The following is a 56,653-nucleotide window of genomic DNA, read 5'->3' as shown; positions in this document are numbered from 1 at the left end:
CACCGACTACGACACGGCTGCGTTCACGCTCATCGGGTCCGACCAGGGGTCCCGCGACCTCGGCGGCTGGACCACGATCGACACCGGCTCTGCCGCGTGCGCCGACACCAACGACGCTGCGGAGGCCGCGTGCGCGGCCGGCCTGGGCGTCAGCGTCACCCTCAACCCGGGCACGACGAAGAACATCCCCTTCACGATCGCCGTGCCGCAGGATGCCACACCGGGCGACCACGCCGCCGGGATCGTCGCGTCCTACGCGACCGACGGCGGATCCGGCGGCGCCACCGTGCGGCAGGAGAACCGTGTCGGCACCCGCATCTACCTCCGCGTCGACGGCCCCCTGACCCCCGCCCTGGGCGTGAGCGGCGCGGTCGCGGGCTACCAGGGCACGGTGAACCCCGTCGGCGCCGGATCCGGGTTCGCCGGCTTCGACCTGCGGAACACCGGCAACACGCGGCTGTCCGCTCAGCCCGTCCTGCATTTCGCCGGCCCGTTCGGGATCGACCTCGGCACGCTCGCGCTCCCGCCGGTGAAGAACATCGTCCCGGGCGGGACGGCGCACGTCACGGGGCTCCTGCCCGGCGTCGCGCCGCTCCTGCTCCTGTTCGCCGACATGACCGTCACGCCGCTGCCCGGCGACGGGCTCGCGGCATCCGATCCGCTGCCGGCGGGCGCGACGGCGTCCGCCGCGACGTGGGCCGTCCCGTGGATGCTGCTCGGCATCCTCGTCGTCGTCGTGGGAGGGATCGCGCTGATCGTGTTCCTGCGCCGGCGCTCGCGCGACCGCCTCGCCGAAGACCTCGCGGCGTACGCCGACCAGATCCGTGAAGAAGCACGTTCCGAGAAGGAGCAGGTCCGATGACCCCCTCACCCTCCCGCAGCCTCCGCCTGATCGCCGTCGGCGTCACCCTCGTGGTCGCCGGACTCGCGGTTCCCTTCACCCCGGCGATCGCCGCCGACCCCACGCCGAAGCCCACCCTGACGAGCACGGCGACCGTCGGGGTCACCGTGCCGGACGCGGTCCCCGCCAACCCGAACACCCCGCCGCGCACCGGGAACAACCCGTCGCCGGGCGGCGGGCAGCCCGGCGGCACCCCGGGCGGCGGGACTTCGAGGCCGGGCTCCGGGGGCTCGCCCACGTCCCGCAGCGACGCGCCTGCGGGACCGGGTTCCGGCCCCGCGGCCCCGACCGAGCCGACGATCGGCAAGACCCCCTCGGCCACGGCGGAGAGGGCCAGCGTCGAGAAGACCGCCTACAACGCGGGCGACACGCTCACCGTGAGTTTCCCCGGCTTCATCCCCGGCGAGAACGTGCAGGTCGTGCTGTACTCCGAGCCGATCCTCATCGGGAACTTCCCGGCGGACGCGAACGGCACGATCACGCAGTCATTCCAGCTCCCGAAGGACCTCCCGGCAGGCGCGCACACCGTGCAGCTGACGGGATGGGAGTCGAAGAAGGTCGCGACCGCCAGCATCATCGTCGCCAGCGCCGCGACCGCCGCCGCCCCCGCCATGCAGGGCGTGCCGATCTGGGCGTGGTGGATCGGCGGCGTCCTCCTCGCGCTGCTCCTCGCCGCGGGGATCTGGTGGCTCGTACGCACGATGCGGGCCACCCCGGCCGAGGTGCCCGCCGCATGACGTCCGCGATCACCGTGCGCGACGGCCGCACGCTCTTCCGTCGCTCAGCGGAGCGGCATGAGGCTCGGGCGTGGACCCTCGAGCCGGGCGACCGACACCTTGAGCTCGACCACGTCGGCCTTCACGTCTGCGACCTCCCGACGCACGTCCGCGATCTCGCGCCGCACGTCGGTGAACTGCGCGTCGACCTGCTCGAACCGCCGGTCGATGCGGCGCTGACCGAACGCCATCAGGCCGCCGACGCCGCTGAGCGTCGCGACGACGGCGCCCACGAGTGCGACGAACGCAGTCAGCGTGTCGAGGGTCATGGTCACTCCTCCATTGTGTGCGGGCGGGGCGCGAACGTCCAGGAACGCTACGCGATCCGACGCGGAGACCCGCGTCCCGGAGCGCATCCGGTGGAGAACGTCGCGCGACGCGACGCGGGAGAGGGGCGGGCATGACCATCACCGAACCGGGGCCGGCCGAGACGACCGAGGTCGTCGCACCCGTGCGGGTGGAGGCGATGCCGCCGCAACCCCCCAAACCTCCGAAGCCCCGGCGCCGCCCGCGGCTTCCGGAGCCGCGCCGACCCCGCGCACCCCGCGACGGGCGCTGGTGGACGGGCGCCGCGATCCTCACGGCATCCGTCCTCCTGCTCGCGTTCGTCGTGCACGCGGCCGCGTTCTCCGCATTCCAGCACTATCGCGCGCAGACGATCGCGTACGGCGACCTGCGCACGTCGCTCGCCAAGGCGGAGACGCCCGTCGGGCAGCTCGTCGACGAGACCACGATGGTGCCCCTCGGCACGCCGGTCGCGCTGATCGAGGCGCCGTCGATCGGGCTGAGCGAGGTCGTGCTGGAGGGCTCGACCGGCGACGTCCTCCGCTCCGGGGTCGGGCACGAGCGCGACTCTGTCATGCCCGGGCAGTCGGGCCTGTCCGTCCTCCTCGGCCGCCAGACCACGTACGGCGGTCCGTTCGCTCAGCTCTACCGGCTCGCGCCCGGCGACGAGATCACGATCGTGACGGGGCAGGGCACGAACACGTACCGCGTGTTCGGCCTGCGCCGCGCGGGCGACCCGCAGCCGCCGGCGCTCGCCGCGAACGCCGGCCGGCTGGAGCTGCAGACGGCGGACGGGCTCGCGCTCTTCCCGTCCGGCGTGCTCCACGTCGACGCGGAGCTCGTGTCGAAGGTGCAGCAGACGCCGAGCAAGGCCATGTCCTATGCGGCGCTCCCGCCCGCCGAACGTCCGATGGGCCAGGATCCCGGCGCGTGGTTCGCGGCCTTCTTCGCCTTCGTGTTCTTCGCGGCCGCGGGCATCGGCATGTGGTGGCTCTGGACCCGCTGGGGCCGCTGGCACGCGTGGCTCGTCGGCGTCCCCGTGCTCGTCGCGCTGGGCGTCGCGACGGCCGACATCGCGATGAACGCGCTTCCCAACCTCCTCTAGCCGGGCACCCCGAACCCCGGCATCCCCCTGACGAAAGCTGACCATGACCGAAGAGTCCGTCCCCGACGACATCACCGAGATGCACCCCACGATCGTCGACTCCGCGGAGCTGACCGCCGCCCGCATGCCGATCCACGACCTCGCCGCCGACGAGACGACCACGGAGGTGCTGCGTCCGCCGAGCCGGCGCGGCACCCGCGAGGCCGCACCCGCACCCGCACCCGCGGCCGGCTCCGGAACCGCGCCGTCGGTGCCGGAGGCCGCGCCCGAGACCGTGGCGGATGCCGACGCCGAGATCGCCGAGGCGCACGCGGCAAGCCCGGCGCCGCATCCGCTCTCCACCCTCGAGGCCAGGTCCATCTCGGCGTGGTTCGGCGACCACAAGGTGCTCGAACGGGTATCGCTCACGATGCCCGCCGGCGAGGTCACGGCGCTCATCGGACCGTCCGGATGCGGCAAGTCCACCTTCCTGCGGATCCTCAACCGCATGCACGAGCTCGTGCCCGCAGCCTCCCTCGCGGGGGAGGTGCTGCTCGACGGCGACGACATCTACGACCGCACCCGCAAGCTGCAGGATGCGCGGAAGCACATCGGCATGGTGTTCCAGAAGCCGAACCCCTTCCCGGCGATGTCGATCTACGACAACGTCATCTCCGGGCTCAAGCTCAGCGGCATCCGCGCCCACCGCGACGAGAAGGATGAGCTCGTCGAGCGCTCGCTCGTCGCCGCCGGCCTGTGGAAGGAGGTGAAGGACCGGCTGCGCCAGCCGGGCGGCGGCCTCTCCGGCGGTCAGCAGCAGCGCCTCTGCATCGCCCGCTCGCTCGCGGTGCGGCCCAAGGTCCTGCTGATGGACGAGCCCTGCTCGGCCCTCGATCCGACCTCCACCCGCGTCATCGAGGAGACGATGACCGAGCTGCAGAAGGAGGTCACGATCGTGATCGTCACCCACAACATGCAGCAGGCGCAGCGCGTGTCCCAGCAGTGCGCGTTCTTCCTCGCCGCCCAGGGCACGCCGGGCGCGATCGTCGAGTATGGCGACACCGACGCGATGTTCTCCGAGCCGCAGGACGAGCGCACCTTCGACTACGTGAACGGCCGCTTCGGTTAAGGGGTCGGGCATGCAGGGGGACGGGGGCGAGCGCGCCGGGGGAGCGGACACGGCGCTCATCGGCGGGCAGTACGCGCTGGGCGAGCTGTTGGGCGTGGGCGGATCCGCCTCGGTGTTCGCCGCGGACGACCTCGAGACCGGGGTGCGCGTCGCGATCAAGCTGCTGCATCCGCATCTCTGCGCGGACGACGCCACTCGCGCGGCGTTCCTCGCGGAGGCGGATCGCGCCGCGCGCCTGCGCGACCCGCACATCGTCCGCGTCCGTGGGGCGGGGCTGCACGAGACCGGGGGCGTGGTCATGCCGTGGATCGCGCTCGACCTCGCGAGCGGACCCACCCTGCGCGAACGCGTCGAGCGGCACGGGCCGCTGCCGGTGGCGGATGCCGCCGCCGTGGCGCGCGGCATCCTCGCGGGGCTCGCGGTCGCCCACGCCGAGGGGATCGTGCACCGCGACATCTCGCCGCAGAACATCGTGCTCGACGACCGGACGCCGTCCGAGGACGGTGGGATCACGCCCGACGCGGTGCGGATCCTCGACTTCGGCCTCGCCGACCTGACCGGGCGCGCAGCCGTCGGCGGCGACATCCTGCTCGGACGCGACGGCGCGAACGTCATCGGCAACGCGCACTACATGTCGCCCGAGCAGGCACAGGGGCTGCCGGTGCGGGCCGCGAGCGACCTGTACCAGGTCGGCGCGGTCCTGTCCTACGCGGTGACGGGCGCGCCGCCGTTCGCCCGGCCAACGACGCGGCAGGTGCTCGAGGCGCAGGTGAGCGCGCCGCCGCCGGTCCCGTCGGCGCTCGTCCCGTCCGCGCGTCCCCTCGACCGGATCGTGACGCGCGCGATGACGAAGACGCCCGCGCGTCGCTACCGGGACGCCGCCGAGTTCGACGCGGCGCTGCGGGAGGTGGACGCGCGCCCCGTGCCCGTCGGCGCGCCGCCTCTCCACGAGTCCGCGAATGCGGGGGATGCGCGCGGCGACGCGGCGACGCGTGTCCTGCCGGAGCCGCGGACGGGGTCGCTCGACTACCTCAGCCCCCCGCCGGCGGCCACCGAAGCCGGGCCGCGCGAGCGCGCGCGAAGCGGCGGGATCGCGGCAGCCGCGACGGCGATCGCGGTCGTGATCGGCCTCGGCATCTGGGCGGGGATGAGCGCGGCCGGCAGCGCGCCGCCGCCCACGCCGACGGCATCCGCGGCGACGCAGGCTGCACCGCCCCCGCCGGTCGCCTCCGCCACGCCCTCCCTGTCGACCGCTGCCGCGCCTGGGCCCCCGCCCTCGGTCGCGCCCGTCGGGGTGCCGCCGCTGTTCGGCACGCTCGCCGAGGCGGAACGCGCGCTGGCCGCCGCCGGCCTCGCGCTCGGGACCGTGTCCCGGGTCGAGTCGGCGGAGGCGGCCGACCGCGTGCTCGGCCAGAGCCCGGTGGCGGGCGCCCCCGTCGCTCCCGGTGCGGTCGTCGACGTCACGGTCGCGAGCGGCTACAACACGGTGCCGCCCGTCGCCGGATCGGATGCCGCGACCGCCGCCGCGATGCTCGAATCCGCGGGCTTCACCGTGGCCGGCCGCCCCGCGAACGGCACCGGGGCGGTCACCGCGACGTCTCCGGCCGCCGGGACCGTGCTGCGCGTCGGCGTGACCGTGATGCTGCGGCTCGCGCCGACCGCGCCGTCCACCCCGTCGTCGGCGCCGACCGAGTCTGCCGGAGCCGGCTCGTGAGGCGTGTCGGGCTGGAGCGATCCGAGACCGCGGTCGGCGCCGCGCTCGCGTTCGTCCTCGTCGGCGCGGACGACCCGGAGTACGAGGGCCGCGTCCGCATCCGCAGCACGGTCCTCGGGCTTCAACCCGTGGGCGAGCCCGCCAATCGCACCGGCGCCCCGCCCCGCGAGCCGGGCGTCACGTGGAAGATCGTCGCGCCGAACGGCGTCACCATGGCCCTGCGGGCGCGCGACTTCCGCGACGCCGAGGAGGCCCGCGCCGACATCGACCGCCTCACCGGACGGCGGGGGTTCCGGGCGGTCCCGGTGGAGGATGCCGCGACCGGCCGGCTCTCGTTCTGGGTCGTGGACGGACGCCGCGTGGTCGTGGTTAGCCTGCGCCTCCTGCCGCCCACGCGGCGGCCGATGCTGCGGCACGAGGGCCGCCGGGTGCTCGAGGCGCTCCGCAAGGGTCCGCAGCCCGTCCCGGAGGCGGACACGGAATGAACGCCTCCCGTTCAGGTCCGGTTGCTATCGTCTCGCCCGACGCGCGGCCGGCGGAGCCTTGCGATCACGAGCGGGAGGGGTGAGCGCGATGGGCGGAGCGCTGGTGCGGATCGGGCTCGTGCTCGGCGTCGTCATCCTGGGTCTCGCTGTCGTCGTCGGCCTCGGCTACGCGCAGCTGCGGTCGAATGCCGCCGCCGATGCCGCGGTCCGGGTACCGCAGCAGCTCTCGGCGTCCGCGACCGCGCCGACCACGACGCCCGGGACGGGGACCGCGACGCCGCGGGTCCGGGTCGACCCGGCGTGGGCGCAGCGCACCGCCGCGGCCACCGGCATCCCGCTCCGCGCCCTCGAGGCCTACGCGCAGGCCGAGCTCGTGCTCCACGCCGAGCAGCCCGCGTGCGGCATCGGCTGGAACACCCTCGCGGGCCTCGGGGAAATCGAGTCCGACCACGGGCGCCACGGCGGGAGCGCGCTGAACGATGCCGGCTACCCCGAGCCCCCGATCCGCGGCCCCGCCCTCGACGGCAACGGGGTCGCTGCGATCCCGGACACGGACGGCGGCCGCTGGGACGGCGACACGCGCTGGGACCACGCGGTCGGGCCGATGCAGTTCATCCCGGACACGTGGGCCCGCTGGGGCGCCGACGGCAATGGGGACGGAGTGGCCGATCCGAATCAGATCGACGATGCTGCGCTCGCGGCGGCGCGCTACCTCTGCGCCGCCGGGCCGATGACCACCCCCGCGGGCTGGCGCGCGGCGATCTTCAGCTACAACCACCTCGACACGTACGTCGACGATGTCGCTGCGGCCGCGAACCGGTACGCGGCCGCCGTCTCCTAGAGGCGGATCTCGGCGACGACCTCGCCATACTGCGTCTCGTCCACGCGGACGAAGCCCATGCGCTCGAAGAACGCCTCCGGGCCGCCCTCGCCCTCCTCGTAGATGACGTCGACGTGGTCCATGCCGCGCTGACGCGCCTCCTCGATGAGGCTCTCGACGGCGTACCGGCCGATGCCGCGACCCTGGTCGTCGGCATCCACGTTGATACGCCAGAGGACCGACCGGAAGTGCTCCTCCGTCGCATCCGGATCGAAGTTCGCGCTCACGAACGCGACGACCTCGTCACCGTCCAGCACGACGCGCTGCCAGGTCGTCGAGGGGTTCACGACCGTCACCGCGATGCCATAGCTCACGGGTGCCAGGAACTGCTCCTGCCCCGGCTTGAGAGACAATGTGTTCACCGCGACGATCGTCTTCGCCGACAGCTCTTCGAGCCGAAACCCTGTCATAGGGCTCAGAGTAACGCGTCGGGATGACGAGGCAAGCGGGGATGTGTTCCCCCGTCGTCCGCTGGAACGAAAGTCTCTCGACATCGAGAGACAAAAGGGCGTGCGATAGGCTTCCAGACGGACAATTCCACCGGACGGAGAGCACGCTCGTGGCCGACTCGACCATCATCTACACCCACACCGATGAGGCCCCGGCTCTGGCGACCGCGTCATTCCTGCCGATCGTGCAGGCCGTCGCGAAGAAGGCGGGCGTCGGCATCGCGACGCGCGACATCTCGCTCGCCGGTCGCGTGCTCGCCGCATTCCCGCAGCGGCTCACCCCCGAGCAGCAGGTCGGCGACGCGCTCGCCGAGCTCGGCGGCCTCGCCACGCTCCCCGAGGCGAACATCATCAAGCTGCCGAACATCTCGGCATCCATCCCGCAGCTGAAGGCCGCGATCGCGGAGCTGCAGGTGCAGGGCTACGACGTGCCCGACTACCCGGACGATCCGGCGACGCTCGACGAGAAGGACGTGCGCGCCCGCTACGACCGGATCAAGGGATCCGCGGTGAACCCGGTGCTCCGCGAGGGCAACAGCGACCGCCGCGCGCCGCTGTCCGTCAAGAAGTACGCGCGCTCGCACCCGCACCTGAACAAGCCGTTCCCGGCCGGTTCGCAGACGCGGGTCGCGACGATGGGCCATGACGACTTCAAGAGCAACGAGAAGACGTGGGTCGCCGCGCACGACGACGTCCTGACCGTCCAGCACGTCGCGACGGACGGCACTGTCACGGTGCTGAAGGACCACCTGAAGGTCCTGCCGCGCGAGATCATCGACGCCACGTTCCTGTCGGCGGCAGCGCTCGACGCGTTCCTCGTCGACGTCCTCGCGGCCGCCAAGGCCGAGGACGTCCTGTTCTCGGTGCACCTCAAGGCCACGATGATGAAGGTCAGCGACCCGATCATCTTCGGCCACGTGGTGCGCGCCTACTTCGCCGACCTCTTCGCCCGCTACGGCGACGAGTTCGCCGCCGCCGGCCTCACCGCGAACAACGGGCTCGGCAGCATCCTCGCCGGCCTCGACGGGCTGGCGGACGCCGACGAGATCCGCGCCGCGGTCGACGCCGCGCTCGCCGCCGGCCCGCGCCTCTCGTACGTCAACTCGGACCGGGGCATCACGAACCTGCACGTGCCGTCGGACGTGATCGTGGATGCCTCGATGCCGGCGCTCATCCGCAACGGCGGCAAGCTCTGGGGCGTCGACGGAAGCGAGGACGACACGATCGCCGTCATCCCGGACTCCTCGTACGCGGGCGTCTACCAGGCCGTGATTGACGACGTGAACACGAACGGCCCGCTCGACCCCGCGACGATCGGGACCGTGCCCAACGTCGGCCTCATGGCGCAGGCCGCCGAGGAGTACGGCAGCCACGACAAGACGTTCGAGATCACGGCGCCCGGCGTGGTGCAGGTCGTCGACAGCGAGGGCGAGGTGCTCATCGAGCACCGGGTCGGCGCGGGCGACATCTGGCGCGCGACCCAGACCAAGCACATCGCGGTCATCGACTGGGTGCACCTCGCGGTAGCGCGCGCCCGCGCGACCGACGTGCCAGCCGTCTTCTGGCTCGACGTCAACCGCGCGCACGACGCGCAGCTCATCGCGAAGGTGCACCAGGCCCTCGCGACGCTCGACACCCGCGGCATCCAGATCCTGATCCTCTCGCCGGAGGACGCGACCCGGTACACGCTGGCGCGGATGCGTCAGGGCCTCGACACCATCTCGGTCACCGGCAACGTGCTGCGCGACTACCTCACGGACCTGTTCCCGATCCTCGAGGTCGGCACGAGCGCGAAGATGCTGTCGATCGTGCCGCTTCTCGCCGGCGGCGGTCTGTTCGAGACCGGCGCGGGGGGATCCGCCCCGAAGCACGCGCAGCAGCTGATCGCCGAGGACTTCCTCCGGTGGGACTCGCTCGGAGAGTTCTTCGCCCTGGCGGCATCCCTCGAGCACTACGCGCACTTCACGGGGAACGCGAAGGCGCAGGTGCTCGCCGACACGCTGGACGCCGCGACCGGCACGTTCCTCGAGAACGACCGCTCGCCGGGTCGCGCGCCGGTCGCGCTCGACAACCGCGGCAGCCACTTCTACCTCGGCCTGTACTGGGCGCAGGAGCTCGCGGCGCAGACGGCGGATGCCGACCTCGCGGCGGCCTTCGCCCCGGTCGCGGCGGAGCTGGCCGCGAACGAGCAGGCGATCGTCGCCGAGCTCGAGGCCGTGCAGGGGAAGCCCGTGGACCTCGGTGGCTACTACCACCCGGCGCCCGAGCGGGTGGCCGCCGTGATGCGCCCGTCCGCAACCCTGAACCGCATCATCGACGCCGTCTGACCCCGCGCGCCGGGCCGAGCCCCGGGCTCGCGGCTCGGGCTCGCACGTGCGCCTGGGGCCGAGCCACCACCCACGTGAGAACGCGCTTGTGTCACAAAAACGTCCCGTTTTTGTGACACAAGCGCGTTCTCGGCGGGGCGGCGGCGGGAGGCGGCCGGCGGTGAGGCGGGCCGGGTGAGGCGGCGGGGGTCAGGCGGCGACGGAGACGTGCGCCAGGAGGGGATGGCCAGGCGGTAGGGCGGCGAGGGAGAGCGCGCCGGCGAGACCGTCGCCCTCGGGTTCGACCAGCCGCGCGGTCGGCAGGTCGCGGGCCACGGCCGCGGCGAAGCGGCCGCGGATGACGGGGCTCCGGAAGATGCCGCCGAGCGCGCACACGTCGAACACCTCGTCCCCGTCGTCGCGGACGCGCGCGAGCGCGGCGCGCACGGAGAGCGCGAGCTCCTCGGCCGCGGCCTCCGAGATCGCGCGGGCGACGGCATCCGTCCCGGCCAGGTCCGCGACCGCGGCGGCGAAGGACGCGACGACGCTCACGCGCCGGTCGTCGGCTTGCAGCGCGATGTACGCGCTCTCGAGGTCGGGCCAGCGCTCCCGCACCCGCGGCGTGAGCTCCGTGGCCGGGCCGCGGCCGTCGTGGGCTCGCATGACCGCCTCCAGGGCTGCGCGGCCGATCCAGTAGCCGCTGCCCGCGTCGCCCATGATGTGGCCCCAGCCGTCGACCCGGGCGACGCGCCGGGCGCCGACCGCGAGGGTCACGACCCCCGTGCCCGCGGCGACGACGGCGCCCCAGCGGTCGCCGAGCGAGCCGAGGTACGAGGTCGTGGAGTCGTGCGCGATCACGGTGAGCACGACGCGCTCGTCGGCGAGGAGCGTGCGGAACGCGGCGGCATCGTGCTCGGCCGAGGTGAGGCCCGAGATGCCGGCCGTGACGGCATCCACTCCGCCCGCCGCCGCGGCGATCTCCCGCGCGAACGCGGCCACCTGCGGGAGGACGGCCTCGTCCGTCCGGACGCCGGACGCCTCGCCCTCGAGGACGAGGGATCCGTCCCGGACGACGCGTGCCCGCATGCCCGTCTGGCCGACGTCGATCCCGAGCAGCACGGACGACGTCATGGGAGAGGCGGGATCAGGTGTGGATCCAGACGTCGACCCCGGTCGGCGCCCAGTCGTAGATCTTCTTCGCGAGGTCCTCCGGCATGCCGACGCAGCCGTGGCTCATCGTGTGACCCCAGTTGTCGTGCCAGTACACGCCGTGGAAGCCCTGGTCGCCGTTGAAGTACATGACCCACTTCACGTCGGGCTGCACGTAGGTCGAGCCGTCCGTGTTGAGGCCCGTCATCGTCTGCTCTTCGATGTGGGAGTTGATGCGGTAGTGGCCGGTGTCGGTCGGGGTCGCCGGCCGGCCGCTGGAGATGAGCCACGAGTCGACGACCTGGCCGTTCTCCTTCAGGTACAGGCGCTGCGCCGTGAGGTCGACCTCCAGCAGACGCTCGAGCGTCGTCGTCTGGAACGGCGACTCCGACACAGTGAGCTTGTACACGCCCTGGCCCTGCGCGAGCCCCGCCGCGTACGCGTCGGCGATGCCGCCCGTCGAGCCCAGCGTGCGGCCGGCGAGACCCGCGACCTCGTCGCGCAGGTGGTCGCCGGAGGAGTTCACGACGACCGTCGCGTTGACCGGTGCACGGTTCACGAGGCCGGGGAGCGTCTGCACGAACGCCGCGACGGCCGTCTTGTCGACCACGATCGACGGCTGGCCGTTCGCGACCTTGATCGTCAACCACGACGCGAGCGTCGCCCGGTCGAGCGGAACGGTGCGCTCGTCGCCGACGTAGAAGCCCGCGCTGTCGAGCATCGCGTTGAGCGTGCCCGCGAACTGCTGCGCCGCGGTCGTCGTAAAGGCCGCCGAGACGGGAACGACGGTCGCCTCGATGTTCGCGTTCTGGCCGCTCGCGAACGCGCTCGCGAGCGCGCCTTGCACGGCGTCGAGGTCGATGCCCGTGCCGGGGACGGCGGGGGTCACGGCGTAGGACGCGGTCGCCGGGTCGAACGCGATCTTCGCGTCGACCGGAGCTGTGTAGACGGCCGGGGCGGCCTTCGCGAGCGCGGCGCCCGCGACGTCGTGGTCGATCGTGACGGGGGCCGCGATCGCCGGGGCGAACCAGGAGCCGACGTTCCACATCGGGTGCTGCGCGAACGCGTCGCCCGCGAGGGCCTCGGCATCCACCGACGCGCCCAGCTCGGCGCCCGTCATCGACAGCGCCTCGCCCGGGGTGCGGATCTCGACGGTCGTGTCGGCGAGCCGCGCGCGGACCGCGTCGGTCGCGCCGCCCGGTGTGAGGAAGCCGACCGGGACGGCGCCGATCGCGGTGCCGGGGGCGATCAGCACGAGAGAGGAGGCGACCAGGCCCGCCACGACGACGAAGGTCGTGCCCCCGCCGATCCACCAGCCGAGGTGCCGCTTCCGCTTCACCGGCGCGGGCGGCAGAGCCCACTCGTACGTCGGAGCGTCGGGAAGGGGCGGGACCGGCGGCACGGGGGGAGGTGCCAGGAGGGGAACGGTGGCGTCGGCGGCCACGACGGGATTGCTCGCGGTGTCATCGTCGCGCGTTGCGAGATCGGTCACGTCACACCCCCTGTTCCGAACCGTGCCTTCCATCGTACGGGACGGCCGAGGATTTCCTGTATAAGCGTTTCCGCTGTGGAGTCAGAACACCTTGCCCGGATTGAGGATGCCGAGCGGGTCGAACACGCCCTTGATCTGCCGCTGCAGCTCCCACTGGTCGTCGCCGAGCTCGGCGGCCAGCCAGCGGCGCTTCAGCATCCCGATCCCGTGCTCGCCGGTGAGCGTGCCGCCGAGCCGGAGGGCGGAGCGGAACAGCTCCTCCGCGGCCGCCCACACCACCTCGGGCACGTCGGGTCCGTCGAAGACGAAGTTGGGGTGGAGGTTGCCGTCGCCCGCGTGCGCCACCGTCGGGATGACGAGCCCGAACTCGCGCTCGATCCGTGCGATCTCCTCGAACATCGCCGCGAGGGACGAGCGCGGCACCGACACGTCCTCGATGAGCGTCGTGCCGAGGCGGGCCATCGCCGGATGCATCGACCGGCGGATGGTCAGGAGCCGCTCGCCCTCGGCGGCATCCCGCGCGATCGCCACCGTGCCGCCCGCCGACGCCAGGATCTCGGCGATCCCCTCCGCCTCGGCCACGGCCGCGGGGCCGTCGGTCTGCACGGTCAGCTGCGCGGCACCCGGCGTCGGGGCGGGGAGGTCGAGCAGCGCGTGGATCGCCTCGAGCGCCGCGGCGTCCATGAGCTCCATGATCGCGGGCTGGATGCCGGCGGCCGTGACGGCGGCGGACGCGGCAGCGGCGGTCCGGACATCCGGGAACGTGGCAGCGACCGTGCGCACTTCGCCGGGCACGAGCCGGCGCAGCTTGAGCGTCGCGCCGACGACGACGCCGAGCGTGCCCTCGGATCCGATCAGCAGCGAGGTGAGGTCGTAGCCGGTCACGCCCTTCACGCTGCGGTGGCCGACATGCAGCAGCCGCCCGTCCGCGAGGACGACGTCGAGGCGCAGCACGGCGTCGCGCACGACGCCGTACTTCGCGCAGAGGAGGCCGCCGGCGCCGGTCGCGATATTGCCGCCGACCGTGGCGATGTCGCGGCTCGCGGGATCCGGCGCCCACCACAGCCCGGCCGCGGCGAGGGCCGCGTTGAGGTCGGCGTTGAGGATGCCCGGTTCCACGACGGCGAGCAGGTCGTCTTCCCGTACCTCCAGGATGCGGTCCATCGCGCGGAGGGATAGGGCGATCTCGCCCGTGCCGGCGTTCGCACCGCCGGCGAGGCCCGTGCCCGCACCCCGGACGACGACGGGTGTCGCGGTCTCGGTCGCGATCCGCATCGTGGTCTGCACGTCCTCGACGGACCGTGCGTGTACGAGCGCGATCGGGTCGGACCCGGACTCGTGGCCGGAGCGGTCCGCGCGGGCGTCGGCGAGAGCCTCCGGGGAGGTGTCCACGCGGTCGCCGAGCGCGGCGCGCAGTCGCGCGAGGACGTCGGTCACGCCGCGAGCCGCCGCCGACCCGCGAGAAGGCCGACCGTGACGGCGATCACCGCGTAGCCGAGGCCCACCCAGGCGAGGCCCATGGTCCACCAGGCGATCGTCGCGGAGAGGTACACGAGCAGCTCGACGATCGCGCGGGCGAACGGGTGGATCGCGAACACGGCGCGGGGGGAGACGAAGAACGCCCAGAGGAGGATCGCCGCGACCGGTGCCGCGATCCCGAACAGGATGTTCCACGCGAAGGGCCAGGCCGCAAAGCCCCAGAACGCGAGCGTCGCGAAGGCGAACAGCTCGCACACGAAGGAGAGGACGTCGAGGGCCGTCAGCGGCCGGCGGGTCCCCGCGGGCAGCCCGTTCCCGGGCGCGGTCGCGGGTGTCTGACTCATCCGTCCATTCTACGACCCGCCCCGCGCCCGATTCCCGCCCCCGCGCTCGCCTCACCCGTGCCTCCACCTCGCCCGTGCCTCGCCCCCGCCCCGCACAACTCCTGCACCCACGGGCACCGATGCCGCACAACTCCTGCAGTTCGAGCTCGCACGGCCGGATTGTGCTGCGCCGGCCCGTTCCGCCCCTCGAATTGCAGGAGTTGTGCGCGCTGCCCCGCGTGGGGTGCAGGAGTTGTGCGGGGCGGGAGGAGGCGAGGGGGATCCGATATGATCGGGGGGTCGCGACTGGCGTTGAGGTGGGCTACCACCGGGGAGCGACCGGATCGTCTCCGACCGTTCGCCTGGGTCGGGGCGGCGTCTCCATGCGCGCCGGATGCGGCGCGCGGCACCCCGTTCGTAGACCGTCGTCCCTGGGAGAACCCATGATCGAGCCCTATTTCAACGCCCCGCTCGCGGATGTCGATCCCGAGATCGCCGAGGTCCTCGACCGCGAGCTGCGACGTCAGCGCGGCTACCTCGAGATGATCGCGTCCGAGAACATCGTGCCGGTCTCGGTCCTGCAGTCGCAGGGCTCCGTGCTCACCAACAAGTACGCGGAGGGCTACCCGGGCCGCCGCTACTACGGCGGCTGCGAGGAGGTCGACGTCGCCGAGGAGCTCGCGATCGCGCGGGCGAAGTCGCTGTTCGGCGCCGAGTTCGCCAACGTGCAGCCCCACTCCGGCGCGACCGCGAACGCAGCCGTGCTGCACGCGATCGCCCGCCCGGGCGACACGATCCTCGGCCTCGCCCTCGACCAGGGCGGCCACCTGACGCACGGCATGAAGATCAACTTCTCCGGCCGGCTCTACAACGTGGTCGCGTACGGCGTCGACCCGGAGACCTCGCTCGTCGACATGGACGAGGTCGCGCGCCTCGCCCGTGAGCACCAGCCGAAGGTCATCATCGCGGGCTGGTCGGCGTACCCCCGTCAGCTCGACTTCGCGCGGTTCCGCGCGATCGCCGATGAGGTCGGCGCCTACCTCTGGGTCGACATGGCGCACTTCGCGGGCCTCGTCGCGGCGGGCGTGCACCCGAGCCCCGTGCCGCACGCGCACGTCGTCTCCTCGACGGTGCACAAGACCATCGGCGGTCCCCGCTCCGGCTTCATCCTGACCAACGACGCCGACCTCGCGAAGAAGATCAACACGGCCGTCTTCCCGGGCCAGCAGGGCGGCCCGCTCATGCACGTCATCGCGGCCAAGGCGACCGCGTTCAAGATCGCCGCGACGCCCGAGTTCAAGAACCGCCAGGAGCGCACGCTCCGCGGTGCGCGCATCCTCGCCGAGCGCCTCACGCAGGCGGATGTCGCCGGCGCCGGCATCGCCGTGCGCTCGGGCGGCACCGACGTGCACCTCGTGCTCGTCGACCTACGCGACGCGGCGCTCGACGGCAAGCAGGCGGAGGACGTGCTGCACGAGATCCGCATCACGGTCAACCGGAACGCCGTCCCGAACGACCCGCGTCCCCCGATGGTGACGTCGGGCCTGCGGATCGGCACGTCGGCGCTCGCGACCCGCGGCTTCGACGACGCGGACTTCACGGAGGTCGCGGACGTCATCGCGCTCGCGCTGCAGCCCGGCGCCGACCTCGACGCCCTCCGCGAGCGCGTCGAGACCCTGACGGCCCGCTTCCCCCTGTACCCGGACCTGGTCCAGTAGCCCCTCGGGCACCCCGCGCCCTCCGTCGCCCGGCCTCCCCTCAGGCGAGACTGCAACCGGGCGCCGAGACCGCGGGGAACGCCTGCGGTCTCGGAGTGCGGATGCAGTCTCGCGGAGAGAGAGGGCCGGGATGACGGCCATACGACTCGACGGGATCGCGGCGGCAGCCGCGATCAAGGAGGAGTTGCGCGCGCGGGTCGCGAAGCTCGCGGAGGACGGGATCGTGCCGGGCCTCGGCACGCTGCTCGTCGGCGACGACCCCGCCTCGCGCTCATACGTGACGGGCAAGCACCGCGACTGCGCCGAGGTGGGCGTGGCGTCGATCTCCGTCGAGCTCCCGGCATCCGCGTCGCAGGACGAGATCGCGGACGCGATCCGGGCGCTCAACGCCGACCCCGCGGTGACCGGCTTCATCGTGCAGCTGCCCCTGCCTGCCGGGATCGACGAGAACGCGATGCTCGAGCTGATCGACCCGGACAAGGATGCCGACGGTCTGCACCCCACGAACCTCGGCCGGCTCGTCCTGGGCGTGGACCCGCGGACCGCGGTCCCCGCGCCGTTGCCGTGCACGCCGGCCGGCATCGTCGAGCTGCTGCTGCGCAGCGGGGTCGAGATCGCGGGAAAGCACGTCACCGTGATCGGCCGCGGCATCACGGTCGGTCGTCCGCTCGGGCTGCTCCTCACCCGGCGGGGGATCGACGCGACCGTGACGCTCGCGCATTCGCGCACGCCGGACCTCGCCGCGGAGGTGCGCCGCGCCGACATCGTCGTGGCTGCCGTGGGGCAGCCGCACCTCGTCCAGGCGGGCTGGATCAAGCCGGGTGCCGCGGTGCTCGACGTCGGTGTCACGCGCGTCGGCACGACCGAGTCGGGGAAGGCGAAGCTCGCGGGCGACGTCGCGCCCGAGGTGGCCGAGGTGGCGGGCTGGCTCTCGCCGAACCCCGGCGGCGTCGGTCCGATGACGCGCGCGCTCCTCGTGGCGAACGTCGTCGCGGCCGCCGAGCGTCGGCATCCCTGACCGCCCTCGTGCCAGACTGACTCGCGTGACGGATGCCCCCGAGCCGACGCGGCGCCGCATGCGCACGCGCAACCGCGTCATCGGCATCATCGCCGCCGTCGCTCTCCTGTACATCGCGGTCGTCGCGCTCTATGCGCTCAGCGGGCGTGTTGCGCTCACCGGCGAAGGCAATGCGACGGACGGAAAGGGCCTGCCGTTGCAGATCAGCCCGGAAGGCGTCGACGCCGTCGCCGACCGGATGACCGTCGGCTTCGAGATCATGCCGCGAGGCGAGTACGACGCGAGCGACGGGAACGGCCTCTCGCTCGTCACGCCGGTGACGCTGCTCGTCACCGGGACGGACGGCGCGCGGACGACGGACTTCCCCGCCGGCAGCGCGCTCTCACCGGTCCAGCTGAGGTTCGTGACCGAGGGCGACGTGCAGCTCTGGCCGTTCGACACGTACACCTCGCAGAGCATCGTCGCGGCCATCCCATCGGACGGGCAGAACGCCCTCGACCTCGACTGGACCGTGCAGTCGCGACAGGTCTCCGGGTGGACCTTCGACATCACGGTCGCCCAGCGGCAGGTGCCGGTCAACGCCTACGACCTGACGATCACAGCGCACCGAGCGGGTGCCACGGTCGCTTTTGGGATCGTGCTTCTCGCGCTCATGGTCGTCATGCCGGTGCTCGTGCTGACGGTGTCGATCGCCGTCTACCGCGGCCGGCGCAAGATGGAGCCCAGCCTGATGGGCTGGATCGGCGCGATGCTGTTCGCCACCATCCCGTTGCGAACGTTCCTCCCCGGCTCGCCACCCATCGGATCCTGGATCGACTACCTCATCGTGCTCTGGGTCATCGCGGGCCTCATCGTGGGGCTCGTCATCTACGTCCTGGCGTTCGTGCGCTGGTCGCCGACGGCGAAGACCCCGGACCGCACGCCGCCCGCGGAGGACGCGGTGCAGCCGCCGGGATAGCCGGCGAAGGCGGATCAGCCCTGCGCGTGCCGGTCGAGGAACGCGTAGACCTCGGTGTCGTCCACGCCCGGGAACGCGCCGGACGGCAGCGGCGAGAACATCTGCATGTGCACGCGGGCGCTCGGCCAGGCCTTGCCCGCCCACCGGGCCTGTGCGGCCGCCGGCGGACGGCGGCAGCACGAGGCATCCGGGCACGTCGACACCGCGCGCCGGTTCGTCTCGCGGCCGCGGAACCAGCGCGCGTCGTCGAACGGGATGCCGACCGTGATCGAGAACTCGGTGTCGCCGGTCATCCCGGTCTGGGTCGAGCACCAGAACGTGCCGGACGGGGTGTCGGTGTACTGGTAGAGCTCGGTCGTGCGGTTCTGCTCCTCGAACGCCGTCCGCGCGGCGAAGTGACGGCAGACGATCTGGCCCTCGATCGCGCCGGTGACGTCCATCGGCAGGGGGAGCCCGTCGTTCTCGTAGACGCGGGAGATCGCCCCCGCGCCGTCGACGCGGAGGAAGTGCAGCGGGATGCCGACGTGCTGCGTGAGCAGGTTCGTCATCCGCATCCCCGCCGCCTCGTGCGTCACCCCGAACGCGTCACGGAAGTCCTCGACGGCGAGGTTGCGGTCCTTCTTCGCCTGCTGGAGGAACGGGACCGCGTTCCACTCCGGCATGAGGCAGGCTGCCGCGTAGTAGTTGATCTCGAGCCGCTGCTGCAGGAAGTCGGCGTAGCTCGACGGCGGCTGGTGGCCGAGGAGGCGGTGCGCCATGGCCTGCAGGGCCATCGACCGCAGGCCGTGGCCGCCGGGGATCGACGCCGGCGGCAGATAGATGCGGCCGTTCTCCAGGTCCGTGACCGAGCGGGCCGAGTGCGGCAGATCGTGCACGTAGAGCAACTCGAACCCGAGCTGCTCGGCCATGAGGCTCACGCTCCGGTGCGTCAGGGCGCCGGTGACGTGCCCCGCGGCCTTCAGCTGCTTCTGCGCGAGCTTCTCGATGTCGGGCAGGTAGTTGTCGACCTCCCGCATCCGCAGGCGCAGCTCGGTGTTGGCGCGCCGCGCCTCCTCGGGCGTCGCGATCGCCTCGTTCTCCCGCCGCTGCAGCTCGCCGTGGAGACCCAGCACGGACTCGATCGTCTCGTCGCTCATCCCCTTGGTGACCTTGATCGGCGGGATGCCGAGGCGGCGGTACACCGGGCTGGACTGGGCGCGGTCGAGCTCGATCTCGAGCGCCGCGCGGTGGTTCGGAGGCGTCGGCGACAGCAGCTCCGACAGCTCCGTGCCGGTCGCGCGGGCGACCTCCTGCAGGAGCGAGAGCTTCGGCTCGCGCTTGCCGTTCTCGATGAGGCTCAGGTGGCTGCCGGCCACGCCGACCTGCGCCCCGAGCTCGTCGAGCGTGAGCCCCGCGGCCAGTCGGTAGTGCCGGATACGGTGGCCCAGGGTGGTGAGCTCGATCGTCGCCGTCGTCATTCCTTGATCATAGCGAAAGAATCCGGATCTTTTCGTGGGTCCTTTCGCGAAAGAACTCGCTCGGGCGAGCGAAGGTGGATAGCGTCCCCCGCGATCCCTACGAAGAGGAGTGAGCCCATGGCTCTTGCAGACACTGTCGCGTCCCCGTCGTCGGACGGAGCATCATTCCCCTACGCCGGCATGGCCGGGCTCGAGGAGCTGACCGCCTGGGTCGACGAGGTCGCCGCCCTGACGAAGCCGGACCGCATCGAGTGGATCGACGGCTCGCGCGCTCAGCACGACCGGATGCTCCGCCAGATGGTCACCGAGGGCAAGCTCATCAAGCTCAACCCCGAATGGCGGCCGGGCTCGTACCTCGCCCGCTCGCACCCGAGCGACGTCGCGCGCACCGAGAGCCGCACCTTCATCGCCTCGCAGCGCGAGGAGGATGCCGGTCCCACGAACAACTGGGCCGACCCGACCGAGATGCGCGCCACGCTGAACGGCGTCTTCGACGGCAGCATGCGCGGCCGCACGATGTACGTCGTCCCCTTCTCGATGGGGCCCGTCACGGGGCCGTTCTCCCGCTACGGCATCCAGCTCACCGACAGCGCGTACGCGGTCGTCTCGATCGACACGATGACCCGCGTCGGGAGCGCCGTCGTGGAGCGGATCGCGGAGGGCGCACCCTGGGTCCGGACCGTCCACTCGGTCGGCGCCCCGCTGCAGCCCGGCCAGCAGGATGTCTCGTGGCCGTGCAACGAGGAGAAGTACATCGTCCACTACCCGGAGACCCGTGAGGTGTGGTCGTACGGGTCGGGCTACGGCGGCAACGCGATCCTCGCGAAGAAGTCGTTCGCGCTGCGCATCGCGTCGGTCCTGGCGCGCGACGAGGGATGGCTCGCCGAGCACATGCTCCTCATCCGCGTCATCAGCCCCGAGGGCAAGGCGTACCACGTCGCCGCGGCGTTCCCGTCGGCGTGCGGAAAGACGAACCTCGCGATGCTCCGGCCGACGATCCCCGGATGGCGCGTCGAGACGCTCGGCGACGACATCACGTGGATCCGTCCCGACGCGGACGGCCGCATGTGGGCGCTCAACCCCGAGGCCGGCTTCTTCGGCGTGGCGCCGGGCACGGGCGAGTCGACGAACGTCGCCGCGGTCGAGACGCTGTGGGGCAACACGATCTTCACGAACGTCGCGCTCCGGCCCGACGGCGACGTGTGGTGGGAGGGTCTCACCGACACCCCGCCGGCGAACCTGATCGACTGGCAGGGCAACCCGTGGACGCCGGCGTCCGGCCGTCCCGCCGCCCACCCGAACTCGCGCTTCACGGTGGCAGCCTCGCAGTGCCCGCAGATCGCCGAGGACTGGGAGGCGCCCGAGGGCGTCCCCCTCGACGCGATCCTCTTCGGCGGCCGTCGCGCCACGAACGTGCCGCTCGTGGTCGAGTCCACGAGCTGGACGCACGGCGTCTTCCTCGGGTCGACGATCTCGTCCGAGCGCACCGCCGCGGCGGAGGGCACGGTCGGCGAGCTGCGTCGGGATCCGTTCGCGATGCTGCCGTTCTGCGGCTACAACATGGCCGACTACTTCGGGCACTGGGTGCGCGTGGGCCAGGGCCTGCGGTACGGCGCCGCGCCGCGGATCTTCCAGGTGAACTGGTTCCGCCGGGGCGCCGACGGCCGCTACCTGTGGCCCGGGTTCGGCGACAACTCGCGTGTCATCGAGTGGATCATCCGGCGGATCGAGGGCAGCGCGCCCGCCGCCGAGACGCCGCTCGGCCGTGTCCCGCGGGTCGACGACCTCAACCTCGAGGGCCTCGACGTCCCGGCCGAGGACCTCGCCGAGCTGTTCGCGGTCGACCCCGCGTCGTGGCTCGAGGAGGCCGCGCTGACGGAGGCGTTCTACGACACCTTCGGAACGAAGGTGCCCGCGGCCCTGCGCGCGGAGCTCGAGGCCCTGCGTTACCGCCTCCGCGCCGTCGCCTCCTAGCCCGCGCCAGGCCTCGGGGCCCGGGCACCCTGTGGCTCCGGCCTCCGGGCCGGGGCACCCTGTCGCCGAGAACGCGCTTGTGTCACGAAAACGGGACGTTTTCGTGACACAAGCGCGTTCTCGCGTGGGGGTGGCCGGGGCTGACGGGGCCGGGGGTCAGACGAGGAGCTGGTGGCGGGCCAGGTCGCGGTAGAGCGGCGTGGAGGACACGAGCTCGGAATGGGTGCCTTGGCCGACGACGCGGCCGTGGTCCATCACCACGATGAGGTCGCTGTCGACCACGGTCGACAGGCGGTGCGCGATCACGATGAGCGTGCGCCCCTCGGCGACGGCGTCGATGGCGTCCCGCATCCGCTGCTCGTTGAGCCCGTCGAGGGATGAGGTCGACTCGTCCAGCAGCAGGACGGGCGGTGCAGCCAGGAGCGCGCGCGCGATCGCGAGCCGTTGGCGCTCGCCGCCGGAGAGCATGACCCCGCCCTCGCCGACCTCGGCATCGAGCCCCAGGGGGCTGCGCTCGAGCACCTCGGTGAGGTTGACGGCGTGCAGCACCCGCTCGCAGTCGGCATCCGTCGCGTCGGGCGACGCGAGGCGGAGGTTGTCGGCGATCGAGCCCGCGAGGGTCGGCGCATCCTGCTCGACGTACCCGAGCCGGCTACGGAGGTCGTCGCGAGCGAGTGAGCGGATGTCGACCCCGTCGAGGAGGATCGCGCCGCCGGTCGGGTCGTAGAAGCGCTCGATGAGCGCGAGCGTCGTACTCTTGCCGGCGCCGGACGGCCCGACGAGCGCGATCCGCGACCCGCGGGGGACCGCGAACGACACGCCGCGGAGGACGTCGTCGTCGCGCTCCTCGAGCTCCGGCGCCCGCTCGATCACGGATGTGTCCACGCGGACGCTCTCGAGCAGCCCGAGGGCCTCCGACTCCGCCGTCCGCCGGGCGGCCACGACCGCCTGCGGGTAGCGGAACCGCACCTCGCGGAACTCGATCGCGACATCCCCGCCCGGTGACGAAGGGAGGAGATGTGAGGAGGGGAGGACCGATTCGTGCGGATCCGTCCTCCCGTCGTCACTTTTCCTCCCGTCGGTGCGGGCGGATGCCGCGGCGGCGGCGTCGTCCTGCGTCTCGGTCGGAAGGTCGAGGACCTCCTGGATCCGGCCGAGCGCGCCGAGCGCCTGGCCCACCGACGTGAGGGCGCCGAAGAACGAGCCGAGCGGGACCACGAGCATGAACAGGAACATGATGAACGTGACGAGGCTCGCGATCGTGATGTCGCCGTTCGCGACGCGGTAGCCGCCCACCCCGAGGACGACGAGCAGCGAGAGCTGCAGCGCGATCCCCGCGATCGGCACGACCAGCGCCGAGGCCTTCGCGATCCCCACACCGGCGTCGTACGCCTGCCGCGCCTGCGCGGTGATCGCCTCGGCCTCGCGCTCGGTCGCCCCGGAGGCCCGCACCGTGCGGATCGAGCCGACCGCGCGCTCCACCCCCGACGCGAGCGCGCCCACCCGGTCCTGCTGCACGCGCGTCGCGCGGCGGATCCGTCCGCTGAGGAGCGTCACGACCGCGATGGATGCCCCGATCACGATCACGATCAGGCCCAGCAGCACCGGGTCGAGCAGCACCATCGCGATGAGCGCGCCGACGAAGATGAGCGCGTTGCCGACGGCGTCCGCGAGTCCCTGCGTGAGGACCGCGTAGAGAAGGGTCGTGTCGGTGCCGACGCGCGAGACGAGGTCGCCCGTGCGGCGGGCGTCGAACTCGCTGATCGGCAGGTGCAGGATGCGCGAGATCAGGCGGCGACGGCTGGAGAGGACGACGGCCGTGCCGGTCCGCTGCAGGAGGTAGTGCTGGTAGCCGTTGATGACGGACGACAGGATGACGAGCGCCACGAGCGCCCAGACGAGCCAGCCGAGCGCGTCCCCGGCCTGGACCCGGGTGATGACCTGACCGACCAGGAGCGGCTGGAGCAGCGTCGCGACCGCGCCGAAGACGCTCAGGATCGCGACGACGACGAGCACGCCGCGGTGCTCGAAGAGGAAGGGGAGCAGCTGCCGGAACGTGGCACGCGGGCCGCTCTCGGCGCGACGGCGTCCGCGGAGGATCGATGACATGGATCTTCTCGATTCGGGGGGATCTGACACGAATAGCCTCGCACGCGCGCGTCATCGACGCGTTCGGCGGCGACGCTAGGGTGGTGCGGTGGTCGAACCCGTCATCCACGCCGAGGACCTCGTCAAGGCGTACGAGGTGCCGGGCGAGCGCGACTTCATCGCCGTCGACGGGCTGTCGTTCGACGTTGAGCCGGGGGAGTCGTTCGGCCTGCTCGGACCGGACGGATCCGGCAAGTCCACCGTGATGCGCATGGTTGCGGCGGTGTCGTCCCGCACGGGCGGCCGCCTCAGCGTGCTCGGCCTCGAACCGGACGACCACGCGCCGGAGATCCGCTCCCGGCTCGGGATCGTGCCGCAGCAGGACACGCTCGACGTCGAGCTGACCGGGCGCGAGGCGCTCGTCACGCACGTGCGGCTGTTCGGCGTGCCGCCGCGCATCGGCCTCCGGCGGGCCCGGGCGCTGCTGACCGCGGAGGGCCTCGAGGACACGATGAAGCGCACGATCGAGGACCTCGACGCGGGCGTGCGCCGCCGGCTCGCAATCGCGCGGGCGCTCGTGAACGAACCGCGGATCCTCCTCGTGGACTCGCCCGGCGAGGGGCTCGACGCGACCGATCGGGCGGCCGTGCACGGTGCCCTGAGCCGCATCCGCGAGACTGGCATGACGATCCTCCTCGGCACCCGCGACGCCGAGGAGGCCGAGAAGCTCTGCGACCGCGTCGCGCTCGTCGACGGCGGGCGGGTGCTCGCGGCGGGGCATCCCGACGCGCTCGTTCGCGAGCACACGAGCCGGGAGGTGCTGGAGCTGCGCTTCGGCGTGGGCCGCACGATGCAGGCCGCGCGGCAGCTGTTCGGGATCGGCGACCGGCTCGCCACCCTCGCCGACCGCGTGCTCGTCTACGCGGACAACGGCGAGCGCGTGTGGGCGGGCGTGGTCGAGCGCGGCCTGCAGCCGGCGAGCTCGCTCGTGCGCCGGTCGAACCTCGACGACGTCTTCCTGCGGCTCACGGGAAGGACCCTGGCGGCATGACCGCGTACGACGACCGGCGCGATGCGGCGCGTGCGGCGATCCCGTCCCTGGACGTACTGCGCGCGGAGGCGCTGGAGCGCGGGCGCGCGACGCGCCGGTTCGGCGTCTGGTACGCGGCCGACCATCTCCTCCGGGCAACGCGGGCGCGCGGCTGGGTACTCGTGCTGAGCGCGTTCGCCCAGCCGCTCGTCTACCTCATGGTGTTCGCGCTGGGGGTGTCCGCACTCGTCCCCGCCCTCGTCGACAGCGTCGAGACGACCGTTCCGTACGCCGACTTCATCGCGCCGGCGTTCCTCATGACCGCCGCGATGACCGTCGCCACCGTCGAGTTCTCCTCGGCCGTGCGGCGCGGGTTCTCCGGCCGCCGTATGTACGCGACGCTCGCCTCGACCCCCGTGCGTCCGGGGCAGGTCATGGACGGCATCGTGCTGGCGGGCCTGTTCCGGATGCTGCTGGTATCCGCCGGGTTCTACCTCGTGCTGGTCGTGTTCCGGCTCGTGCCGACGCCGAACACCGGCTGGTTGTCGGTCGGGATCGCCGCGCTCGGCGGTCTCGCGTACGGTATGCCGCTGATGGCATGGACCACGCGGCTCCGTCGCGGCGCGGCCTGGTTCCCCACGGTCCGCGAGTTCCAGTTCGTCGTGCTGTTCCTGCTGTCCGGGACGGTCTATCCGCTCGCGGCGCTGCCGGGCTGGCTCACGTGGATCGGATGGTTCTCGCCGCTGTGGCACGCGTCGGAGCTCGGCCGGATCGCGACCTATGGCAGGACCGCCGATCCGCTCGGCATCGTCGGCCACCTCGTGTTCCTGGTCGCGTTCGCGGTCGTCGGGTACGTGCTCGCGCGCCGCGCGTTCGTCCGCCGCGTGCGCGAGTAGCCGCCCCCGCGGGGGCTCAGTTCCAGAGAAGCGCGATGGTGGCGTTCGTGAGGGTGAGGATGCCGACGAGCCAGAACAGGACCGGCGGCACCTTGCCGGTGCGGCGCTGACGGGCCAGTCCGATCCCGAGCACGGCGCCGATCACGACGAGGATCAGGAGCTTCGTGCCGAGCTTGATGTAGTTGAGCGGCTCGGTGAGGCCCCAGGGTGCGGCGAGGATCAGGCCTGCGGCGCCCGCGATCGTGAGGCCCCAGGCCATGAGCCGCGTGAGGCTGCGGCGCCGCGAGACGACCTCCACGACCCACGACCCGAACAGGATCGCGAAGCCGACGAGGTGGATGAGCACGACGATCCCACGCAGAATCTCCATCCCCTCACGCTACGGCCCCCCTCCCGCACCCGCCAGCAAGGTCCCCCTCACCCTGAGAACGCCCGTATGTCACGAATGGCGGCCCATTTCGTGACAAAAGCGCGTTCTCGCGGTGGGGTGGACAGGCCTGGGGGCCGGAGCCGGGACCGGGGGTCAGACCCGGGCCGGGGGTCAGGGTCAGGCGGGGCGGAGGGCGCGGAGGGCGCGGAGGGAAAGGGCGGTGCGGAGGGCGGCATCCGCAGCCTCGGCGCCCTTGTCCTCCTTGGAGCCCGGAAGGCCCGCGCGGTCGAGGCCCTGCTGCTCGTCGTCGAGGGTGAGGACCCCGAACCCGACGGGCTTGCCGGTGTCGAGCGCGACCCGGGTGAGGCCGTCGGTCGCGGCCGACGACACGTACTCGAAGTGCGGCGTGCCGCCGCGGATGATCACGCCGAGCGCTACCACCGCATCCGCCCCCGCCTCGAGCGCCGCCTTGCTCACGACCGGCAGCTCGAACGAGCCCGGCACCCGCACGATCTCGTGCGTCGCGCCGGCCGCGTCGAGCGTCCGGGTCGCGCCGGCGATGAGGCCGTCCGTGATCGTGTCGTGCCAGGTCCCGGCGACGACGACGACCCGCAGGCCTCGTCCGTCGACGGTTTCCCGCTCCGGTGCTCCGTGTCCGCTCATGCGCCTGCCCCCTCGTGCATCTGTGCGATCGCCGCGGCGAGGTCTTCTTCGCCGATCAGGTGTCCCATGCGGTCCCGCTTGGTCTCCAGGTACTGGTGGTTGTTGGGGCCGACGCCCACGACGAGCGGCACCTGCTCGACGACGTCGAGCCCCCACTCGCGCAGCTGCGCGACCTTGTCCGTGTTGTTCGTCAGCAGGCGCACCTTCTCGACGCCGAGATCGGCGAGGATGCCGGCGGCGGCGGCATAGTCCCGCACGTCCGCCGGGAGGCCCAGGGCGAGGTTCGCGTCGACGGTGTCGAGGCCCTCCTCCTGGAGGCTGTACGCGCGCAGCTTGTTGATCAGACCGATCCCGCGGCCCTCGTGACCGCGCATGTAGACGACGACGCCGCCGTCCTTCGCGATCGCGGCGAGCGCGGCGTTCAGCTGCGGGCCGCACTCGCACTTGAGCGAGCCGAAGACCTCGCCGGTCAGGCACTCCGAGTGCACGCGCACGAGCGGCGCCTCGTCCGTCAGGTCGCCGGACACGATCGCGATGTGGTCGGTCCCGGTCCCGCGGTCCTTGTACGCGAGCACGCGGAAGTCCCCGTGCGACGTCGGCAGGTTCGCCTCGGCCCGCAGGCTGACGCGGCGCCGCTGGCTCGCGGGCGCGGGGGTCCCGGCGTCGTTCGCCTCGAGGTGCGCGACGAGCTGCTCGATCGTGACGACGAGGATCCCGTCGCGCGCGCCGAGCTCGAGGAGCCCGGGCAGCCGCATCATGCTGCCGTCCTCGGCGACGACCTCCGCGATCGCACCCACCGGGGGGAGCCCCGCGAGCTGCATGAGCTCCACCGCGGCCTCGGTGTGGCCGCCGCGCTCGCGCACGCCGCCGTCGACGGCGCGGAGCGGCAGGACGTGACCGGGGCGGATGACGCTCGCCGGCGTCGACTGCGCGTCGGCGAGCACGTTGAGCGTGTGCGCGCGGTCGCTCGCGCTGATGCCGGTGCTCACGCGGTCCGCGGCATCCACGCTCACCGTGTACGCGGTGCCCCGGGAGTCCTGGTTCACCGCCACCATCGGCGGCAGGTCGAGCCGGTCGGCCCAGTCCGCCGGCATGGGCGCGCAGATGAAGCCGCTCGAGTGACGCACGGTCCAGGCGATCCACTCGGGCGTCGCGAGAGCGGCCGAGAGGATGACGTCGCCTTCGTTCTCGCGGTTCTCGTCGTCCGCGACGATCACGGGACGACCCGCGCGCAGCGCGTCGAGGGCTTCGGGGATGGTGGCCAGGCTCATGACCTGCCTCCTTCGGATCGGGCTGAGCCCGGGCTCCCGGGCGGTGTGAAGCGGAGCAGACGCTGGACGTGGCGCGCGAGGATGTCGGTCTCCAGGTTGACCTGGTCGCCGACCTCGCGGGCGCCGAGAGTGGTCGCGGTGAGGGTCTCGGGGATGAGCGAGACCTCGAACCACGGGGCGGGGTCGCCGGCGTCGCTCACGGCGCTGACCGTGAGCGAGACGCCGTCGACGGCGATCGAGCCCTTGTCGACGACGAGCGGGGCGAGGTCCTCGGGGAGGGAGAAGCGGATGACGCGCCACCGGTCGCCGGGGCGGATCTCGCTCACGCGGCCCGTGCCGTCGATGTGGCCCTGCACGATGTGTCCGCCGAGGCGGCCGTGCGCGGCCGTCGCGCGTTCGAGGTTGACGCGCGAGCCGGGGGTGAGGCCGCTGAGCGCGGACATGTCGAGCGTCTGCCGCATGACGTCCGCCGTGAACCGTCCCGGCGGCAGGTCGACCGCGGTCAGGCAGACGCCGCTGACGGCGATCGAGTCGCCGTGCGCCGCGTCCTGGGTCGCGACGTCACTGCGCACGGTGAGGCGGACGCCGTCGCCCGAGGGCGCGATCTCGAGGACCTCGCCGATCTCCTCGACGATCCCGGTGAACATCAGGCGCCTCCTCGGACGACTCGGGCACGGAACAGCAGATCGGGGCCGAGGGGCGTGACCTCCGCGGTCTCGAGCCGGACGGCATCCGCGATCGAGCCGACGCCGATGTCGTCGAGCGCGACGCGGTCGCCGCCGACGAGCACGGGCGCCACGTACGCGAGCACCTCGTCGGCGAGGCCCGCGCGTACGAACGCGCTCGCGACCGTGGGGCCGCCCTCGACGAAGACCCGCTGCACGCCGCGCGCGCGGAGATCCTCGAGGACGGCGTCGAGGTCGTCCCCGGCGAAGAAGACGGGAGTGCGCGGATGCTGCCGCACCGCCGCGCTCTCGGGCGTCGGCCGCCGGCCGAGGATGACGGGGAGCGGCTGCGCGGGGTAGAGCGAGCCGTCGTCCCGGCGCGCGGTGAGGGCCGGGTCGTCGGCGAGCACGGTGCCGACGCCGGCGACGATCGCGTCGGCCGCGGCGCGGCGCGCATGCACGTCGGCGCGCGCGGCGGGCCCGGTGATCCACCGGCTGGAGCCGTCGGCCGCGGCCGCGCGGCCGTCGAGGCTCTGGGCCCACTTCACGGTCACGTGCGGGCGGCCGAGTCGCTGGACCTCGAGCCATCCCGCGATGAGCGCCGTCCCGTCCTCGGCGAGGAGCCCGGCCTCGACCTCGATCCCGGCCGCGCGGAGCGTCTCACCGCCGCCGGTGGAGATCGCGTTCGGATCGGCGACCGAGTACACGACGCGCGCCACACCCGCCGCGATGAGCGCCTGCGCGCACGGACCCGTGCGGCCGTGGTGGTTGCAGGGCTCGAGCGTCACGATGATCGTCGCGCCGCGCACCTCCTCCTCGGAGAGGCCGGAGAGCGCGTCGATCTCGGCGTGCGGCGTCCCCGCGCCGCGGTGCCAGCCCTCGGCCAGCACGTCGCCGTCGGGGGAGAGGAGGACGGCGCCGACCTGCGGGTTCAGCCCGGCGGGCCCGTGCGTCGCGATCTCGAGCGCGCGCATCATCGCCGCGAGCTCCACCGCTGTCGCCGTCATCCGTCGTCCTTCGTCCCGGGCGTCCCGGGAGCGAGGCCGAACGGCGCCGCGAATACGCGGCGCTCATGCTGCCTCCCATCCGGACTCGCGACGGTCTCTCGTCGCATCACCGTCGGTCCCGGAATTCCACCGGATCGACGCTCCCGACCGTCTAACAAGAGGGTCGCGAGCGCTCGCGGACTGTCACCGCCGGTTCGGATTCTCACCGACCCCGGAGCACGCTGATACACGCAGCTTACCAACGCCGTCTCCGCGTGGATTCATTCCGTCCTGCGCTCGCCTGTCCGTGGGGGGTGCGAGGATGACCGGGACGGTCGATCGCTGCGGGCGGGCCCCGCCCGCGAAAGGGGATGCCATGACCTCCGCCGACTCCTCGGTGCGGCCCGCGTTCGCGGCGCTCGCGGCCGCGCCGCGCGCCGAGGTCCTCGTGATCGGCGGCGGCGTCAACGGGCTCGCGGTGTTCCGCGACCTGGCGCTGCAGGGGGTCGAGGTCGTGCTGGTCGAGCGCGGCGACTTCGCCGGGGGCGCCTCCGCGGCGTCGTCCCACATGATCCACGGCGGCATCCGCTACCTGGAGAACGGCGAGTTCCGCCTCGTGCACGAGGCCGTCACGGAGCGCAATGATCTCCTGCGCACGGCGCCGCACTACGTCCGGCCGCTGCAGACGACCATCCCGATCTTCGCCACGTTCTCGGGGGTGCTCGGGGCGCCGTTCCGGTTCCTGCGGCACGGGCAGGGGCGACGGGCCGAGCGTGGGGCGATCCTTATCAAGATCGGGCTCGTCATCTACGACTCGTTCTCCCGCGGCGGCGGCCGGGTGCCTGCGCACGCGTTCCACGCGCGGCGGCGGTCGCTGCAGACCCAGCCCGATCTCAACCCGGCCGTGAAATACACGGCGACCTACTGGGACGGCTCGCTCGTCGATCCCGAGCGGCTCGCCCTCGACGTGCTGACCGACGCGCTCCGCGACGGCGGGAGCCGCGTCCGGGCGGCGAACTACGTCGAGGCCGTCGACGCGCGCGACGGGCTCGTCGTGCTGCGGGATGCCGAGACCGGCGTCGAGGTGCCGTTCGCGGCATCCGTCGTGGTGAACGCGTCGGGGCCGTGGACCGACGTGACCAACGCGGCGCTCGAGCAGCCCACGCGGTACATGGGCGGGACCAAGGGGTCGCACATCGTGCTCGACCACCCGGAGCTGCTCGCCGCGACGCGGGGACGCGAGATGTTCTTCGAGCATCGCGATGGGCGGATCGTGCTGATCTACCCCCTTCGCGGCCGCGTCCTCGTGGGCACGAGCGACCTCGAGCACGACATGTCCGAGCCGATCCTGTGCACCGAGGCCGAGGTCGACTACTTCCTCGGCCTCATCGGGCACGTCTTCCCGCGGATCCCGGTCTCGCGCGAGCAGATCGTGCACCGGTTCTCGGGCGTGCGCCCGCTGCCCGGCCACGGCGACCTCGCGCCCGGCTTCGTCTCGCGTGACTACCGCGTGGAGGAGACCGAGGTCCTCGGCTCCGCCGGCCGGACCCGGCTGGTCAGCGTGATCGGCGGGAAGTGGACGACGTTCCGTGCGCTCGGAGAGCGCGTGACCGACGACGTGCTCGCGATCCTGCGGCGGCCGCGGACCGCGACCACCCGCCACCGCCCGATCGGCGGCGGAGCGGGCTTTCCCCGGACCGAGCGGGCCCGGCAGCAGTGGGTCGCCGAGCAGGCGCGTGGCGCCGTGCCGCGCGAGCGGGTCGCGGTGCTGCTCGAGCGCTACGGCACGCGGGCGGCGGCGGTAATCGCGGCGATCGGGGCGGATCCCGCGGATGCTCCGCTCGGGTCCGCGCCCGGGTACTCGACGGGCGAGCTGCGGCACCTCGCCGCGACCGAGCACGTCGTGCACCTCGAGGACCTCCTCCTGCGGCGCACGGGCCTCGCGTTCCAGGGCCAGGCGACCCCCGAGGCCGCCGCCGAGGTGGCCGCGGCCGTGGCGCCGGTCCTGTCCTGGGACGCGGCCCGGGTCGAGGCCGAGGTCGCGCGCGCGCTCCGCGCCGTCCGTGCGGCGTATCCCGCCCCTGCATCCCCCGTCCCCGCCTGAGCCGCCGTGCGCCCGCGCGCGCCCACCCGCCCACGCGCTGGTGCCCGCGCCGGGGGCCGTACACGCTGGTGCCCGCGCCGGGGCCTGCACAACTCCTGCACTCCGCCGTGGGACCCCGGCGTGTCGCGGTGCCGAGGCTCCGCGGGGCTCGGGCTGCAGGAGTTGTGCGCGGCGGGGGTCGGCGGCGCGGGCCGGGCGGGTAGCGTCAGGACACAGCGGCACGGGCGTGAGGCCCGGGAGGGAGCGGCGACGTGGCCGGACACGTGATAGCCCTCGACCAGGGCACGACCTCCACACGGGCGATCGTGTTCGACGCGCAGGCGCGCCCGGTGGGGTCGGCGCAGCGCGAGCACCGGCAGATCCTGCCCCGCGCGGGGTGGGTCGAGCACGACGCGACGGAGATCTGGACCAACGCGGAGTGGGTCCTCACCTCGGCGCTGAGCGCCGCCGGGGTCGCGGTCGCGGACGTCGCCGGCATCGGCATCACCAACCAGCGCGAGACCGCGATCGTCTGGGACCGCCGTTCCGGGAAGCCGGTCCATCACGCGATCGTGTGGCAGGACACGCGGACGCAGCCGCTCATCGACGAACTCGCCGCCGACGGGGGCACGGACCGGTTCGCGACACGTACGGGCCTGCCGCTGGCCACCTACTTCTCCGCCTCGAAGATCGCGTGGATCCTCGACAGCGTCCCCGGCGCGAGGCACGCCGCGGAGGCGGGCGACCTCCTCTTCGGCACGCCCGACACCTGGCTCGTCTGGAACCTCACCGGAGACCGCCGCGGCGGTGCGCACGTCACGGATGCCACCAACGCGAGCCGGACGCTCCTCATGGACCTCGAGACCCTCGACTGGTCCGACGAGCTCCTCGCGGCCTTCCGCATCCCGCGCGCCATGATGCCTCGGATCGTCTCCTCGTCCGAGGTCGTCGGCGAGGTGCAGCATCCGGGCCCGCTCCGCGGCATCCCGGTCGCGGGCATCCTCGGGGACCAGCAGGCGGCGACCTTCGGTCAGGCTGCGTTCGGGCCCGGGGAGTCGAAGAACACGTACGGCACCGGCAACTTCCTCCTGGTCGGCACGGGGGAGAAGATTGTGCACTCGCGCCACGGGCTGATCACGACCGTGGCCTATCGGCTGGGTGACGGCCCCGCGCACTACGCGCTGGAAGGTTCGATCGCGGTCACCGGGTCGCTCGTGCAGTGGCTGCGCGACAACCTCGGGATCATCTCCGAGTCGTCCGAGGTGGAGAAGCTCGCGGCGTCCGTCCCGGACGCCGGCGGCGCGTACTTCGTGCCCGCGTTCTCCGGGCTGTTCGCGCCGTACTGGCGGCCCGACGCGCGCGGCGCGCTCGTGGGGCTCACGCGCTTCGTCAACCGTGCGCACATCGCGCGCGCGGCGCTCGAGGCGACGGCGTTCCAGACGCTCGACGTGATCGGCGCCGCGGCATCCGACACCGGCGTGCCGCTCACCGAGCTGCGCGTGGACGGCGGGATGACGCGGAACGACGACCTCATGCAGTTCCAGGCCGATCTGCTGGGCATCCCGGTCGTGCGACCCGCGGTCATCGAGACGACCGCCCTCGGCGCGGCCTACGCCGCGGGCCTCGCGACCGGCGTGTGGCCCGATCTCGACGCGCTGCGCGGCCTGTGGCGCGAGGATGCGCGGTGGGAGCCGCGGATGGATCCGGCGACCCGCGACCGTCGCGTCCGCCTGTGGCACAAGGCTGTCGCCCGGACCCTGGACTGGGTCGACGACGACGTCCGCGCCCTCTGACCCCGCCCCGCCGCGTTTACGGCCCGTGCCCGCGTGGCTCTGCCCGCGTCGCTCTGCCCGCCCGCGCCCGCCTGTCCCGCCCGGCCGCGCCCGCCTGTCACCCACCCACGTGAGAACGCGCGTATGTCTCAAATGGGGCCCCTTTTCGTGACACAAGCGCGTTCTCGCGGTGAGGGGGCCGGGGCCGGAGGCGCGGGTGAGTGGGCCTGGGGAGGGGCCCGGGAGAGGGGGGCGGGGCGGAGGCGCGGGAGAGGGGTCAGGCGGGACGGCGGACGGCCAGCAGCGACAGCACCGCGCTGGCCGCGGCGACGACCGCGGGCAGAGCGAACGAGAGCAGGAACGCGCCGGGGGAGGGCTGCCCCGCGGCGGGGCCGCCCTGCACGATGCCCGTCGTGAGGATCACCGCGATCACGGTGGACGCCGAGGTCGTGCCCAGCGTGCGGGCCAGCGCGTTCACACTGTTCGCCGATGCGGTCTCGGTGACCGGCACGGCGCGCCCGATGATCATGGGCATCCCGGCGAACGACAGCCCGATCCCGAGGCCGAGCACCAGTCCGACGACGAGGATGTGCCACACCTCGGTGTGGAGGAACAGCACGAGCACGTAGCCGGCGAGCATGACGAGGGCGCCCGCGATCATGAGGGGCCGTCCGCCGAACCGGGTGCCGAACACGGCCGCGAGCGGTGCGGCGGCGACCTCTCCGACCGCGCCGATGGCGAGCACGAGTCCGGCGCCCAGCAGTGGCAGACCCAGGCCCGCGCCGCCGTCCGTCGCGGGCAGCTCGAGCAGCTGCGGCAGCGAGATGGTGCACGCGTAGTAGGCGAACCCCGCCGCGACCGTGGACAGGTTGGTGAGCAGCACGACGCGCCGCAGCGTGGTGCGGAGATCGACGAGCGGACTGGATGCCCGCCACTGGTATCGCGCCCAGACGACGAGGATCACCGCTCCCGCCGCCGCGCATCCGGCGATCCACCAGCCGTTCCACGTGCCGATCTGCGACACCGCGAGCAGGACGCCGGTGATGCCGGCCGTCAGGCCGACGGCCCCGATGACGTCGACCGTGCCGGATGCCCGGATGCGGCCGGCCGGCACGACCGCCAGGACGAGCAGCAGATCGACCAGGCCGACCAGCACGGCCATCCAGAAGAGCCAGCGCCAGTCGAACAGCTGGGTGATGAGCGCGCCGAGCGGCAGGGAGATCGCCCAGCCGAACGCGAGTCCGCCGCTGATCACCGCGAGGCTCGTGGGCACCCGGCGCGCCGGGACGATCTCGCCCACCATCGCGAACCCCAGGGGCGTAAGCCCGTACGCGATGCCCTGCAGCGCGCGTCCGACGATGAGCGTCGTGACGTCCTGTGCGAGCGCTGCGACGATCGAGCCGACCACGAGCACCAGCAAGAGCGCCACGGCGATGCGCCGCTTCCCGAAGAGGTCGCCGAGGCGACCGGCGATCGGGCCGGCGACGCACGAGGTGAGCAGGGTCGCGGTCACCACCCACGCGGTCTGCTCGCGGCTGGCATCCAGCAGCGCCGGCAGGTCGGACTGGATCGGCAGCACGATGCCCTGCATCGAGCTCGCGGTCGTCGCGGCGAGGGCCAGCACGGCGGTGACGAGCACCCAGTGCCGACGGGTGCCCGTCGCCGCTCCAGCGGGCTTCGGGAGGCGCTCGACGGCCATCTACTTCAGCAGGCGCGAGAGCCGGCGGTCGGCGAGGAGCTTGCCGCCGGTCTGACAGGTCGGGCAGTACTCAAGCGAGTTGTCCGCGAAGAAGACGCTGCGCACCTCGTCTCCGCAGACCGGGCACGACTCGCCGCGGCGCCCGTGGACGCGCATGCCGCGGCGCTTGGCATCCTTGAGGTCGGCGGGGGGCTTCCCGGATGCCGTGGCTACGGCATCCGTCAGCGTCTCGATCATCGCGGCGTACAGGCGGTCGACGTCGGCCTCCTCGAGACTCGCGGCGAGCGCGTACGGGGACATCTTCGCGGCGTGCAGGATCTCGTCGGAGTATGCGTTGCCGACGCCCGCGATGATCGACTGGTCGCGGAGCACGCCCTTGATCTGGGTGCGGCGGCCGGCCAGGAGGGCGGCGAACGCATCACGGCCGAAGCCGGGATCGAGAGGGTCAGGGCCGAGGCGGGCGATGCCGGGGACATCCGTGGGATCCCGTACGACCGAGACCGCCAGCGACTTCTTCGTGCCGGCCTCGGTCAGGTCGAACCCGGAGCCGTCCGAGAGGGCCACGCGGAGGGCGATGGGTGTGCGGCCGGGCTTGAGTACGGTCGTCGGGAGCGTGTCGTACCAGCGCAGCCAGCCCGCCTTCGCGAGGTGGAACACGAGGTGGATGTCGCCGGCCGTGACGTCGAGGAACTTCCCGTGCCGGGTCGTGCCCCGCACTGTCAGCCCCTGGAGCGCCTGGACCGGCGGGTCGAAGGTCTTCAGCGCGGCGATCGCCACGACCTGGACCTTCGTGATCTCGAGCCCGCGCAGCCGTCCGTCGAGGTACTCGACGAGCCCCTGCACCTCCGGCATCTCCGGCATGCGCCCCATCCTCCCACGCCCCCTCGGCCCCACGGCCGCGCCCGAGCCCGCACAACTCCTGCAGCCACGCGCCCGCCACTCGCGCGTGGCGGGCACAACTCCGGCAGTTCGGCGGCTTCGGGCCTGAAACGGCCCGTATCGGGCCCCGTCGTGGCGGAAAGCAGGAGTTGTGCGGGGCCGTGGCCGAGGCTGACGCGGTGCGTGCAGGAGTTGTGCGCTGGCGACGAGCGCGGCGACCCCTCCCCGGAGGAGCGGCGGGCGCGCGAATCCCACAGATGTCACGGCAGCGCGATTACGGCCGCGGTCGACGGGGGAGTCTCGGCGGATGAATACCGACATCGTCTCCGTCCCGTGGCGCGGCTATCGGGAGCTGCGCGCGGCCGGCTGGTCCCGAACGCAGATCGACGGCGCCGTCGCGACCGGCACGCTCGTGCGGGTGCGACGTGGGCGCTACCTTCCGCCCGACGCGCCCCCTGTCGTCGTCGAGGCGGTGCGGCACGGTGGCCGCCTCGATTGCATCTCCCTGCTCGCGCACCTCGGCGTGTTCGTGTTCGACTCCCAGACCCTGCATGTCCAGTTCGATCGAGGGGCGAGCCGGCTTCCGCCGCGGTCTTCGTCCGTCGCGCACTGGCGGCGCTCGAGCGCGGGAGAGGCCGATACGGCGACGGGTCTCAGGGAAGCGCTCGCGCAGGCCTGCCGATGCCAGTCGCCCCGCCACGCCGTGGCCACGCTCGACAGCGCCTGGCATCGCGGGTTCGTCGATGAGGTCGACGTCGCGGATGTCTTCGCACGTCTCCCGGCCCCGTTCGGCGTCGTTCGGAAGCATCTCGATCCTCGCGCGGAGGCGGGGACCGAGTCGCTCGTCCGCCTCATGCTGCGCGGTCTGGGCGGTGACGTTCGGGTCCAGGTCGACATCGCGACCGTCGGCCGCGTCGACCTCGTCGTCGGCGACTGGTTGATCGTCGAATGCGACAGTCGCGAGTTCCACGGCGGGCCTGCCGAGCAGCAGCGCGATCGGCAGCGCGACCTGGCAGCAGCAGCCCTGGGGTACACGACCCTGCGCCTGCTGGCCGAGGACATCCTGTACCGGCCGGAGCGGGTGCTCGCCGCGCTTCGCGGCATCCTGTCCTCCCGCTCGACCGCCGCATAACTCCGGCAATCCGGCCGTGAAGCGGCCCGATCCGCGGCATTCCGGCCCGCGGCGTCGAGGAGTACAGGAGTTGTGCGGGCGCGGCGGATCAGACCCGACGGAGGAGGCCGACGCGGTCGTACACCGCCGACAGCGTCGCGGATGCCACGGAGGCCGCGCGGTCCGCGTTCGCGGCCAGCACGCGGTCGAGCTCCGCGGGGTCGGAGAGCAGCTCCAGCGCGCGCTCGCGCACGGGCCCGAACTCCGCCACCACGACCTCGGCCAGGCCCTTCTTGAAGTCGCCGTAGCCCCGGCCCGCGTACTCGTCTTCGATCGAGGGGATCTGCCGGCCCGAGAGCGCCGCGTAGATCACGAGCAGGTTCGACACCCCCGGCTTCGCCTCGCGGTCGTACCGCACCGAGCCCTCACTGTCCGTCACGGCCCGCATGATCTTCTTCGCGCTCGCCGACGGCTCGTCGAGGAGCCACAGCACACCGGCATCCGACTCGGACGACTTCGACATCTTCGCGGTCGGGTTCTGCAGGTCGTAGATGCGGGCCGTGTCCCGCTGGATGACGGGCGTCGGCACCCGGAACGTCTCGCCGTACCGGGAGTTGAACCGCTCGGCGAGGTCGCGCGTCAGCTCGACGTGCTGCTTCTGGTCATCGCCGACCGGCACGATGTCGGTCTGGTACAGCAGGATGTCGGCGGCCATGAGCACCGGGTAGGTGAAGAGGCCGACCGAGGTGGCATCCGCCCCGTAGCGCGCGGACTTGTCCTTGAACTGCGTCATCCGCGCGGCCTCGCCGAAGCCCGTCATCGTCGACAGGATCCACGCGAGCTCGGCGTGCGCGGGGACGTGCGACTGCACATACAGCGTCGAGCGCGCCGGTTCGATCCCCGCGGCGATGTACTGGGCGGCGGTGCGGCGGGTCTTCTCGCGGAGCTCGGCCGGGTCGTTCGGCTGCGTCAGCGCGTGGAGGTCGACGACGGAGAAGAACGCGTCGTACGACTCCTGCAGGTCCCGCCACTGCATGAGCGCCCCGATGTAGTTGCCGATCTGGAGGGAGTCGGCGGACGGCTGCATACCGGAATACAGGCGGGATTTGGGCACCCGGCAATCCTATCGGCGGCGGATGCGGCGCTCTCCGGTGCTCTCCGGCGTGCGCTGCCGGGTCACCGGCCGAGGCGGTAGTCCGCCACCACGGGCGCGTGATCGCTCCAGCGCTCACCCCACGAGGGCGCGCGCACGATGCGGTAGTCCTCCACTCGCTCCGCCAGGGCGGGGGTGGCGACGTGGTAGTCGATCCGCCAGCCGGTGTCGTTGTCGAACGCCTGGCCGCGCATCGACCACCACGTGTACGGTCCGTCGACCTCGCCCGCGAACCGGCGGCCGACGTCGACCCAGCCGAGGCCCGGTCCGGTGGACCCGTCGACTCCCGTCACCTCCTCGCCCTCCGGCCCGAAGAAGCGGTCGAAGTACGCGCGCTCGCGCGGGAGGAACCCCGCCTTCTTCACGTTGCCGCGCCAGTTGCGAATGTCGAGCTCGCGGTGGCCCACGTTGAGGTCGCCCATGATGAGGGCGAGCGCTCCGCCCCGCGCGAGCTCCGGCATCCGCGCCGTCATCGCGTCGAGGAATGCGTACTTCGCGACCTGCTTCGGCGTGCCGTCCTCGCCGGAGTGCACGTACGCGCTCACGATCGTGATGGTCTCGCCGCCGATCTCGAAGTCGGCCTCGACCCAGCGGCCGGCGTCGTCGAGGGCCTCCTGGCCGAAGCGCTTGCGCACCGCGGCGGCGGGGCGGCGGCTGGCGATCGCGACGCCCGCGCGCCCCTTCTCGAGCGCCTCGTCGTTCACGACCTCCCAGCCAGGCAGCGCCGCGGCGAGGTGTGCTTCTTCGCCGCGCACCTCCTGCAGGGCGAGGATGTCGACGTCCGCGCCGGCGAGCCACTCGAGCATCCCCTTCCGGGCGGCGGCACGGATGCCGTTGACGTTGACGGAGGCGATGCGGATGCGGTCGGGCACGACGGCCAGCCTAACCACCCCCTCCGACCCCCAGGACCCGCGCCCCCTCACCCCGAGCCCCCTCACCGTGAGAACGCGCGTATGTCCCTTATGGGCGCCGTTTTTGTGACACAGGCGCGTTCTCGCGGGGGTGGGGGCCGGGTGCGCCGCGCGTGGGGTCGGGCGCCGCCGGCGCAGGGGCGGACGTCGCGGACCCGGACTCCGCGCGTGCGGACTTCGCGCGGGACCGGGCGGAGGACCCCGCGGAGGACCCCACGGGGGCGGAGGTCACCTCGGCCAGGGCGCGCTCGGCGCGCGTGACCGCGGCGCGCGCCGGCACCCTCCGCCACCACGGGGCGCTCGCGGCCTCGGCCTGCGCCTCGCGGAGCCGGACGCGCGCCGCGGTCAGGAGCGCCGCCTGCTCGGCGGCCGCCCGATCCTCCGCGGAGACCTCGACGAGCGGAAGGTCGCGGTCGAGCGTGGCGACGGCGATCCACGCGGCCGTGACGAGCAGCACGATCCCGTTGAGCCGGAACCAGAGGAGGAAGCCGATGAAGATCGCGAACGTCGCCAGCAGTGGATTGCTCGGCGTGTAGCTGAGGAGGAATCCGGCGCCGATCTGCAGGACCACGATCGCCGCGCCGCCGACGAGAGAGCCGGGCCAGATCCGCTCCCAACGCAGCGACGTGCCGGTGAGGAGGCGGAAGAGGAAGGCGAGGGCCACCGCGTTGATCCCGAACGCGACCAGGAGCGTGAGCACGCGCACGAGCGTGTTGAACCACTCGCTGCCGACGTCCCACCCGAAGATCCGGAACACGAGGTGCAGCGCCCACGTGCCCACCTGCCCGAGGGCCGCGCCGACAAGGAGGGAGACCCCGTAGGCGAACGCCGCCAGCAGGTCGCGCGCCTTCAGCAGCACATAGCTGCGGCGATCGTACGGCAGCCCGAAGATGTTCCGGACCGCCCGCCGCGCGAACGTCACGAAGCCGATCGCGGTCCAGACGACCACGACCACGGCGATCCCGCCGGTGATGCTCAGGAGGCTCGTGCTGCTGGCCGCGACGTCATGCACCTGCTCCGGCTTGATCAGCCCGTGGTCGCTGATGAGGCCCGGGATGTAGTCGTTGATCAGCGAGATCAGGCGATCCACCGCCTGGGTGCTGCCGCCGAGCCAGATGCCGACGAGCGCGAACACGAGGTAGATCGCGGCGAAGATCGCGAACAGCGACTGATAGCTCACGCCCGCGGCGAGGAGGAACCCGTCGTGCTGCAGGAAGCGGCGCCAGACGCGCACCGGGAACCAGGCCATCGTCCGGCGCGTGATCCGCGTCGCGCGCTCCACCGGCTCCTCGAAGCGCTCGCGCAGCCGCACCTCGGCGGATTCCCACCGTTCGTGCCACTCCTCGCCGCGCGCGCCGTTGCCGGCATCCACCGGCACCGATGCCGGGGCCTTCGCTGCGCGTCGTCGGGAGCCCACCCTCTCAGGCTAGCGACGGCCTTCGCGCCCGGACGCATGCGCCGGCGCGCATGCGCGTCTCAGCCGCGGAGGACCGCCTGCTTGACCTCGGCGATCGCCTTCGTGACCTCGATGCCGCGGGGGCAGGCCTCGGTGCAGTTGAAGGTCGTGCGGCAGCGCCACACACCCTCCTTGTCGTTGAGGATGTCGAGGCGCACGCCGGCAGCGTCGTCGCGCGAGTCGAAGATGAAGCGGTGCGCGTTCACGATCGCGGCGGGGCCGAAGTACTGACCGTCGGTCCAGAACACGGGGCAGGACGACGTGCACGCGGCGCACAGGATGCACTTCGTCGTATCGTCGAAGATCGCGCGGTCGGCGACCGACTGGACGCGCTCCTTGCCCTTCTCGGGCGCGCTGCCGGCGATGAGGAACGGCTTGACCTCGCGGTAGGCCGCGAAGAACGGCTCCATGTCGACGACGAGGTCCTTCTCCAGCGGCAGGCCCTTGATGGCCTCGACGTAGATCGGCTTCGAGATGTCGAGGTCCTTGATGAGGGTCTTGCAGGCGAGCCGGTTGCGGCCGTTGATGCGCATCGCGTCGGAGCCGCAGATGCCGTGGGCGCACGAGCGGCGGAATGTCAGCGACCCGTCGACCTCCCACTTGATCTTGTGGAGGGCATCGAGCACGCGGTCGGTGGAGTACACCTCGACGTCGTAGTCGACCCAGCGCGGCTCGGCGTCGACCTCCGGGTTGAAGCGCCGCACGATGAACGTCACGAGGAACGACTGGATGCCGCTGTCCGCGGCGGTCGCCTCGTCCTCGATGTGGTCGTACGCCTCGAGAGTCGCTGCAGACGACATCAGTACTTCCTCTCCATCGGCTCGTAGCGGGTCACGACGACCGGTTTCCAATCCAGGCGGATGTGGTCCTCGGGCTTCGACGAGTGCGGGTCGCCGGTGAGGTAGGACATCGTGTGCTTCATGTAGTTCTCGTCGTCGCGCTTCGGGAAGTCGTCGCGCATGTGACCGCCGCGGCTCTCCTCGCGATTGCGGGCGGCGACCACGACGACCTCGGCGATGTCGAGCAGGAAGCCCAGCTCGACCGCCTCGAGCAGGTCGGTGTTGAAGCGGTGGCCCTTGTCGTCGACGTGGATGCTCTTGTAGCGCTCGCGGAGGTCCTCGATGACCTCGAGCACCTCGCTGAGCGACTCCTTCGTGCGGAACACCTGGGCCTTGCGGTCCATCTCCTCCTGCAGCGTCTTGCGGAGGACCGCGATGCGCTCGGAGCCGGGGTTTTTCCGGAGGCCCTCGATCAGGTCGCGGACGTCCTTCGCCGGGTCGTCGGGCAGCGGGACGAGCTCCGCGGTCTGCACGTACTCGACCGCGTTGATGCCGGCGCGCTTGCCGAACACGTTGATGTCGAGCAGGGAGTTCGTGCCGAGACGGTTCGAGCCGTGCACCGAGACGCACGCGCACTCGCCCGCGGCGTACAGGCCGGGGACGACGGTGTCGTTGTCGATCAGCACCTCGGCCTTGACGTTGGTCGGGATGCCGCCCATCGCGTAGTGCGCGGTCGGCATGACCGGCACGGGCTCGACGACGGGGTCGACACCGAGGTAGGTGCGGGCGAACTCCGTGATGTCGGGGAGCTTGGTCTCCAGCACCTCGGCGCCGAGGTGGGTGCAGTCGAGGAGCACGTAGTCGCGGTGCGGGCCGGCGCCGCGACCCTCCGCGACCTCCTGCACCATGCAGCGGCTGACGATGTCGCGCGGGGCGAGGTCCTTGATCGTGGGCGCGTAGCGCTCCATGAAGCGCTCGCCCGAGGCGTTGCGCAGGATCGCGCCCTCACCGCGGGCGCCCTCGGTGAGGAGGATGCCGAGGCCGGCGAGGCCCGTCGGGTGGAACTGGAAGAACTCCATGTCCTCGAGCGGGAGCTTCTTGCGCCAGATGATCCCGACGCCGTCGCCGGTGAGTGTGTGCGCGTTCGAGGTCGTCTTGAAGATCTTGCCGAAGCCACCGGTCGCGAAGATGACGGCCTTCGAGTGGAACACGTGCAGCTCGCCGGTGGCGAGCTCGTACGCCACGACGCCCGCGACCTGCGTCGCGCCGTCGGCATCCTTCACCGTGATGAGGTCGAGCACGTAGAACTCGTTGAAGAAGTTGATGCCGAGCTTGACGCAGTTCTGGAACAGCGTCTGCAGGATCATGTGGCCCGTGCGGTCGGCGGCGTAGCACGCGCGGCGCACAGGGGCCTTGCCGTGGTCGGCCGTGTGGCCGCCGAAGCGCCGCTGGTCGATCTTCCCCTCGGGCGTGCGGTTGAACGGCAGGCCCATGTTCTCGAGGTCGATGACGGCGTCGATCGCCTCCTTGGCGAGGATCTCCGCCGCGTCCTGGTCGACGAGGTAGTCGCCGCCCTTGATCGTGTCGAAGGTGTGCCACTCCCACGAGTCCTCTTCGACGTTCGCGAGGGCCGCCGCCATGCCGCCCTGCGCCGCGCCCGTGTGCGATCGCGTCGGGTAGAGCTTGCTGATGACCGCCGTCTTCGCGCCCGGGCCCGCCTCGATGGCGGCCCGCATCCCGGCGCCGCCGGCGCCCACGATGACGATGTCGAACTGGTGGTAGTGCACGCCGTCCTTGACGACGTCGCCGGTGGTGTCCGCACTCACGGGATGGATGCCTTCGTCTCTCAGATCTCGCTGCAGAAGCTGGGGAGCAGGTCTGCGGGGCTGCCGGCCGGGCACGGGTCGAACGTGGTGATCACGAGCGTGCCGAGGAGGATGAGGAACGCGGCCGCGATCCAGATCGCCCACACGAGCACCCGGCGGGTGAGGAGGTGCGACACGTAGTCGTTCACGATCGTCCGCATGCCGTTGGCGCCGTGGATCAGCGCGAGCCACAGCATCAGGCCGTCCCACACCTGCCAGAACGGCGACGCCCACTTGCCCGCGACGAACGCGAAGTCGATCTGGTGGACGCCCTGGCCCATGACCATGTTGACGATGAGGTGCCCGAAGATGAGCACGACCAGCAGCACGCCCGAGGCGCGCATGTAGATCCAGCCCCACTTCTCGAGGTTCGGACCGGTGCGCCGCGGGGCGGTGTGGGGGGCGCGGGGGTCGGCGATCGTCGTGGCCATGGTCAGTTCCCTCCGAACACGACGAAGAGCTGGCGCGGCACGAAGCCGATCATCACGATGAGCCACAGGGCGAGGACGCCCCACCACAGCTGACGCTGGTGACGCGTGGCCCACGACCAGAGGTCGACGGCGATGATCCGCAGGCCGTTGAACGCGTGATACGAGATCGCGGCGACCAGGACGATCTCGCCGAGGCCCATGAGCGGCGTCTTGTACGTGCCGATGACCGCGTTGTACGCGTCCGGCGAGACCCGCACGAGCGCCGTGTCGAGCACGTGCACGAGGAGGAAGAAGAAGATCGCCACGCCGGTGATGCGGTGCAGGACCCAGGACCACATGCCCTCGTGGCCCCGGTACAGGGTGCCGCGGGGGGCTCTCGAGGTCGTTTCGCTGACCGATGGTGTGACGCGTGCTGGTGCAGACACGGTCGTCCTCCCTGATCGAAAACGCTGCGCGGGCGATCGATGCCCGTTCGGGTGCTGTCCCCCTGCGTCGCGTTGGCGCTGCGAGTCATCCTATTCCTGCGCTCCGACCCCGAGCGACGTAGGGGGACCTAAGTATCTCGATATCGAGAGACGGACGTCGCCGGTAGTCTGGCGCCATGCGCGACCCCATTCCGGGCTTCTACGCCGTCATCCCCGCCGGCGGCATCGGAAGCCGACTCTGGCCGCTGTCCCGGGCGGATGCCCCGAAATTCCTGCACGACCTGACCGGGTCCGGTCAGACGCTCCTGCGCGACACGTGGGACCGGCTCGCGCCGATCGCGGGTCACGACCGCGTGGCCGTCGTGACCGGGCGGGCGCACCGCGCCGCCGTGGAGCGCGAGCTCCCCGGCATCCCGGACCGCAACGTCTTCCTCGAGTCGGAGCCGCGGGACTCGACCGCCGCGATCGGACTGGCGGCGGCGATCCTCGTGCGGCGCGAGCCGGACGTCATCATCGGCTCGTTCGCCGCAGACCACGTCATCCGCGGCATCAACGCGTTCGAGTGGGCGGTCGAGCAGGCGATCGCGGTGGCTCGCGCCGGCTACATCTGCACGATCGGCATCCCGCCGACCGAGCCGTCCGTCGGGTTCGGCTACATCCGCCGGGCGGGGGAGCTGACGGTCGAGGGCGCGCGGGAGGCGGCGCTCGTCGAGCGCTTCGTCGAGAAGCCCGACCTCGCGACGGCCCGCACGTACTTCGCCGACCGGGCGTACCTCTGGAACGCCGGCATGTTCATCTCGCGGGCCGATGTGCTCCTGGCCGAGATCGAGGCGCAGGATCCCGTGCTGCACGCGGGCCTGGTCGAGCTCGCCGAGGCGTGGGACGACCGCGACCGTCGCGGTCCCGCTGTCGATCGGATCTGGCCCACCCTGCGCAAGATTGCGATCGACTACGTCGTCGCCGAGCCCGCGGCCGCGAAGGGCCGGCTTGCCGTCGTGCCCGGCCACTTCGAGTGGGACGACGTGGGCGACTTCGCGAGCCTCGCCAAGCTCAACTCGCACGGCCGCAAGAACGACCTCGCGATCCTCGGCGAGAACGCCCGCATCCTGTCCGACGCCTCGAGCGGTATCGTCGTGTCCCAGACGGCGCGCGTCATCAGCCTCATCGGGGTGCAGGACATCGTGGTCGTCGACACCGAGGATGCGCTCCTGGTCACGACGAGCGAGCACGCGCAGCGGGTGAAGGGCGTCGTCGACGCCCTCAAGCTCACCGGGCGCGGCGACGTCCTCTGACACGGATCGATAACCATCCGATTGCGAGCCGCCCGCGCACGCGGTTCACTCAGGAGCGACGGGGTAGCGTGTCGGGGTCCCGCGTACGGCGCGGGACCGGAAGGGATGCGGTGTGACGACGACGGGTAGCACGCGCCGGCGGCGCCTCGGGGCGGCGGTCGGCGGCCTGGCGGTCGCGGCGCTCCTCATCTCCGGGTGCGCCGGCGCTGAGGCGAACGACGCGGCGCCGAGCCAGAGCAGCTCCGCCCCCAGCATCCTCCCGTGCATCGTGTCCCAGCCCGACGGGCAGGACCCCATCGTGCAGCTCGCTTACGACGGCGTGCGGCAGGCGGCCGACGAGCTCGGCGTGCGCTACGACGAGTCTCCCGCGGCGACGACGTCCGCCGTGCCGGACGCGATCGACCACCTCCTCGGCGAGGGCTGCACGGTCGTGGTCACCTCGGGCGACCGGGCCTACGCATCCACGATCGCGTCCGCCGCCACGCATCCGGCGATCACCTACATCTGGGTCGACGACACCGGGGCGCAGAACGCGTCGAACCGCCCCGAGCTCGCGACCACGCCGAACGTGAGGCCGGTCCTGTTCGACCTCACACAGCCGGCCTACCTCGCCGGCTACCTCGCCGCTGGGATGACGAAGTCGGGCGTGGTGGGGACGTTCGCGGAAGCCGACCAGCCGATCTCCACCGCGGTCATGGATGCCTTCGCGCAGGGCGTCGAGCGATACGACCAGGTCAACGCGGAGAAGCTCCCGAAGCCGGTGCGCGTCGTCGGGTGGGACCGCGCGACGAAGCAGGCCGACTTCCTCGAGACGTCCGACAACGACCGGGCGGCAACCCATGCGGTGCAGACCCTCCTGCAGGACGGCGCCGACATCATCTTCCCGGTGCGGCTGCCCGCGCGCGGCTCGGGGAAGTTCTACCAGCAGATCGCGTCGCTCATGACGAACACCCCGACCGATGTCTCGCTCATCGGCATCGGCTCCGACTCGTTCGAGTCCGCGCCGGACGTCAGCGGGTCGTTCCTCACCTCGCTCGTGACCGCCGCGGACGTCGGTGTGTACGGTCTCGTCCTCGCCGCGGCGAAGGGTCCGATGCCGCAGACGACGTACGTCGGCACGCTCGCGAACGGGGGGGTCGACCTCGCGCCGTACCACGACTGGTCCGACCGGGTGCCGGAGAACCTCACCTCGTCGATCAGCCTGCTCGAGACGGCGGTCGTCGGCGGCGGCGTCGTGATCGACGCGAGCGCCCCGCACTGACGCGGTCGCCCTTGCCCGCGGTGCCCGCGCCACTAGGATCGGGGGTGTTGCGCGAGCCCACGGGTGCGCGGTGTCCGGTCGAGGCGAGGGGATCCGTGATGGCGGCAGTTCCGCGCACGGTGGGCGAGGGGGTCGTCGCCGACATCGACTGGGCACGGCTCCGCACTGCCGCGATCGACGCGATGCACCGCGCCTACGCGCCGTACTCGCGGTTCAAGGTGGGGGCCGCCGCCCTCGTCTCGGACGGACGCGTCGTCACGGGATGCAACGTCGAGAACGCCTCGTACGGGCTCACCCTCTGCGCCGAGTGCGGCCTCGTGTCCGACCTGCATCGCAGCGGGGGCGGCCAGCTGGTCGCGTTCGTGTGCGTCAACGGCGACGAGGAGACGATCATGCCGTGCGGGCGCTGCCGGCAGCTCCTCTCCGAGCATGCGCTCCCGGGCATGCGCCTGCAGGCCACGTCCGGCGTGCGCACGATCGAGGAGCTCCTGCCGGATGCCTTCGGTCCGCGCGACCTCGACGAAGTCGGGCGCTGAGCGCGCCGCATCCGCCCCTGTCCACCGCTGGAACGACCCGACCGATCCCCCCGGAGGAACCCATGCCCACCGACCGTTCGCCCCTCGAGCCCCCCGCCGACGCCCGGGTGCAGGGCGTGTCCGTCCGCAGCCTGCCCAAGATCTCGCTGCATGACCACCTCGACGGGGCGCTGCGTCCCGCGACGATCGTCGAGCTCGCCGAGGAGGCCGGCGTCGAGCTGCCCGAGCAGGATCCCGCCGCTCTCGGCGACTGGATCACCGAGCAGTGCGACTCGGGCTCCCTCGTGGAGTTCCTGAAGCCGTTCGCGCTGACGACGGGCGTGATGCAGACCGCGGACGCGCTGCGCCGCGTCGCGCGCGAGTTCGTCGAGGATCTCGCCGCCGACGGTGTGATCTACGGCGAGGCCCGCTGGGCTCCGGAGCAGCACGTCCTGGGCGGCCTGTCGCTCGAGGAGGCGGTCGAGGCCGTGCAGGAGGGCATCGAGGAGGGTGAGGATGCCGCGGACGCGAACGGTCACGACATCCGCGTCGGTCAGCTCATCACGGCGATGCGGCACACGGACCGCTCGCTCGAGGTCGCGCGGCTGGCCGTCGACTTCCGCGCGCGCGGCGCCGTCGGCTTCGACATCGCGGGCCCGGAGGTGGGGTTCCCGCCGTCGCGGCACCGCGCCGCGTTCGACTATCTCGCTGAGAACTTCTTCCCGGTCACGGTCCATGCCGGCGAGGCCGCGGGGGTCGAGTCGATCCGCTCCGCGCTCCTCGATGGCCGCGCGCTGCGCCTCGGCCACGGCGTCCGGATCGCGGAGGACCTCGAGGTCGTGTCGCGGTCCGGCGACGAGGTCATGGTGCAGTTCGGCGAGATCGCGCGGTGGGTGCGCGACCGCGAGATCCCGCTCGAGCTCTCGCCGAGCTCGAACCTGCAGACCGGCGCGATCGAGCGCTGGGGCACGGAGCTGGCCGACCACCCGTTCGACCTGCTCTACCAGCTCGGCTTCTCGGTGACGGTCAACGTCGATGACCGCACGATGTGCCGCACGTCGCTGACGCGCGAGCTCGCCCTGCTGGCCGAGACCTTCGACTACGACCTCGACGACCTGGAGGCCTTCCAGCTCAACGCCGCCGCCGCCGCGTTCCTGCCCGTGGAGGAGCGCGAGGAGCTCATCGAGCTCATCGGCGAGGGCTTCGACCGCTAGGAGGCGGCGGACAGGAGGGCGCGCGTGGCGGCCCCCAGGGACTCGAGCCGCGCGGCGGCGGCGCCGGCCGAGTCGGCCCGGGCGTCGAGGTAGGCCTTGAGCTTCGGCTCCGTGCCGCTCGGACGGACGAGGATGCGGGAGCCATCCGCGAGCTCGAGTCGCAGGACGTCGCCGGGCGGGAGCCCGTCGACGCCGTCGAGGAGGTCGTCGAACCGCGCGACGGCGGTGTCGTCGACCCGGCGCGGCGGATCCGCCCGGAGCGATGCCATGATCCCCGCCGCGACCCGCACGTCGTCGAACCGCAGGGACACCTGCACGCTCGCGAAGTGCCCGAACGTATCACCGAACTCGCGGACGAGGTCGCCGAGGTCGCGGCCCTCGGCGCGGGCGCGCGAGGCGAGGTCGAGGATCGCGACGGCCGCGGACAGCCCGTCCTTGTCGCGCACCGTCTCGGGGTTCACGAGGTAGCCGAGGGCCTCCTCGAACCCGTAGACGAGGCCGGGCGCGCGGGAGATCCATTTGAAGCCCGTCAGCGTCGCGTGGTACGCGAGGCGATAGTGCTCGGCGACCGCCCGGAGGGCGGGGGAGGACACCAGCGAGCTGGCGAGGGATGCCTCCGGCCCGTGCGCCCCGGCGGCGTGAGCCGCGCGCGCGGCGCGCCATCCGAGCAGCAGCCCGACCTCGTTGCCGCTCAGCCGCCGCCAGGTGCCGTTCGTGTGCGGGATCGCGACCGCGAGCCGGTCGGCATCCGGGTCGTGCGCGATCACGAGCTCGGCGCCCGCATCGCGCGCGGTTTCGAGCGCGAGATCCATCGCGCCGGGCTCCTCGGGGTTCGGGAACGCCACGGTCGGGAACGCGGGATCCGGCTCGAGCTGCGCGGTCACGGGGATCCACGCGGGGTAGCCGGCCGACGCCACGACCTCGGCGAACGTCTCCGCGCCCACGCCGTGCATCGCGGTGTAGGCCCAGCGGAGGCCCGCGGCCCCCGGGCCGGCCGGGCCGACGGCCGCGGTCGCCTCGACGTACGCCGCCACGACCCCCTCGTGTGCGATCTCGTAGGCATCCGACCGGGGCAGATCGCGGATGTCGCCGGCGGCGACCCGCGCGATCTCGGCCGCGATCGCAGCATCCGTCGGCGACACGATCTGCGCGCCCTCGTCCGCGCCGCCGAGGTACACCTTGTACCCGTTGTCGTCGGGCGGGTTGTGGCTGGCGGTCACCATGATCCCGGCGTCCGCCCGGAGATAGCGCACGGCGAAGGCGAGGAGCGGGGTCGGCAGCATCCGCGGGAGGAGGATCGCGCGGAGGCCCGCGCCCGCGAGGACCTCCGCGGAGTCGCGCGCGAACACGCCGGAGTTCCGCCGCCCGTCGTAGCCGATCACGACCGCCGGCGCGAGATCAGGTGATCCGGCGGAGTCAGGACGATCGGCCGCCGAAACGTCCTGAGCACGCGAGATCACTTGATCTCGCGTGGTGGCGGCTGCGGTGGCGGTGGCGGCGGGGGCGCGGAGGAAGGCCGCGAGGCCCGCGGCGGCCTGGGCCACGAGCACCCGGTTCATGCGGTTGCTGCCGGCGCCGAGGCGGCCGCGGAGGCCCGCCGTGCCGAACGCGAGGCGCGTGCCGAAGCGGTCGGCGAGCTCGGCGTCCGCCGCGGGGTCGCCGGCCTCCGCGCGAGCGAGCAGCGCTTCGAGCTCCGCGCGGGTCTCCGCATCCGGGTCCTGCGCGAGCCAGGCGCGCGCCGCCGCCGCGTGTGTCGGGTGCGCGGTCAAAGTGCACCGACGACGTTGGCGAGCAGCGCGGAGATGACCGGCTCGGCGGCGCGGCCCGCGTCCAGCACCTCCGCGTGGCTCAGGGGCGTGGACTGGATGCCGGCGGCCAGGTTCGTGACGAGCGAGAAGCCGAGGATCTCCATGCCGACTTCGCGCGCCGCGATCGCCTCCAGCGCGGTCGACATCCCGACGAGGTCGCCGCCGACGGCCCGCGCCATCCGCACCTCCGCCGGGGTCTCGTACTGCGGCCCGCGGAACTGGCAGTACACGCCCTCGTCGAGGCCCGGGTCGACGGTCCGCGCGACGTCGCGCAGGCGGCGCGAGTACAGGTCCGTGAGGTCGACGAACGTTGCGCCCTCGAGCGGGGATGCCGCCGTCAGGTTGATGTGGTCGCTGATGAGCACCGGCTGCCCGGGCGTCCACGTCTCGCGGATGCCGCCGGCGCCGTTCGTCAGGACGAGGATCGTCGCGCCGGTCGCGGCGGCGGTGCGCACGCTGTGCACGACGCGGCGCACGCCATGACCCTCGTAGTAGTGCGTGCGCGCGCCGATCACGAGCACGTGCCGGCCGTCCGGCATGCGGACGCTCTGCAGCGTCCCGGGGTGGCCGGCGAGCGCGGGCGCGCTGAACCCGGCGACCTCGGTCGCGGGGATCGTGGCGATCGTGTCGCCCAGGAGCGAGGCCGCGCGGCCCCATCCGCTCCCGAGCGTGACGGCGATGTCGTGGTGCGCGACGCCCGTGATCCGCGCGATGTCGGCCGCCGCCCGCCGGGCGATGTCGAACGGATCGGCAGCGGGATCGTCCAGCGGGTTCGCGAGGGCGTCGGGCATGACCCCACTCTAGGTTCACCGCGATGTCGCCTCGGTGTCGGCGGCGATCCGCCAGAATGGATCCCATGTCCCTGGGCTTCGAGAGCACTCAGAGCGTTGCGATCATCGGGGGCGGCCCCGGCGGGTATGAAGCGGCACTCGCCGCGGCCCAGCTCGGAGCCGAGGTGACACTCGTCGAACGGGCCGGCGTCGGCGGATCCGCGGTCATCACCGACGTGGTCCCGTCGAAGACGCTCATCGCGACCGCGGACGCTGCCGTCGCGATCGCCGGCGCGAGCGACCTCGGCGTGCAGCTGTTCGCGAAGGACGGCACCGGCAAGCCCCTCAAGCCCGAGATCGCGATCAACCTCGCCGCCGTCAACAAGCGGGTCCTTCGCCTCGCGCGGCAGCAGTCCGAGGACATGCGCGAGGCCCTCGTCGAGGCCGGCGTCCGTATCCTCTCCGGCCACGGGCGCCTCGACGGCAACCGCACGGTCGTCGTGTCGACGGATGCCGGCGGCACCGACTTCGACCGCGTCGAGGCCGACACGATCGTGGTCTCGGTGGGGGCCGCGCCCCGGGAGCTGCCGAGCGCGCAGCCCGACGGGGAGCGCATCCTCACCTGGACCCAGCTCTATGACATGACCTCCCTGCCGGAGCACCTGATCGTCGTCGGCTCGGGCGTCACCGGCGCGGAGTTCGCCTCGGCCTATATGAACCTCGGCGCGAAGGTCACGCTCGTCTCCAGCCGCGACCAGGTCCTCCCGGGCGAGGACGCGGATGCCGCGGCCGTGCTCGAACGGGTCTTCCTGCGGGGCGGCATGACGCTCCTCTCCAAGTCGCGCGCCGACCGGGTCGAGCGGACGAAGGACGGCGTGCTCGTGACGCTCGGCGACGGCCGCACGGTCGAGGGCAGTCACTGCCTCATGGCGGTCGGCTCGATCCCGAACACGCGCGGGATCGGCCTCGAGGACGCGGGCGTCCAGCTGAACGAGTCCGGGCACATCCGCGTCAACCGCGTCGCGCGCACCTCGGTGCCGAACATCTACGCGGCGGGCGACTGCACCACGTTCATGCCGCTGGCCTCGGTCGCGTCGATGCAGGGCCGCACCGCGATGTTCCACGCGCTCGGCGACACCGTCATCCCGATCGAGCGCCGTCGGATCGCCGCGAACATCTTCACGGCGCCCGAGGTCGCGACGATCGGCTGGCAGGAGAAGGACATCGAGTCGGGCCTCATCAACGGCACGGTCCACAAGCTGCCGCTGGCCGCCAACGCGCGGGCGAAGATGATGGGCATCACGGACGGCTTCGTGAAGATCATCGCCCGGCAGGAGTCGAGCACGGTGATCGGCGGCGTGGTCGTGGGGCCGCGCGCGTCCGAGCTCATCTACCCGATCGCGATCGCCGTGGAGCGCCGCCTCTCGGTCGACCAGGCTTCGCGCGTGTTCACGGTCTTCCCGTCGCTGTCGGGCAGCATCCAGGACGCCCTTCGTGCCATGCACCTGGTGGACGCCGCCGCCCGCTGACACCTGCGGCCCCTCGGCCTGCGCGCCGACCCCGTGCGGCCGCGCGCCTGTACTTCGCACGCGCTACGCGAATGTCTGGCGCGCGTGCGAGAAGTAGTAGCGCGAACTAGTGTGCCGTCGGGCGGATGCCGGGCGGGCGGATGCCGCGGGCCGGGCTAGGCGATCGTCAGGAGCTGGTGCCCGGAGGACACCGTAGCGCCGGGCTCGGCGTTGATGGTGCCGACCGTGCCGTCCTTGTGGGCCTGGATGGGCTGCTCCATCTTCATGGCCTCGAGCACGATGACGAGGTCGCCCTTGACGACCTGCTGGCCCTCCTCGACCGCGACCTTCACGACCGTGGCCTGCATGGGGGCCTTGACCGCGTCGCCCGTGGCGCCCGACACGGTCGACGACGAGTGCGAGCGCCGCGACGGCGGCACCGCGGCGGGCCGGCCGGCGGTGCCGACGGAGGTCGCGATCCGGTCCGGGAGGCTCACCTCGAGGCGCTTGCCGGCCACCTCGACGACCACGGTGTGGCGCGACTCCGGCTGCGGGAGCTCGGGCAGCTCGCCGTCCCACGGGGGGATGTCGTTCACGAACTCGGTCTCGATCCAGCGCGTGAACACGCCGAAGACGCCGTCCTCGGCGGTGAACGCGGGGTCGCGCACGACCTTGCGGTGGAAGGGCAGCACGGTCGGGAGGCCGGAGACCTCGAACTCGTCGAGGGCGCGCCGCGCGCGCTCGAGCGCCTCGGCGCGGTCGCGGCCCGTGACGACGATCTTCGCGAGCAGCGAGTCGAACGCGCCGCTGACGACGTCGCCGGCCGTGACGCCCGAGTCGAGGCGGATGCCGGGACCGCCGAACGTCTTGAAGACGTGGATCGGGCCCGGCTGCGGGAGGAAGCCGCGGCCCGGGTCCTCGCCGTTGATGCGGAACTCGATCGAGTGCGCGGACGGGGCGGGGTCGGCGTAGTCGAGGACGCCGCCTTCGGCGAGCCGGAACTGCTCGCGCACGAGGTCGATCCCGGTGACCTCCTCGGTGACGGGGTGCTCCACCTGGAGACGCGTGTTGACCTCGAGGAACGAGATCGTGCCGTCTGCCCCGATGAGGAACTCGCACGTGCCGGCGCCGACGTAGCCGACCTCGCGGAGGACGGCCTTCGACGCGGAGCGGAGCGTCTCCTCCTGCGCGGGGGTCAGGAACGGCGCCGGAGCCTCTTCGACGAGCTTCTGGTGGCGGCGCTGCAGCGAGCAGTCGCGCGTGGAGACCACGACGACGTTGCCCTCGGCATCCGCGAGGCACTGGGTCTCGACATGGCGGGGGCGGTCGAGGTACTTCTCCACGAAGCACTCGCCGCGGCCGAACGCCGCGACGGCCTCGCGGGTCGCGGACTCGAACAGCTCCGGGATCTCGCCCAGCTCGCGTGCGACCTTGAGGCCGCGTCCGCCGCCGCCGTATGCAGCCTTGATCGCGATCGGCAGGCCGAACTCCTCGGCGAAGGCGACGACCTCCGTGGCGTCGGCCACGGGTCCCGGGGTGCCGGGCGCGAGCGGCGCACCGACCTTCTCGGCGACGTGGCGGGCGGTCACCTTGTCGCCGAGCGCCTCGATCGCCTCGGGGGAGGGGCCGATCCAGATCAGGCCCGCGGCCGTCACGGCGCGCGCGAACGCGGCGTTCTCGGCGAGGAAGCCGTAGCCGGGGTGCACCGCATCGGCGCCGGAGCGGCGGGCGATGGAGAGGATCTTGTCGATCGACAGGTAGGTGTCCGCGCTCGTGAGGCCGTCGAGCGCGTACGCCTCGTCGGCGAGGCGGGTGTGCAGCGCGTCGCGGTCCTGGTCCGCGTAGATCGCGACGGATCCCTTGCCGGCATCCCGTGCGGCCCGGATGACCCGGACGGCGATCTCCCCGCGGTTCGCGACGAGGACCTTGGCGATTCGAGGCATGACTGTCAGCCTAGCGAGGCTGCGGGGTGGGCTTTTGAGCGCGTCTCACAAGAAAGCCCGACAAACGTGCGCGGAACCCTACGAGCGGTTCCACAGATTCGTCCACTCAACGTCCAGCTGGCGGCACAGTTTTCGGAGTGTCGAGAGCGACATCCCGACGACCGTGGACGGGTCTCCCTCGACCCGCTCGATGAACGCGCCGCCCAGGCTGTCGACCGTGAACGCCCCCGCGACGGCGAGGGGCTCGCCGCTCGCGACGTAGGCCGCGATCTCCGAGTTCGTGATGTCGGCCGCGAACGAGACGGATGCCTCGGCGACCGCGTGCGCCTCGGCATCCGGTGCGCCCGGACGCACCCGGACGACCGCGTGTCCCGAGTGCAGGATGCCGGTGCGACCGCGCATCGCGTCCCATCGCGCTGTCGCGACGGCGGCCGTGTAGGGCTTGCCGAGGATCGCGCCGTCGATCTCGAACATGGAGTCGCCGCCGATCACGATCCCGTCGAACGCGGGTTCGTCGTCCTTCAGCCGGGCCACGACGTCGGCGGCCTTGCGCCGCGCGAGCAGCATGACGTGCTCCGTGGCCTCGAGCCGCCGGCCCTCCGCGGCCTCGACGGCGGCGATGACGGCGTCCTCGTCGACGCCCGGGCTCCGCGTCTCCGGCTCGATGCCCGCCTGGCGGAGGAGCATGAGCCGCGCGGGAGAGGTGGAGGCCAGGCATACGCGCACGCGCCCACGCTATCGGGCGGGCGGTGGAGCGGGCGACGGTGTGGGATGCTCGGACGGTGGAGACGGGCGACGAGATCGAGCTCGACGTCACCGACATCGCGCACGGCGGCGTCTTCGTCGCCCGGCACGAGGGCCGGGTCGTGTTCGTCTCCGACACCCTCCCCGGCGAGCGCGTGCGGGCGCGGCTCACGGACGTCGGCAAGGCGTCGTTCTGGCGCGCCGACACGGTCGAGGTGCTCGACCCCTCGCCGCACCGTCGCCCGCACGTCTGGGCGTCCGCGGATGTCGGCACCGCGCCCGAGGATCGGCCCGGCGGCGCCGAGTTCGGGCACATCGCGCGGCCGCACCAGCTCGCGCTGAAGGAGCGTGTCCTCGCCGACGCGCTCCGCCGCTTCGCGCGGATCGAGCCGGCCGTGTCAGTCGAGGAGGCGCGCCCGCTCGTCGCGGGCGCTGCCGCGGCAGGGGCCGAGACCGCGGACGGCACCGGATGGCGCACGCGCGTGAGCCTGCACGTGGACGCGGCGGGCCGGATCGGCCCGTACGCCGCCCGCAGCCACCGCGTCATCCCGGTCGAGGACCTGCCGCTCGCGACGCCCGCCGTCGCGCGGGCCGCCCGCGCGCTCGCCGCGCGGGCCGAGGGCCGCATCGACCTCGTGCAGCCGGCCGACGGGCGCGTGCGGATCCTCCCGCGCCCCGAGGGCCGTGCCCGTCCGGACGCGCGCGAGCGCGAGCTGCTGATCGAGCGCGTGGGCGATCGGGAGTTCCGCGTCGACGCCGGCGGCTTCTGGCAGGTGCACCGGCTGGCGGCCGCGACGCTCTGGCAGACCGTCTCGCGGCGCCTCGCCGAACTGCCGGACCTCGATCCCGAGGCGTGGCACCTCGACCTCTACGGCGGTGTCGGGCTGTTCGCCGCCCTCCTCGGCCAGCACGGCGGGCCGCGGACCCGCGTGACGAGCGTGGAGTCGGATGCCGCGGCCACCGAGCGGGCGGGGGAGAACCTCGCGGAATGGGTCGGGGCGCGTGCCGAGACCGGCCGCGTCGACCGCTGGCTGGCGCAGCTCGACCGCACTGCGAGCGCCGCCGAGCGCGCGCGGCTCGGGCGCGGGGTCGTCGTGCTCGACCCGCCGCGGGCGGGCGCCGGCCGCCCCGTCGTGGAGGCGCTCGGGCGGCTGCATCCGTCCGCGATCGTCTACGTCGCGTGCGATCCGGTCGCGCTCGCCCGCGATCTGGCCACCTTCCGCGCCGCCGGATACGCGCCGCGATCGATCGACGGGCTCGACCTCTTCCCGAACTCGCACCACGTCGAGGCGATCGCCGTGATACTTCCCGGCGCCGCCGATGAACCGGATCCCGTGCCGGAGGGCCTTCCGCCGATAACATCATCGACATGACGCGCGTCGCTCTCATCGACGACCACGAGTCCGTGCGACTGGGACTCGCGGCCGCGTGCTCCCGCGCGACGACGAAGCAGGTCGTGTTTTCCGGCGGCAACGTCGCGGAGTACCT

General features: G+C 72.4%; 50 protein-coding genes and 1 riboswitch (2 of these 51 only partly in view). Of the genes, 24 read left to right on the top strand and 26 right to left on the bottom strand.

From position 1 onward, the window contains the following. Together ABCS02_RS10045 and ABCS02_RS10040 are read left to right on the top strand one after the other, a co-directional pair. A protein-coding gene (locus tag ABCS02_RS10045) for a hypothetical protein (RefSeq protein ID WP_345835497.1) crosses the window boundary here: on the top strand, window positions 1-862 show its 3' portion. It extends 260 nt beyond the left edge of the window; the window shows 862 of its 1,122 coding nt (coding positions 261-1,122); its start codon lies beyond the left edge, outside the window; the stop codon is at window positions 860-862. After that, window positions 859-1,638 carry a hypothetical protein gene (locus ABCS02_RS10040; RefSeq protein ID WP_345835495.1) on the top strand — a complete coding sequence of 260 codons (780 nt, stop codon included), beginning with the start codon at window positions 859-861 and terminating at the stop codon, window positions 1,636-1,638. The genes ABCS02_RS10045 and ABCS02_RS10040 overlap by 4 nt, the downstream gene beginning before the upstream one ends. Window positions 1,639-1,682: 44 nt before the next feature. Here ABCS02_RS10040 and ABCS02_RS10035 read toward each other — a convergent pair whose 3' ends face one another. Then, a complete protein-coding gene (locus tag ABCS02_RS10035) occupies window positions 1,683-1,946 on the bottom strand; it encodes a hypothetical protein (RefSeq protein WP_345835494.1) in 264 nt (87 codons plus the stop codon). 131 nt (window positions 1,947-2,077) lie between these two features. Here ABCS02_RS10035 and ABCS02_RS10030 point away from each other — a divergent pair, with 131 nt between their 5' ends. From ABCS02_RS10030 to ABCS02_RS10010, 5 genes are all read left to right on the top strand, one after another. Beyond that, complete coding sequence (locus tag ABCS02_RS10030; RefSeq protein ID WP_345835493.1) at window positions 2,078-3,067, top strand: sortase; 990 nt, start codon at window positions 2,078-2,080, stop codon at window positions 3,065-3,067. Window positions 3,068-3,425: 358 nt separating this feature from the next. Then, entirely contained in the window at window positions 3,426-4,175 is a 750-nt protein-coding gene (locus tag ABCS02_RS10025) for a phosphate ABC transporter ATP-binding protein (RefSeq protein WP_345836325.1), read from the top strand. Window positions 4,176-4,185: 10 nt separating this feature from the next. Next, a complete protein-coding gene (locus ABCS02_RS10020; protein ID WP_345835492.1) occupies window positions 4,186-5,889 on the top strand; it encodes a PASTA domain-containing protein in 1,704 nt (567 codons plus the stop codon). After that, window positions 5,886-6,374 carry a hypothetical protein gene (locus tag ABCS02_RS10015; protein ID WP_345835491.1) on the top strand — a complete coding sequence of 163 codons (489 nt, stop codon included), beginning with the start codon at window positions 5,886-5,888 and terminating at the stop codon, window positions 6,372-6,374. Before ABCS02_RS10020 ends, ABCS02_RS10015 begins: the two co-directional genes overlap by 4 nt. Window positions 6,375-6,462: 88 nt before the next feature. Beyond that, window positions 6,463-7,215: a lytic murein transglycosylase gene (locus ABCS02_RS10010; protein ID WP_345835490.1), complete on the top strand. Its 753-nt coding sequence runs from the start codon at window positions 6,463-6,465 to the stop codon at window positions 7,213-7,215. On the opposite strand, the gene ABCS02_RS10005 is transcribed toward ABCS02_RS10010, so the two are convergent. Beyond that, the gene (locus ABCS02_RS10005) at window positions 7,212-7,664 is read right to left on the bottom strand and encodes a GNAT family N-acetyltransferase (protein ID WP_345835489.1); all 453 of its coding nucleotides are present in this window, start codon (window positions 7,662-7,664) and stop codon (window positions 7,212-7,214) included. The genes ABCS02_RS10010 and ABCS02_RS10005 overlap by 4 nt on opposite strands. A 149-nt stretch (window positions 7,665-7,813) precedes the next feature. Between ABCS02_RS10005 and ABCS02_RS10000 the strand changes: the two genes are divergently transcribed. After that, window positions 7,814-10,030 (top strand): NADP-dependent isocitrate dehydrogenase, encoded by a 2,217-nt coding sequence (locus ABCS02_RS10000; protein ID WP_345835488.1) that lies wholly within the window; start codon window positions 7,814-7,816, stop codon window positions 10,028-10,030. A gap of 189 nt (window positions 10,031-10,219) precedes the next feature. On the opposite strand, the gene ABCS02_RS09995 is transcribed toward ABCS02_RS10000, so the two are convergent. The 4 genes from ABCS02_RS09995 to ABCS02_RS09980 form a co-directional block, all read right to left on the bottom strand. Then, on the bottom strand, window positions 10,220-11,140 hold the full coding sequence (locus ABCS02_RS09995; RefSeq protein ID WP_345835487.1) for a BadF/BadG/BcrA/BcrD ATPase family protein: 921 nt from the start codon (window positions 11,138-11,140) through the stop codon (window positions 10,220-10,222). 13 nt (window positions 11,141-11,153) lie between these two features. Next, entirely contained in the window at window positions 11,154-12,650 is a 1,497-nt protein-coding gene (locus ABCS02_RS09990; protein ID WP_345835486.1) for a L,D-transpeptidase, read from the bottom strand. Window positions 12,651-12,731: 81 nt separating this feature from the next. Further along, on the bottom strand, window positions 12,732-14,087 hold the full coding sequence (locus ABCS02_RS09985) for an FAD-linked oxidase C-terminal domain-containing protein (protein ID WP_345835485.1): 1,356 nt from the start codon (window positions 14,085-14,087) through the stop codon (window positions 12,732-12,734). Next, on the bottom strand, window positions 14,084-14,473 hold the full coding sequence (locus ABCS02_RS09980; protein WP_345835484.1) for a YrdB family protein: 390 nt from the start codon (window positions 14,471-14,473) through the stop codon (window positions 14,084-14,086). Before ABCS02_RS09980 ends, ABCS02_RS09985 begins: the two co-directional genes overlap by 4 nt. Before the next feature lie 271 nt (window positions 14,474-14,744). Further along, window positions 14,745-14,827, top strand: a riboswitch (ZMP/ZTP riboswitch). A 68-nt stretch (window positions 14,828-14,895) separates the two neighbouring features. Between ABCS02_RS09980 and glyA the strand changes: the two genes are divergently transcribed. From glyA to ABCS02_RS09965, 3 genes are all read left to right on the top strand, one after another. Next, a complete protein-coding gene (glyA, locus tag ABCS02_RS09975) occupies window positions 14,896-16,170 on the top strand; it encodes a serine hydroxymethyltransferase (RefSeq protein WP_345835483.1) in 1,275 nt (424 codons plus the stop codon). A 130-nt stretch (window positions 16,171-16,300) separates the two neighbouring features. After that, complete coding sequence (locus tag ABCS02_RS09970; RefSeq protein WP_345835482.1) at window positions 16,301-17,188, top strand: bifunctional methylenetetrahydrofolate dehydrogenase/methenyltetrahydrofolate cyclohydrolase; 888 nt, start codon at window positions 16,301-16,303, stop codon at window positions 17,186-17,188. Between the two features lie 25 nt (window positions 17,189-17,213). Beyond that, a complete protein-coding gene (locus tag ABCS02_RS09965) occupies window positions 17,214-18,146 on the top strand; it encodes a DUF4436 family protein (protein WP_345835481.1) in 933 nt (310 codons plus the stop codon). A gap of 14 nt (window positions 18,147-18,160) precedes the next feature. Here ABCS02_RS09965 and ABCS02_RS09960 read toward each other — a convergent pair whose 3' ends face one another. Beyond that, complete coding sequence (locus ABCS02_RS09960) at window positions 18,161-19,603, bottom strand: helix-turn-helix domain-containing protein (protein ID WP_345835480.1); 1,443 nt, start codon at window positions 19,601-19,603, stop codon at window positions 18,161-18,163. A 180-nt stretch (window positions 19,604-19,783) separates the two neighbouring features. On the opposite strand from ABCS02_RS09960, the gene ABCS02_RS09955 reads away from it, so the two are divergent. Continuing rightward, window positions 19,784-21,577 carry a phosphoenolpyruvate carboxykinase (GTP) gene (locus ABCS02_RS09955; protein WP_345836324.1) on the top strand — a complete coding sequence of 598 codons (1,794 nt, stop codon included), beginning with the start codon at window positions 19,784-19,786 and terminating at the stop codon, window positions 21,575-21,577. 156 nt (window positions 21,578-21,733) lie between these two features. On the opposite strand, the gene ABCS02_RS09950 is transcribed toward ABCS02_RS09955, so the two are convergent. After that, entirely contained in the window at window positions 21,734-23,686 is a 1,953-nt protein-coding gene (locus tag ABCS02_RS09950; protein WP_345835479.1) for an ABC transporter ATP-binding protein, read from the bottom strand. 88 nt (window positions 23,687-23,774) lie between these two features. On the opposite strand from ABCS02_RS09950, the gene ABCS02_RS09945 reads away from it, so the two are divergent. Together ABCS02_RS09945 and ABCS02_RS09940 are read left to right on the top strand one after the other, a co-directional pair. Then, the gene (locus ABCS02_RS09945; RefSeq protein ID WP_345835478.1) at window positions 23,775-24,716 is read left to right on the top strand and encodes an ABC transporter ATP-binding protein; all 942 of its coding nucleotides are present in this window, start codon (window positions 23,775-23,777) and stop codon (window positions 24,714-24,716) included. Next, window positions 24,713-25,591 carry an ABC transporter permease gene (locus ABCS02_RS09940; RefSeq protein ID WP_345835477.1) on the top strand — a complete coding sequence of 293 codons (879 nt, stop codon included), beginning with the start codon at window positions 24,713-24,715 and terminating at the stop codon, window positions 25,589-25,591. The genes ABCS02_RS09945 and ABCS02_RS09940 overlap by 4 nt, the downstream gene beginning before the upstream one ends. A gap of 16 nt (window positions 25,592-25,607) precedes the next feature. Here ABCS02_RS09940 and ABCS02_RS09935 read toward each other — a convergent pair whose 3' ends face one another. From ABCS02_RS09935 to ribD, 5 genes are all read right to left on the bottom strand, one after another. Next, window positions 25,608-25,961 carry a Fe-S protein gene (locus ABCS02_RS09935; RefSeq protein WP_345835476.1) on the bottom strand — a complete coding sequence of 118 codons (354 nt, stop codon included), beginning with the start codon at window positions 25,959-25,961 and terminating at the stop codon, window positions 25,608-25,610. Between the two features lie 177 nt (window positions 25,962-26,138). Next, window positions 26,139-26,624 (bottom strand): 6,7-dimethyl-8-ribityllumazine synthase, encoded by a 486-nt coding sequence (ribH, locus tag ABCS02_RS09930; protein WP_345835475.1) that lies wholly within the window; start codon window positions 26,622-26,624, stop codon window positions 26,139-26,141. Next, the gene (gene ribA / locus ABCS02_RS09925; protein ID WP_345835474.1) at window positions 26,621-27,895 is read right to left on the bottom strand and encodes a GTP cyclohydrolase II; all 1,275 of its coding nucleotides are present in this window, start codon (window positions 27,893-27,895) and stop codon (window positions 26,621-26,623) included. Before ribA ends, ribH begins: the two co-directional genes overlap by 4 nt. Next, complete coding sequence (locus tag ABCS02_RS09920) at window positions 27,892-28,542, bottom strand: riboflavin synthase (protein ID WP_345835473.1); 651 nt, start codon at window positions 28,540-28,542, stop codon at window positions 27,892-27,894. The genes ribA and ABCS02_RS09920 overlap by 4 nt, the downstream gene beginning before the upstream one ends. Beyond that, entirely contained in the window at window positions 28,542-29,567 is a 1,026-nt protein-coding gene (gene ribD, locus ABCS02_RS09915; protein ID WP_345835472.1) for a bifunctional diaminohydroxyphosphoribosylaminopyrimidine deaminase/5-amino-6-(5-phosphoribosylamino)uracil reductase RibD, read from the bottom strand. The genes ABCS02_RS09920 and ribD overlap by 1 nt, the downstream gene beginning before the upstream one ends. A 355-nt stretch (window positions 29,568-29,922) precedes the next feature. On the opposite strand from ribD, the gene ABCS02_RS09910 reads away from it, so the two are divergent. Further along, a complete protein-coding gene (locus ABCS02_RS09910; protein WP_345835471.1) occupies window positions 29,923-31,650 on the top strand; it encodes a glycerol-3-phosphate dehydrogenase/oxidase in 1,728 nt (575 codons plus the stop codon). Window positions 31,651-31,901: 251 nt separating this feature from the next. Further along, window positions 31,902-33,422, top strand: coding sequence for a glycerol kinase GlpK (gene glpK, locus ABCS02_RS09905; RefSeq protein ID WP_345835470.1), 1,521 nt, complete (start codon window positions 31,902-31,904; stop codon window positions 33,420-33,422). Window positions 33,423-33,678: 256 nt separating this feature from the next. Here the strand turns inward: glpK and ABCS02_RS09900 are convergent, their stop codons facing one another. Further along, the gene (locus ABCS02_RS09900; RefSeq protein WP_345835469.1) at window positions 33,679-35,100 is read right to left on the bottom strand and encodes an MFS transporter; all 1,422 of its coding nucleotides are present in this window, start codon (window positions 35,098-35,100) and stop codon (window positions 33,679-33,681) included. Continuing rightward, window positions 35,101-35,961 (bottom strand): DNA-formamidopyrimidine glycosylase family protein, encoded by an 861-nt coding sequence (locus ABCS02_RS09895; RefSeq protein ID WP_345835468.1) that lies wholly within the window; start codon window positions 35,959-35,961, stop codon window positions 35,101-35,103. Window positions 35,962-36,286: 325 nt separating this feature from the next. On the opposite strand from ABCS02_RS09895, the gene ABCS02_RS09890 reads away from it, so the two are divergent. Beyond that, the gene (locus tag ABCS02_RS09890; protein WP_345835467.1) at window positions 36,287-37,111 is read left to right on the top strand and encodes a hypothetical protein; all 825 of its coding nucleotides are present in this window, start codon (window positions 36,287-36,289) and stop codon (window positions 37,109-37,111) included. Between the two features lie 88 nt (window positions 37,112-37,199). Here the strand turns inward: ABCS02_RS09890 and trpS are convergent, their stop codons facing one another. The 7 genes from trpS to sdhC all read right to left on the bottom strand — a co-directional run bounded on the left by trpS (window position 37,200) and on the right by sdhC (window position 44,110). Beyond that, window positions 37,200-38,204: a tryptophan--tRNA ligase gene (gene trpS, locus ABCS02_RS09885; RefSeq protein WP_345835466.1), complete on the bottom strand. Its 1,005-nt coding sequence runs from the start codon at window positions 38,202-38,204 to the stop codon at window positions 37,200-37,202. Between the two features lie 62 nt (window positions 38,205-38,266). Further along, the gene (locus ABCS02_RS09880; RefSeq protein WP_345835465.1) at window positions 38,267-39,115 is read right to left on the bottom strand and encodes an exodeoxyribonuclease III; all 849 of its coding nucleotides are present in this window, start codon (window positions 39,113-39,115) and stop codon (window positions 38,267-38,269) included. An 88-nt stretch (window positions 39,116-39,203) separates the two neighbouring features. Next, the gene (locus tag ABCS02_RS09875; protein WP_345835464.1) at window positions 39,204-40,571 is read right to left on the bottom strand and encodes a YihY/virulence factor BrkB family protein; all 1,368 of its coding nucleotides are present in this window, start codon (window positions 40,569-40,571) and stop codon (window positions 39,204-39,206) included. 59 nt (window positions 40,572-40,630) lie between these two features. Continuing rightward, entirely contained in the window at window positions 40,631-41,410 is a 780-nt protein-coding gene (locus tag ABCS02_RS09870) for a succinate dehydrogenase iron-sulfur subunit (protein WP_345835463.1), read from the bottom strand. Then, window positions 41,410-43,215, bottom strand: coding sequence for a succinate dehydrogenase flavoprotein subunit (gene sdhA, locus ABCS02_RS09865; protein ID WP_345835462.1), 1,806 nt, complete (start codon window positions 43,213-43,215; stop codon window positions 41,410-41,412). Before sdhA ends, ABCS02_RS09870 begins: the two co-directional genes overlap by 1 nt. Before the next feature lie 20 nt (window positions 43,216-43,235). Further along, on the bottom strand, window positions 43,236-43,685 hold the full coding sequence (locus ABCS02_RS09860; protein WP_345835461.1) for a succinate dehydrogenase hydrophobic membrane anchor subunit: 450 nt from the start codon (window positions 43,683-43,685) through the stop codon (window positions 43,236-43,238). Window positions 43,686-43,687: 2 nt separating this feature from the next. Then, window positions 43,688-44,110, bottom strand: coding sequence for a succinate dehydrogenase, cytochrome b556 subunit (gene sdhC / locus ABCS02_RS09855; RefSeq protein ID WP_345835460.1), 423 nt, complete (start codon window positions 44,108-44,110; stop codon window positions 43,688-43,690). 176 nt (window positions 44,111-44,286) lie between these two features. On the opposite strand from sdhC, the gene ABCS02_RS09850 reads away from it, so the two are divergent. From ABCS02_RS09850 to ABCS02_RS09835, 4 genes are all read left to right on the top strand, one after another. Next, window positions 44,287-45,402: a mannose-1-phosphate guanylyltransferase gene (locus ABCS02_RS09850; RefSeq protein WP_345835459.1), complete on the top strand. Its 1,116-nt coding sequence runs from the start codon at window positions 44,287-44,289 to the stop codon at window positions 45,400-45,402. A gap of 112 nt (window positions 45,403-45,514) precedes the next feature. Further along, window positions 45,515-46,663: a BMP family ABC transporter substrate-binding protein gene (locus tag ABCS02_RS09845; RefSeq protein WP_345835458.1), complete on the top strand. Its 1,149-nt coding sequence runs from the start codon at window positions 45,515-45,517 to the stop codon at window positions 46,661-46,663. A gap of 98 nt (window positions 46,664-46,761) precedes the next feature. Continuing rightward, window positions 46,762-47,199 carry a cytidine deaminase gene (locus tag ABCS02_RS09840; RefSeq protein ID WP_345835457.1) on the top strand — a complete coding sequence of 146 codons (438 nt, stop codon included), beginning with the start codon at window positions 46,762-46,764 and terminating at the stop codon, window positions 47,197-47,199. Window positions 47,200-47,261: 62 nt separating this feature from the next. Further along, on the top strand, window positions 47,262-48,392 hold the full coding sequence (locus ABCS02_RS09835) for an adenosine deaminase (RefSeq protein WP_345835456.1): 1,131 nt from the start codon (window positions 47,262-47,264) through the stop codon (window positions 48,390-48,392). Here the strand turns inward: ABCS02_RS09835 and ABCS02_RS09830 are convergent. Both ABCS02_RS09830 and ABCS02_RS09825 read right to left on the bottom strand, forming a co-directional pair. Beyond that, window positions 48,389-50,161, bottom strand: a complete 1,773-nt coding sequence (locus ABCS02_RS09830) for a phospho-sugar mutase (protein WP_345835455.1) — start codon at window positions 50,159-50,161, stop codon at window positions 48,389-48,391. The genes ABCS02_RS09835 and ABCS02_RS09830 overlap by 4 nt on opposite strands. Beyond that, window positions 50,158-50,991: a purine-nucleoside phosphorylase gene (locus ABCS02_RS09825; protein ID WP_345835454.1), complete on the bottom strand. Its 834-nt coding sequence runs from the start codon at window positions 50,989-50,991 to the stop codon at window positions 50,158-50,160. The genes ABCS02_RS09830 and ABCS02_RS09825 overlap by 4 nt, the downstream gene beginning before the upstream one ends. Window positions 50,992-51,056: 65 nt before the next feature. Here ABCS02_RS09825 and ABCS02_RS09820 point away from each other — a divergent pair, with 65 nt between their 5' ends. After that, on the top strand, window positions 51,057-52,499 hold the full coding sequence (locus tag ABCS02_RS09820; protein WP_345835453.1) for an NAD(P)H-quinone dehydrogenase: 1,443 nt from the start codon (window positions 51,057-51,059) through the stop codon (window positions 52,497-52,499). A gap of 155 nt (window positions 52,500-52,654) precedes the next feature. Here ABCS02_RS09820 and ABCS02_RS09815 read toward each other — a convergent pair whose 3' ends face one another. Together ABCS02_RS09815 and ABCS02_RS09810 are read right to left on the bottom strand one after the other, a co-directional pair. After that, complete coding sequence (locus ABCS02_RS09815) at window positions 52,655-54,421, bottom strand: biotin carboxylase N-terminal domain-containing protein (protein WP_345835452.1); 1,767 nt, start codon at window positions 54,419-54,421, stop codon at window positions 52,655-52,657. Between the two features lie 78 nt (window positions 54,422-54,499). Then, window positions 54,500-55,147, bottom strand: coding sequence for a Maf family protein (locus tag ABCS02_RS09810; RefSeq protein WP_345835451.1), 648 nt, complete (start codon window positions 55,145-55,147; stop codon window positions 54,500-54,502). 56 nt (window positions 55,148-55,203) lie between these two features. On the opposite strand from ABCS02_RS09810, the gene ABCS02_RS09805 reads away from it, so the two are divergent. Then, window positions 55,204-56,538 (top strand): TRAM domain-containing protein, encoded by a 1,335-nt coding sequence (locus ABCS02_RS09805; protein ID WP_345835450.1) that lies wholly within the window; start codon window positions 55,204-55,206, stop codon window positions 56,536-56,538. Continuing rightward, window positions 56,535-56,653, top strand: the start of a protein-coding gene (locus tag ABCS02_RS09800) for a response regulator transcription factor (RefSeq protein WP_345835449.1). Its footprint extends 541 nt past the window's final position; 119 of the gene's 660 nt are visible here — the first part of the coding sequence; the start codon lies at window positions 56,535-56,537; its stop codon lies off the right edge, out of view. Before ABCS02_RS09805 ends, ABCS02_RS09800 begins: the two co-directional genes overlap by 4 nt.

It is taken from the genome of Microbacterium sp. X-17 (assembly GCF_039615055.1).
Note: the sequence above shows the minus strand (reverse complement) of the source record. Positions and strands in the feature narration are given on the sequence as shown.

What these genes read in the sequence shown, in the direction of transcription:
- ABCS02_RS10040 (WP_345835495.1), top strand. Translation starts at nt 859, where the DNA reads ATGACCCCCTCACCCTCCCGCAGCCTCCGCCTGATCGCCGTCGGCGTC.
- ABCS02_RS10035 (WP_345835494.1), bottom strand. Translation starts at nt 1,946, where the DNA reads ATGACCCTCGACACGCTGACTGCGTTCGTCGCACTCGTGGGCGCCGTC.
- ABCS02_RS10030 (WP_345835493.1), top strand. Translation starts at nt 2,078, where the DNA reads ATGACCATCACCGAACCGGGGCCGGCCGAGACGACCGAGGTCGTCGCA.
- ABCS02_RS10020 (WP_345835492.1), top strand. Translation starts at nt 4,186, where the DNA reads ATGCAGGGGGACGGGGGCGAGCGCGCCGGGGGAGCGGACACGGCGCTC.
- ABCS02_RS10010 (WP_345835490.1), top strand. Translation starts at nt 6,463, where the DNA reads ATGGGCGGAGCGCTGGTGCGGATCGGGCTCGTGCTCGGCGTCGTCATC.
- ABCS02_RS10005 (WP_345835489.1), bottom strand. Translation starts at nt 7,664, where the DNA reads ATGACAGGGTTTCGGCTCGAAGAGCTGTCGGCGAAGACGATCGTCGCG.
- ABCS02_RS09995 (WP_345835487.1), bottom strand. Translation starts at nt 11,140, where the DNA reads ATGACGTCGTCCGTGCTGCTCGGGATCGACGTCGGCCAGACGGGCATG.
- ABCS02_RS09980 (WP_345835484.1), bottom strand. Translation starts at nt 14,473, where the DNA reads ATGAGTCAGACACCCGCGACCGCGCCCGGGAACGGGCTGCCCGCGGGG.
- glyA (WP_345835483.1), top strand. Translation starts at nt 14,896, where the DNA reads ATGATCGAGCCCTATTTCAACGCCCCGCTCGCGGATGTCGATCCCGAG.
- ABCS02_RS09970 (WP_345835482.1), top strand. Translation starts at nt 16,301, where the DNA reads ATGACGGCCATACGACTCGACGGGATCGCGGCGGCAGCCGCGATCAAG.
- ABCS02_RS09960 (WP_345835480.1), bottom strand. Translation starts at nt 19,603, where the DNA reads ATGACGACGGCGACGATCGAGCTCACCACCCTGGGCCACCGTATCCGG.
- ABCS02_RS09955 (WP_345836324.1), top strand. Translation starts at nt 19,784, where the DNA reads ATGGCCGGGCTCGAGGAGCTGACCGCCTGGGTCGACGAGGTCGCCGCC.
- ABCS02_RS09950 (WP_345835479.1), bottom strand. Translation starts at nt 23,686, where the DNA reads ATGTCATCGATCCTCCGCGGACGCCGTCGCGCCGAGAGCGGCCCGCGT.
- ABCS02_RS09940 (WP_345835477.1), top strand. Translation starts at nt 24,713, where the DNA reads ATGACCGCGTACGACGACCGGCGCGATGCGGCGCGTGCGGCGATCCCG.
- ABCS02_RS09935 (WP_345835476.1), bottom strand. Translation starts at nt 25,961, where the DNA reads ATGGAGATTCTGCGTGGGATCGTCGTGCTCATCCACCTCGTCGGCTTC.
- ribH (WP_345835475.1), bottom strand. Translation starts at nt 26,624, where the DNA reads ATGAGCGGACACGGAGCACCGGAGCGGGAAACCGTCGACGGACGAGGC.
- ribA (WP_345835474.1), bottom strand. Translation starts at nt 27,895, where the DNA reads ATGAGCCTGGCCACCATCCCCGAAGCCCTCGACGCGCTGCGCGCGGGT.
- ABCS02_RS09920 (WP_345835473.1), bottom strand. Translation starts at nt 28,542, where the DNA reads ATGTTCACCGGGATCGTCGAGGAGATCGGCGAGGTCCTCGAGATCGCG.
- ribD (WP_345835472.1), bottom strand. Translation starts at nt 29,567, where the DNA reads ATGACGGCGACAGCGGTGGAGCTCGCGGCGATGATGCGCGCGCTCGAG.
- ABCS02_RS09910 (WP_345835471.1), top strand. Translation starts at nt 29,923, where the DNA reads ATGACCTCCGCCGACTCCTCGGTGCGGCCCGCGTTCGCGGCGCTCGCG.
- ABCS02_RS09900 (WP_345835469.1), bottom strand. Translation starts at nt 35,100, where the DNA reads ATGGCCGTCGAGCGCCTCCCGAAGCCCGCTGGAGCGGCGACGGGCACC.
- ABCS02_RS09895 (WP_345835468.1), bottom strand. Translation starts at nt 35,961, where the DNA reads ATGCCGGAGATGCCGGAGGTGCAGGGGCTCGTCGAGTACCTCGACGGA.
- ABCS02_RS09890 (WP_345835467.1), top strand. Translation starts at nt 36,287, where the DNA reads ATGAATACCGACATCGTCTCCGTCCCGTGGCGCGGCTATCGGGAGCTG.
- ABCS02_RS09870 (WP_345835463.1), bottom strand. Translation starts at nt 41,410, where the DNA reads ATGTCGTCTGCAGCGACTCTCGAGGCGTACGACCACATCGAGGACGAG.
- ABCS02_RS09860 (WP_345835461.1), bottom strand. Translation starts at nt 43,685, where the DNA reads ATGGCCACGACGATCGCCGACCCCCGCGCCCCCCACACCGCCCCGCGG.
- ABCS02_RS09850 (WP_345835459.1), top strand. Translation starts at nt 44,287, where the DNA reads ATGCGCGACCCCATTCCGGGCTTCTACGCCGTCATCCCCGCCGGCGGC.
- ABCS02_RS09840 (WP_345835457.1), top strand. Translation starts at nt 46,762, where the DNA reads ATGGCGGCAGTTCCGCGCACGGTGGGCGAGGGGGTCGTCGCCGACATC.
- ABCS02_RS09835 (WP_345835456.1), top strand. Translation starts at nt 47,262, where the DNA reads ATGCCCACCGACCGTTCGCCCCTCGAGCCCCCCGCCGACGCCCGGGTG.
- ABCS02_RS09825 (WP_345835454.1), bottom strand. Translation starts at nt 50,991, where the DNA reads ATGCCCGACGCCCTCGCGAACCCGCTGGACGATCCCGCTGCCGATCCG.
- ABCS02_RS09820 (WP_345835453.1), top strand. Translation starts at nt 51,057, where the DNA reads ATGTCCCTGGGCTTCGAGAGCACTCAGAGCGTTGCGATCATCGGGGGC.
- ABCS02_RS09815 (WP_345835452.1), bottom strand. Translation starts at nt 54,421, where the DNA reads ATGCCTCGAATCGCCAAGGTCCTCGTCGCGAACCGCGGGGAGATCGCC.